The sequence below is a fragment of the Enterobacter cloacae complex sp. SHL009 genome (genome assembly GCF_049237205.1).
GTDB lineage: Bacteria > Pseudomonadota > Gammaproteobacteria > Enterobacterales > Enterobacteriaceae > Enterobacter > Enterobacter cloacae_M.
Genome location: NZ_JBMKIW010000001.1, coordinates 1,185,227 through 1,241,483, shown reverse-complemented (window position 1 = coordinate 1,241,483; position 56,257 = coordinate 1,185,227). Strand labels below are relative to the sequence as shown.

The following is a 56,257-nucleotide window of genomic DNA, read 5'->3' as shown; positions in this document are numbered from 1 at the left end:
CCGCCAGTTCGAGAAAAATGTCATAGGCCTGCTCGAGCGTTTCGTCTTCGGTCAGGCGATTGTTCAGATCCATTTCCATGATGACTACCTGTTTAACATCGTTGGGCACGTTTTACAGCAACGGACTAAAGAAGTAAAACAGTCGTTCGGCAATTCTCTGCCACAGCGGACGTTTTACCCACAGTCTGGCATCCAGCAGACGCGAGCGGGAGATATAATCATCCTGCACCGCCGCGAGATCGCCGCCAAAGCCGGCATCATCAATGACCAGCGTGATTTCAAAGTTGAGCCACAGGCTGCGCATATCCAGGTTGACCGTGCCCACCAGGCTCAGCTCACCGTCGACGAGCACGCTCTTGGTGTGGAGCAATCCGCCTTCAAACTGGTAAATTTTCACCCCGGCGGCCAGCAGTTCGCTAAAGAATGCCCGGCTGGCCCAGCCCACCAGGAGAGAGTCATTTTTGCGCGGCAAAATGATGCTCACATCGACACCGCGCTGCGCGGCTGTACAGATGGCGTGCAGGAGGTCGTCGCTGGGGACAAAGTAGGGCGTCGTCATGATCAGATATTCACGCGCCGAGTAGGTTGCCGTCAGCAGCGCCTGATGGATCAAGTCCTCCGGGAAGCCCGGCCCGGAAGCAATGGTATGAATGGTATGACCGCTGGCCTCCTCAAACGGCATAATATTGCCGTCCGGCGGCGGCGGCAGGATACGCTTGCCGGTTTCAATCTCCCAGTCGCAGGAATAAACGATGCCCATCGAGGTGGCAATCGGCCCCTCCATTCGCGCCATCAAATCAACCCATTGACCTACTCCTGAGTCCTGTTTGAAGAAGCGCGGGTCGACCATGTTCATGCTGCCGGTGTAGGCAATATAGTTATCGATCATGATCATTTTGCGATGCTGGCGGAGATCCATCCGGCGCAGAAACACGCGCAGGAGATTCACTTTCAACGCCTCAACCACTTCGATCCCGGCATTACGCATCATGCCCGCCCAGGGGCTACGGAAAAATGCCACGCTACCCGCGGAGTCAAGCATCAGGCGGCAATGAATGCCGCGCCGCGCGGCGGCCATCAGCGACTCAGCGACCTGGTCAGCCATCCCGCCGGGCTGCCAGATATAAAAAACCATCTCGATATTATGACGCGCCAGCTGAATATCGCGGATTAACGCCTGCATGACGTCGTCGGACGAGGTCAGCAGCTGCAGTTGATTGCCCTTGACGCCGCCAATCCCCTGACGGCGCTCGCACAGCTTAAACAGTGAGGAGGCGACGCTGCTGTTCTCCTCGGCAAAAATATGTTTGCAGGCTTTAAGGTCGTTCAGCCACTTCGCGGTGGAGGGCCACATGGCGCGGGCCCGCTCGGCGCGGCGTTTACCCAGATGAAGCTCGCCGAAAGAGAGATAGGCAATAATTCCCACCAGCGGGAGGATATAAATGATCAGAAGCCAGGCCATGGCAGAGGGTACGGCTCTGCGCTTCATCAGGATGCGTAATGTCACACCCGCGATTAACAGCCAGTATCCCAAAATGACCAGCCAACTCACCACGGTGTAGAAGGTTGTCATAGGTAAAAAAATCCTTTTGAAAGCGTATTGTTATGAGTGTACGCATCAGGATTCATCTGGCAAATAAAAACGCCAGGTAAAAGCGCTGGTTTGCTGCCGGGTTGGGTTTATAATGGCGACTCTGTTAGTTAAAGAGTTGTAGACATGAAGCGCAGTAGAACAGAAGTAGGGCGCTGGCGCATGTTGCGACAGGTGAGTCGTCGCAAGGCTCGTTGGCTGGAAGCTCAATCCCGCCGCAATATGCGTATTCACGCCATCAGAAAATGTGGATTGACCAGGCACCGCAACGCGTTGCTGTTCGCAGTCCAGGATATCTGAAACCATGAGGGCACCGTAACGGGTGCCCGCTGATTTTATAGCGTCTGATTTTTTAGGAATAGCGTATTTGCAGCGATATTCCTGTTGTGTTTAGCAAAAGGAGGGAGAAGTGTTTGCGGAGTTTGGCGTACTGAATTTCTGGACGTATGTTGTCGGCGCATTTTTTATCGTGCTGGTGCCAGGGCCGAATACCCTGTTTGTGCTAAAAACCGGGATCGGTCACGGCGTTAAAAAAGGGTATCTTGCCGCCACGGGCGTATTTATCGGCGATGCGGTGCTAATGTTTCTGGCCTGGGCGGGCGTCGCGGCATTAATCCAGACCACGCCGGTACTGTTTAATATCGTGCGCTATCTCGGGGCCTTCTATCTGCTCTGGCTGGGCGGCAAAATGCTCTGGTCAGTGGTGAACCGCCAGAAAAATGCCCATGAGAGCGGCCCCGAACCGGCCAGTATGATCATGAAACGTTCGCTGGTGTTAAGCCTGACCAACCCCAAAGCGATTCTGTTCTACGTATCGTTCTTCGTTCAGTTCATTGACGTGAATGCACAGAGCACCGGCACTTCTTTCCTGATCCTCGCGACGACGCTGGAGTTAATAAGCTTTATGTACATGAGCTTCCTGATCTTCTCCGGCGCGTTTGTGACGCGTTATCTGAAAACGAAAAAGAAACTGGCAAAGCTGGGGAACGGGCTGATAGGGCTGCTGTTTGTCGGGTTTGCGGCGAGGCTAGCGTCGCTACATTGATGGTTTGAAAGGCTCCTGAGGGAGCCTTTTTATTATGTTTGACAACACCTCAACTGTTAGTTGTATAGTGCAACTAACCGATGAGGGCACAACATGCACAGCGAAACTCCACTAGTCAGTGTTATTCGACGTTCCTCGCGCCTGATGGTGCGAGAGTTAGGTTTTATGGGGTCTACCCTGGCCTCAACGAATTACTCGCCTTCGGCCGTCCATACTCTGGTCGAAATTGCTCTGCGTAAGGAGATGACGGCGAGTCAGCTGGTGCAACTGCTGGGCCTGGAAAAGTCCAGCGTCAGCCGGATGCTGGCTCGCCTGATTGCCGCGGGCGAACTTGAGGAGGTCATTTCTACTGAGGATGCGAGAGCAAAGAGCCTCAGGCTGACCGCGAAAGGTCACGAGACGGTCAGCAAAATTAATGCCTTCAGCAACGAGCGCGTGGTCACAGCAATAAAGGGTCTTGCTCCAGCGCAGCAGCAGACCATTTCTGAGGGGCTCTCCCTTTATGCCAACGCGCTGCTGGCATGCCGCGAGGCGGGCAACGATATGCAGCCCGACGAGCTGAAGATAGTGCAGGGGTACATCCCCGGCATGATTGGCCGTATTGCGGAGATGCATGGCAGTTATTATTCGCGGGAGCATAACTTTGGTCGCTTCTTCGAGGCCAAAGTGGCTTCAGGACTGGCCGAGTTCAGTGAAAGACTGGAGAAGCCCTGTAACCAGATTTGGCTGGCAGTACTCAACGACAAAATTGTCGGCTCGGTGGCGATCGATGGCGAGGATCTGGCGCCGGGTGAAGCCCATCTTCGCTGGTTTATTCTTGATGATGGCTGTCGGGGACACGGCGTGGGGAAAAAACTGCTGAATGAAGCGATGCGCTTTTGTGACAGCGTTGGTTTTTCTGCCGTGCATCTCTGGACATTCAATAAGCTGAGCGCCGCACGACGTCTGTACGAGTCGTTTGGGTTTACGCTGGTAAAAGAGTGGGAAGGCGACCAGTGGGGGAGCCTGATTACAGAACAGCAGTTTACCCGGCACAGAGACGCGTAATCGCCACCATAAAAAAGGCTCCTTTCGGAGCCGCTTCGGTATCAGAACACTTTTTTGTACGGCCTCACCGTCACTTTTGCATACACACCCGCTGCAACGTACGGGTCTGCATCAGCCCAGGCCTGAGCGGCTTCCTGGGATTCAAATTCAGCAATAACCGTGGAGCCGGCAAAACCGGCAGCACCCGGATCGTTGCTGTCGACTGCGGGCATGGGGCCAGCGGTCAGTAATCGGCCTTCATCCTGGAGCAGCTGCAAACGTGCCAGATGCGCAGGGCGTACAGACTGGCGTTTTTCGAGCGAATCAGCAACATCTTCAGAGTAAATTACGTAAAACACGGCGAAGCTCCTTAACCGGTAAAAGTGTCAGTTACGTTATGTGAAAGGGCAAACGACTGCAATGTAAAATAAAAACAATGTTAATACCCTGATCTGAATGCGCCTTTTTTGGCCTCTCAGGCGCTAAAGTTGCGCCAGAGCATAGTGTCTTATTGAATATGATTGCTATTTGCATTTAAAATCATGGTTCGGTTTTTTAACGTTGATGAATATGACTTCGATGACCCTTGATTTACCTCGCCGCTTTCCCTGGCCGACACTGCTTTCTGTCGTGATTCACGGTGCCGTTGTGGCGGGTTTGCTGTATACCTCGGTTCATCAGGTTATTGAAATGCCCGCGCCCGCGCAGCCGATTTCGGTGACGATGGTATCGCCAGCGGATCTCGAGCCGCCGCAGGTTGCCCCTCCGCCGCCGCAGCCGGTGGCAGAGCCTGAGCCAGAACCCGAGCCCGTTCCGGAGCCACCGAAGGAAGCCCCGGTAGTGATCCACAAACCTGAACCGAAGCCAAAATCTAAGCCGAAGCCAAAGCCGGTGAAGAAGGTCGAGGAGCGTCCGAAACGCGAGGAACGTCCGGTTGAACCGCGCGCGACCCAGACGGTGGAGAATGCGGCGCCTTCGCGTCCGGTGATGAATAACACCGCAGCCGCGCCTAAGCCGACAATCAGTGCCCCTGCGGGTCCGCGCGCGCTGAGTCGCAACCAGCCTCAGTATCCGGCGCGAGCGCAGGCCTTGCGTATTGAAGGCCGCGTAAGGGTTAAATTTGACGTTACTGCCGATGGCCGCGTGGATAACGTGGAAATCTTGTCCGCTCAGCCTTCTAATATGTTTGAGCGCGAAGTGAAATCGGCGATGCGCAGATGGCGCTATGAGGCCGGGAAACCGGGCAACGGACTGATTGTGAATATAGTTTTCCGCCTGAATGGCGGGGCGCAAATGGAATAAAAAAAGCCTCCTGATGGAGGCTTTTTTTATGCCTGTCAATCAGGCCTGCGGAAGTTGACGAGGTTTGCCCTCGCTGTCCACTGCAACATAAATAAACAGCGCTTCGGTGGCCTTATAACGCTGCCCAATAGGTTCAGAAGAGACTTTCTTAACCCATACTTCGATGTTGATTGAAATAGAGGTGTTGCCGCGTTTGACGCAGCGCGCGTAGCAGCAAACCACATCTCCCACCGCAACCGGGCGCAGGAAGGTCATGCCGTCCACTCGCACAGTCACCACGCGCCCGTGGGCAATCTCTTTTGCCAGAATTGCGCCGCCCATATCCATCTGCGACATCAGCCAGCCGCCAAAAATATCGCCATTGGCATTGGTGTCAGCGGGCATTGCCAGTGTGCGTAAAACCAGTTCGCCCTGCGGGGCGTTAGTTGTTGTCATTGTTTTAACTCGTAACGGAAGACTTCAGGCGGGATGCTACTATGATTTTACAGTGGAGAGAATAGACCAGAACGCCTGTCGTTGACGTTCTGGTCAGTCATTAATCAGTGCTTGTCGTCCTGCGGCATGTGGCGATAGATGTATACGCCGCTTAAAAGCGTGAAGATAAGGGTCAGCGCAGTCAGGCCAAAGACCTTGAAGTTGACCCATATATTCTGCGGCAGCCAGAAGGCGATATAGATATTGGCAAGACCACAGAGAATAAAGAAGACCGCCCAGGCGATATTCAAACGGGACCAGACTTCCTGAGGCAGCGTCAGCTCTTTGCCCAGCATGCGCTGGATCAGCGGTTTTTTCATGACCCACTGGCTGATTAACAATGCGCCCGCAAACAACGCGTAAATAACGGTCACTTTCCACTTAATAAATTCATCATTGTGGAAGAACAGCGTAAGCCCGCCGAACACGGCGACCAGGACGAACGTTATCAGCGCCATCTTTTCGACTTTACGATAGCGAACCCAGCTGTAGATCAGAACAACAGCCGTTGCAACGATCAGCGCAGTGGTCGCGGCATAAATGTCATACAGCTTATAAAAAGCAAAAAAGACCACGAGCGGTAAAAAATCAAGAAACTGCTTCATTCTGTGATTCCATCTTCTGAACGGGGCGGGTGGCAGCGATGCCGCCCGCCTCAGGATTACTGACGAATTAACATATACAGGCGGAACAGATAGACCAGCAGTACCGCTGAAATCAGATTGCTCAGCGTATTCGCCACTACCGCGCCAACGTTCGGCGTTAATACCGCAAAATTCGGTGCAAACAACAGCAGGAGCGTTTTGGCGAGCAGCCAGCCGATCACGGCGGGAGCCACCAGACGCATATTCGCCCATGCCAGTCTGATGCTGCTGCGCATCGCGGTAAAAATCCCCATCTTATCCTGCACCACCATCACAGGCGCAAATGAAAGCACGATAGCCAGTAAAACACCCGGCACCACGACCAGCATAATCCCCATTTGCACCAGCATGGTGGTTAAAAAGATCAGGATAAACAGCTTAGGTAAGACTGGCGCACTCGCACCAATCGCCCGTAAGGCGCTGACCCGGTGACCCGCCGAGACCAGCTGAATCATCAGCAAAACGCCGCCCGCCAGAACCGCATTACCAATCAGGCCTGAGAACGTTGACGCGGCAGACGCCCGCAGCAGAATCTGCTGCTGCTCCGGCGTCATGTTTTGCACCAGTTCAAACAGCCCCACGCTTCCGGCAAGGTGGTCGCCCTGGCTCAGGCTGGCAATCTGTTCATCACTCGGTGAGAAGGCATGGCCCAGCACCACCGTGATAAAGGCACATAGCAACGCGATCAGTAAAAAGGTTATGAACTGATTGCGGAAAAAGTTTCCCGTGTCACGGTAGACAGACTTCGCCGTGATAGACATGCACTCTCCTTGAGTATTGCAGGTGTTAATTAGCCGGCAATTGTACACCGGATGCACCTGCTGTGGCAGCATCAAGGCTTGTATGGAAAAGCATATCTTTGTAAAGCGGCGGTAATCCAACGCGCGCCCGGGCGCGATTGCAGGCTTCGTTGACCTGCCCATCCTCCCCCGACATGGCAAATTCCCGGCACGGGCTGGGCCGATCCTCATAGATGGAACACCTGGTAGAGACCCCGGGCTCGCCCTGTAGCGCCACGCAGCGGGCCTGCTTTTGGTTTGTGCCGCTCATGCAGCGCAGAAAAGGCGTTAGCGGCTCTGTGAGATGAACCGGAACGGTACCGCCGCCATCGCTGGCTTCGGCCCAGTAGAAAGAGACTCGAAAATACGCACAACAGGCTCCGCACGTCATGCACGGGTTGATATCACTCATGGCACACCTGCTAAAGAAGAACGCATCAAATCAACTTGTGAGAGCGATAAATTATCCAGCCGCCAGAGGAAGAGCAAGAGGGGGAAAAGGGAAAATTTTGTAACCGTGAAATGCCAAAAATTGACATGGAAACAACTTATCACTTTTGGATGCGTAACAAAAAATTAATCCAGATCAATGAATGTTAAGTTACTGGTTTTAATGTGATCTGTAGCAGATCACTTATTACTCATTTGTGAGTATATTCTCATCCGCGATTAAAACCACAACGATGGAGCGGATATGAAAAAATTAGCGGTGGCAGCCCTTGTATTAAGCAGTCTCTCTGGCGGCGCGTATGCGCATGAAGCAGGCGAATTCTTTATTCGTGCCGGTTCGGCTACGGTTCGCCCGACTGAAGGATCGGATAACGTGCTGGGTATGGGCGGTTTTAACGTCAGTAATAACACCCAGTTAGGGTTAACGTTCACCTATATGGCGACGGAAAACGTTGGTGTTGAGCTTCTGGCTGCAACGCCGTTCCGTCATCGCGTAGGTCTGGGCGCAACCGGTGATATCGCTACGGTTCACCATTTACCGCCAACGCTGATGGCGCAATGGTACTTTGGTGATGCCAGCAGCAAGGTGCGTCCTTATATTGGCGCCGGTGTGAACTACACCACTTTCTTCGACGAGAAGTTTAACGATACCGGTAAAGAGGCCGGTCTGACTGACCTCAGCCTGAAAGATTCATGGGGTATGGCGGGGCAGGTCGGTCTGGATTATCTGATTAACCGCGACTGGCTGATTAACGCCTCGGTCTGGTACATGGATATTGATACGGACGTACGCTTCAAAGCGGGCGGTCAGCAGCAAAGTATCAATACTCGCCTGGATCCGTGGGTGTTTATGTTCTCTGCGGGTTATCGTTTCTAATCCCCCGTCAAACTGGCCACAGGGTGGCCAGTTTGCTTTGCTCACTTCAAAACGACGGATAAACCGGCCGCTCATCAAGCTTTACGCAGTGCCTCAGGATATTTTCTCCATCATATAAATAGCTGAAAGCGTCGCTGGACAGGGAATGAAAGAGAATATCGCCGTTGGCAAACGGGATGATTTCGGTATCACCTGCACGTTTATGTCCCGCGCCGGTTTCAAAATGGCCGTGCCATCGTTCCTGGGTATGGTCATAAACGTGCAGAATGACCTCGACAAGTCCTCTTTGCGGACAATTAAGGCGCAGGAAGGTAGAAGAGAAATTCAGGGACAGCGCATGGAAGGGAATCAATAAGGCGAAAACCAGTAAAGCTCGTAAATACATCAAACCGCGAAAACCTCCTTCAAAAGGGAAGTGAGATTTTACTTAAGTCAAAAAACGCGTTTTTGCCGTGGATCAAGATGTCTTATAATTCAATACGATAAAGGCCCCTCGCGAGGCCCTTAGCGATCATTTTTGAATCAAATAGCGAATGGTCGGGCCATCCTGCTGGATATCCAGCACCGTGTAGCCGTGGTTTTTCGCATCCAGCGGAATGTTGTTGATGGACTGCGGACAGTCGCTGACCACTTCCAGAATTTCCCCTCTTTTGAGCTGCGGTAGGGCTTCAAGCGTGGCAACAGCCGGATAAGGGCAGGGTTCACCGACCATATCCAGACGGTAATCGGGCACGATCTCTTTCATGCAGCATTCTCCTGGGTTTCTGTTTTAACACTCGCGCGACGGAAGAAGCGTTTCTCCTGCGCGACAACCAGTAAAAAAGCGACCAGCAGCAGGGCGTAGGTGACCAGCAGGCCGCCGAGAGGCCCGAAGGTGTTCAACAGGTTTACCTTGTCCCAACTCGTGGCAAGCGCCGGAGACAGATCGTCCCAGAAGTACGCCAGGATCGTCGAGCCGATAACATTTCCCAGGCCCACCCACCAGTAATGCACCTGACCTTCAACGGCGCGGTACATCCAGCCGGTTTCACACCCGCCAGCCAGCACGATCCCGAAGCCAAACAGCAGGCCGCCAATGACCGCGTTAGGACCGGCCCACATGATTTTCGGTTCGACGCCGAGCTGAACATAGCTGAAGATACCGATGGCGCTGACCGCCATCCCGGCGATAATCGCCTTTGCCATCATCGTACGGCCGGTGATCCACATATCGCGAAACGCGGAGGTAAAGCATATCTGCGCGCGTTCAATGAGCAGACCAAAAACCACGCCGAACAGCATCGCCAGGCCGAGTTTGGGCTGATTCATCGCAGTGCAAAGCGCCCAGGCGACCATAGCAAAAAAGATCAGCATACCGAGGCGGAAACGGCGACGCGCCTGGTCTGGCTTCTGGGTTAACGGAGACGCTGCGCTGACTTTTGTCATTTTCACCGGAATGCGGAACAGCGGCAGCAGGGTGAATTTTGCGCCAAAGTAAGAGCCGATGGCCGTGGCGACAGCAAAGAACCAGGCGTGAAGTGAAAACTGAGGAATCCCCGTAAAGAAAGCGGCCAGGTTACAGCCCATCGCCAGGCGGGCGCCAAACCCGGCAATGATACCGCCGACCACCGCCTGCATTATGCGAATGCGGCTTTTGGGCATCCGCAACTTAACGTTGTTTGCCCACAGCGCCGCCGCGAAACAGCCGCCGAACATGCCGACGATCATCATCCCGTCGATGCGGGTGAGCGGCGTGCCGTCCAGATGAATGAGTTGAAAGTAACCCCACTCTTCGGTATGCACGCCAGCGAGCTGTAGCAATTGACCACCCCAGCGGGTGAACTCGCCGGTCACGGCCCAGAAGGTGCCGGTGATGCCGAAATAGTAGGTAGAGAGAATGCCTGCCGCGATAACGGCCGGGACTGGTGACCAGAACTTAACCAGGTAAGTCTGTTTGAAGGCGTGCCATGACATGAATAAGCCTCTGAACTCAGAAGGTGTAAGTGAATTTAACGGACTGGAATATATATCTTTTTCGTTTGCCTCAAAACCTCTCCAAACCTTTTCTCCAAAATACCGCCTCTTTTTATGACCTTAGTCATTAAATCCTGCAATTCACTGCACACCATCATAATCCCCAATTCATAAAGCAAGCTTGCTCCATTGCTCACAACGAATTTCTTGTATACTCCAGTAGTGGTATATGTTTGAGATATTTCCCACTAATTAATTGGTTTCTGCATGTAACGAATTGAGGAAAATTCTTTCGTAAGTGAAGATCACGACACCGTCTATAGGTTTGTGATAAGACTGGACAAAAACAGGATAATAAATATCGATTCTTGAAAACGGGATTAACACCAGAGAGGCTTTCACAAAGGCTGCTGATAGTATACCGTCATGACTATAAATACAGCGAGAAAACCACCCATGAAATACTGTGTGCAAAAGTATTTTAAATAAAAGCCAAGAGATTAACTTCCGGCACTTACGCGCCGGAAGTAATCATTTGCCATATATTTTGTTGTTAACTTTGCTGAAAATAACTTTCTTTATAAAAGGTCTCTCGATAAAATGATAGGTAAATGAAGAGAGAATGCATATTGCTAAATAGGACAGAGTCAAAATAATAAAAGTATGTATGTTTAATTCTAATTTATTCTTTGTTTGTAAATGAATGATCACAGGGAATAAAATTAGACCTTGAGTTAAATATAAGCTATAGCTTATTGCGCCAAGTCGAATAGCTGCTTTGGTAATCAATAATCCAAAAAGATTCGCACCTGAAACCACAGAAAAGAACATAACACAGAGGAATATTTTCTCGGGTGAGCCGTAAAGGTTGGGCTGCGCTAATATGATTATAAGTATCATGACTGCCAATATGACATTAGCCATTTTTTTGCTTATAATTATCCTGTCCTTTATTTCACTGCATAACATTCCAGCCAAAAAATATGCCCACAAATATGCATCATTCGTAAATCCTGGAAGAAAATACAAGGAGAACGCAAAAAGAGAAATGGTTAATTCGAATGACCATTTTTTGAACATATATAATAGCGGAAGAGAAAAGTAAAAAATCCACTCCCAACGCAGAGTCCACGTCACCCCAGCCAGAGCCATAAAAGAATACTGGAATGTAGTAACAGGGGGTTTGTCATTCCAAAGTCCAACATCAAACCAAGAGAGCGCATCTGTTAATACACCAATAGAAAACTCCCTCCGTTCGGTTAGTAAGAAAAGTAAAAATAGAGCAACTAAAGAGCAAAATATTGATAGAGGAGCAATTCTGTAGAGGCGTTTTTTATATAAATCAACCCAATTTACTACATCTGCTTTTCTAATTTTCCCCCAAAACAAGAAAGCCGTAATCATGAAAAATAAAGCAACCCCATATTTCCCCATATAAAGCAACAAGTCTGATGTGGGGGCCCAATTGCCTTTTGTTATATATGTATAAGCACAGTCCATATGATGAAATATTACAAACGAAGCGAGTATAAATCTAATTCCATCAATGCTGTTTGACCTTGCCGGATCAGTATCTTCATCTATAAATTTAAATAGAGGTAGGCTAAAAATCAGTATTGCCAACACTAAGCATGTTAAAACCAGGCAAATCGAAAAATATAAATCCATCATCAAACCTTACGGATATCAATATAGAAAGAATAGTAGGGCTTTACCTGACCCAGAAACCATTCTATCATTGCTTCTTGCTATCGTCGAGGCAACATAATTTGTTCATCTTTAATAGAATTTGACGATCATTTAGCCCCTCGGTTCTTAACATTCCCAACACCGTACATAACAGTGCGTCATAAGAATTGGTCAGTGGCTATTGCACCGCTGGCTGCGAGCTCGTCAGCTTCTTTTGAGTCTACGTTCTAGTTCAAGCATTTCCTTGCTGCGTCAGATAGCGATACTCATGGCCATAGGTAGTGAGTATCGGCCGGCCCCTTGTTCTGTTGCAGGCATCACAACGATAAATCTTTTACTTGCTCGCCTCGCACGAACGGAGTGCTGTAGATCACTTTAATGAAAGTTGGCTGATCGTCTGCTAGGTGAATGAAGTAAGTTTTTTTCCAGCCATCTTCTTTTTCCACTCTTACTCGACGGGGCGTCGCTTCAGAACAAAGGATCAAGATGTAATTGCTCATCGCCTTCGCTCATCTGAATGATCTTCATGCCGGGCTCGTCGTGATAATGTACCATCCCGAATTGCTTATCCAGCGCACGTGCGACTTCGGGAGGCGATTGCACAGGTGTTGAATTAATATTTAAATAGTTAATGTTATGTTAAGTCATGCTTGAATTGCATGTTGGTGTTTTCAATGGCGAAAACTGACTCTATAACTACTGATGAATTCATGGTTATCCACCAGAGGTTATTCCGGATTTCAAAGACGTGGGGTGACTTATGGTTAACGTTATTTTTTTTACGTGCTGAAAGTTGCCGAGTTATAAACATAAGGTATAGCGACATCAAAGATGACATATTGCATCTCGCGGCAACCCCAAGATTTGAGTCGCGACCAATTAGATTGTGCAAGATACTGCGTCAGTTATTTAAGCAAAGAAAGGCATCTAACCCGCAAGATGTCTATGTTTTTCAAAGTAAATCAAATCGCGTGAAAGGATATGCAAAGCCAGTCACAACGGTAGCGATGAACATCGCGCTAAAAGAGGCCGCCAGAGAAATTAGCAATAAAAACATTACCATGAAAAGTGCCCTGCAGGTAATTGGCTAATAGATGATAATGTAACTAGCCAATCATTGTTAAATAGGTCTATCTACTCTTAGCAAATCTTGGCAAAGCAGTAAAATGCGTAATTAAGCGTGCTATTGATTACAATTACTATTAACGCTGAAATTAGATTTTTCGGGAAATTAAAAGAAATGAACCGTCTGGCAGGAAGCCAGACGGTGGAAGGGTTATGCTTTACGCGTCGCCGCTTTCATTGCGGTCACAAACGCTTTCAGCTCGGCCAGCATCTGCTCGGGCTTGTCCACGTTCTTTTCGATGATCTTCACAATCGCGGAGCCGGAGATGGCACCAGCCGCCTTCGCGTCAATCGCTGCGGTGACCTGATCCGGAGATGAAATCCCGAACCCCTGCAGCGGAGGCGCGGCATGGTACTCGGCCAGCTTCTCCACCAGATGATGCAGCGGCAGGGCGGCTTTATTCTCGGCACCGGTCACGCCCGCGCGGGAGAGCAGGTAGGTATACCCGCGTCCGTAAGAGGCAATCTGGCGCAGCAGTTCGTCATCGGCGTTCGGCGGGCAGATGAAAATCGGGGCGACGTTATGGCGCATCGCCGCCTGACGGAATGGCGCAGACTCCTCAACCGGCACGTCTGCCACCAGAACGGAGTCGACGCCCACGCGCGCGCACTCGGCATAGAACTCATCAATACCGCGGTTAAAGACCAGGTTGGCGTACATCAGCAGGCCGATCGGAATGGTCGGGTGCTTCTGGCGAATCGCCGCCAGCATCTCGAAGCACTGGGTTGGCGTCACGCCGGAGGCAAACGCGCGCAGCGTCGCATTCTGGATGGTCGGGCCATCCGCCAGCGGATCGGAGAACGGAATACCCAGCTCCAGCGCGTCGGCCCCGGCTTCAATCAGGGTGTCGATAATCTTCAGCGACTGTTCCGGGCCCGGATCGCCCAGGGTGACGAAGGGAACGAACGCGCCTTCCTGGCGGGATTTCAGCTCTGCAAATACGTTATCGTAGCGTTCCATCAGATTTCCCCTCGTGCTTTCAGAATATCGTGAACGGTGAAGATATCTTTGTCACCGCGTCCGGAAAGGTTCACCACCAGCAGCTGCTCTTTTTCCGGGTTTTCTTTCATCATTTTCAGCGCCTGCGCCAGCGCGTGCGAAGACTCCAGCGCCGGGATGATCCCTTCGCTGCGGCACAGCGTTTTGAAGGCTTCCAGCGCTTCATCATCGGTAATGGAGACATAGTCCGCGCGGCCGGTGCTGTTCAGATACGCATGCTGCGGCCCGACGGACGGGAAGTCGAGGCCGGCAGAAATAGAGTAAGACTCTTCAATCTGACCCTCATCGGTTTGCATCATCGGGGATTTCATCCCGAAGTAGATCCCCACGCGGCCATGCTTCAGCGGCGCGCCGTGTTCACCCGATTCAATGCCGTGACCGGCAGGCTCGACGCCAATCAGGCCCACGCTGGTGTCGTCGATAAAGTCTGCGAACATACCGATGGCGTTGGAGCCGCCGCCGACGCAGGCGATCACCGCATCCGGGAGGCGACCCTCTTTTTCGAGGATCTGCGCTTTGGTCTCTTCACCGATCATGCGCTGGAATTCGCGCACGATAGTCGGGAACGGGTGCGGGCCAGCCGCGGTACCGAGCATATAGTGTGCGGTTTCATAGCTGCCAGACCAGTCGCGCAGCGCTTCGTTACAGGCGTCTTTCAACGTCGCGGAGCCGCTGTGCACCGGGATCACTTCTGCTCCCATCAGACGCATACGGAAGACGTTCGGAGACTGACGCTCAACGTCTTTTGCTCCCATATAGATGCGGCATTTCAGACCGAGCAGGGCGCTGGCAAGCGCAGAAGCCACGCCGTGCTGACCCGCACCGGTTTCGGCGATGATTTCGGTTTTGCCCATACGCTTCGCAAGCAGCGCCTGACCCAGCACCTGGTTAGTTTTATGCGCGCCGCCGTGCAGCAGGTCTTCACGCTTCAGATACAGCGTGGTTTTGGTGCCTTCCGTCAGGTTGCGGCATTTGGTCAGCGCGGTCGGACGACCGGCGTAATTTTTCAGCAGGTCGGTAAATTCAGCCTGAAACGCCGGGTCTTTCTGCGCGCTGACAAACGCTTCTTCCAGCTGGCGCAGCGCGGGCATCAGGATTTGCGGGACGTACATCCCGCCGAACTCACCAAAATACGGGTTAAGTAATGTCGTCATCTTCTCTTCCTTAATATGCACGCAGAGTTTTAAAAACCGAGGCCAGCTTGCTGGCATCTTTGATACCCGGCTGGGACTCTACGCCTGAATTGAAATCGAGGCCTGCGCAGCCGGTTTTAGCGGCTTCTACGCAGTTATCCGGGCCTAATCCACCCGCCAGCAGGACGTTGTCCAGCTTTGCGCCGTTCAGCAGCGACCAGTCAAAACGCTGGCCGGTACCGCCCTGGCCGTTATCGAGGACGTATTTATCCACGTAGTTCAGGTTACGCGAGGGCAACGTATCACCAACGCATTGCGCTTTCCAGATCTGCACCTGTGGTGCCAGCGCGGCGCGCAGGGCATCGATATAGATCTGGTCTTCATCGCCGTGGAGCTGCACCGCGCTCAGGGATAACGCGTCGGCTTTTGCCGCAACGTCTGCAATATCTGCATTGCGGAAAACGCCCACGTAGCTGAGCGGAGCCGCTGCGATGACCTTACGCGCCTGCTCTTCGCTGACCGCGCGAGGAGAGGAATCCACAAAGATCAGCCCGCCATAAATCGCCCCGGCTTCATACGCGGCATGGGCATCCTGCTCGCGGGTTAAGCCGCAGACTTTGTTTTCACCCAGCAGCACGCGACGCACAGCCGCATTGAGATCGTCATGTTCCATCATGGCGGAGCCAATCAGGAAACCGTTGGCAAAGTGGCTCAGCTCGCGCACCTGGGCGTAGCTGTTAATGCCGGATTCGCTGATCACCGTGACGCCAGACCCCAGACGCGGCGCCAGCTGACGCGTACGGTTAAGGTCAATGGACAGGTCGCGCAGATCGCGGTTGTTAATGCCGACCACTTTGGCTTCCAGCGCAATCGCGCGCTCCAGCTCCTCTTCGTTGCTCACTTCGGTCAGCACGCCCATATTCAGGCTGTGCGCCACGGCGGAAAGCTGGCGATACTGCTCATCGTCGAGCACCGAGAGCATCAGCAGGCAGGCGTCGGCCTGGTAAAAACGCGCCAGCCAGATCTGATACGGGTCGATAATAAAGTCTTTGCACAGGATCGGCTGCGGCGCGATGCCGCTGACGATGGGCAGAAAATCGAAGCTGCCCTGAAAATATTTCTCATCCGTCAGCACGGAGATGGCTGAAGCATGATGCTTATAAATGCCGGCAATACGCGCCGGATCGAAATCGTCACGAATAACGCCTTTGGACGGGGACGCTTTTTTGCACTCAAGAATAAACGCGGTGCGCGTACCCCGCAGGGCGTCATAGAAACGACGGCTGCTCGGGACGACGTCATTCTGGAAACTGGCAAGCGGCTGCTGTTGCTTGCGGGCTTCCACCCAGATGGCCTTATCGGCAACGATTTTCGCTAAAACGGTCTGCATTCTTTACCCTCTTGCCGCAAGTGCGGTAACGCGATCGTAAGCTGCACCGGAGCGCAGTACATCCAGAACTTTTTGAACGTTGGCCTTCAGGTCTTCCTCACCGTGCAAACGCATCAGCATGGCGACGTTGGCAGCAACGGCGGCCTCATGGGCGATCTCTCCTTTACCTTGTAATAAGCGCGTGAGAATGTCACGGTTTTCTTCCGGCGTACCGCCAGCCAGCGCTTCCTGATGGTATGGCGCAAGGCCGAAGTCGGCAGCCTCCAGCTGATAGCTCAGGATTTCACCGTCGCGCAGTTCGGCCACCAGCGTTGGCGCATGAAGAGAAACCTCATCCATACCGCCGCTGTGCACCACGGCGGCACGCTGATAACCCAGCACGCGCAGCGTCTCGGCAATCGGCAGAACCAGTTCCGGGCTGTAAACGCCAATCAGCGCCAGCGGCGGGTGGGCCGGGTTGATCAGCGGGCCGAGCACGTTAAACAGCGTGCGGGTTTTAAGCTGCTGACGAACCGGCATCGCGTGGCGGAAACCGGTGTGATACTTCGGCGCAAACAGGAAGCAGACGCCCAGGTCATCCAGCGCTTCACGGGAACGCTCGGCGTTCATATCGAGGTTAATACCGAATGCGGCGAGCAGATCGGAAGAACCTGACCGGCTGGACACGCTGCGGTTGCCGTGCTTCGCGACCTTCAAACCACACGCCGCCGCCACGAAGGCGCTGGCGGTGGAGATATTGATGCTGTTACTGCCGTCACCGCCGGTACCGACAATATCCGCAAACTGATAGTCCGGGCGAGGGAACGGGGCGGCATTTTCCAGCAGTGCCGTGGCGGCACCGGCGATCTCCTGCGGGCTTTCGCCGCGCACCTTCATGCTCACCAGCGCGGCTGCAAGCTGCTCAGGCTTCAGCTCACCGCGAACCACGGCGGAGAAGAGCTGATGGCTCTCCTGCTGGCTCAGGGTCTGCGCCTGGTACAGTTTTTCCAGAATCGGCTGCAGGGTGTTGGTCTGCTCCAGCTTCTGTAACGCCCAGTCGAGCGTCTGCTCCAGCAGGCGGGCGCCATGGGAGGTCAGGATTGATTCCGGGTGGAACTGCAGGCCGCAGACGCGGTCCGCATCGTGGCGCACCGCCATCACCATACCTTCAAACGAGGCGTTGATAGTCAGCCCGGCGGGAATATTGCTGCCAACCAGCGAATGATAGCGCGCGACCGGGAGCGGGTTCGGCAGCCCGGCAAACATCGCCTGGCCGTCATGTTCAATGCTGGACGCTTTACCGTGCAGGATCTCACCCGCCTGGCCAACGTAGCCGCCGTAGGCTTCAACAATCGCCTGATGGCCGAGGCAGATGCCGACGATCGGCAGTTTGCCGCGCATGCGGGTCAGCAGCTCCGGCATACAGCCCGCTTCGCTCGGCGCGCCTGGCCCCGGGGAGAGCATCAGCACCGGGTTTTGCATGGTGGCCAGACGGTCAATCAGGGTCTGCGCCGGAACGTGGTTGCGGTAGATAACGACGTTGTGGCCATTCGCACGCAGCTGATCTGCCAGGTTATAGGTAAAGGAGTCGATATTATCGAGCAGCAGAATGTCAGCCATCAGAAAATCTCCTGTGCATGGTGTGCGGTAGCAATGGCTCGTAGGACCGCACGGGCTTTACTGCGCGTTTCGTCAGCTTCAGACTGCGGAACAGAATCAAGAACAATCCCGGCACCCGCCTGAACGGTGGCGATACCGTCTTCAACGTAGGCGGAGCGGATTACGATGCAGGTATCGAGGTCACCGTGGGCGGTGAAGTAGCCCACCGCGCCGCCGTAGCTGCCGCGACGGCGTCCTTCGGCGGCGGCAATCAGCTGCATGGCGCGTACTTTCGGCGCGCCGCTGAGGGTGCCCATGTTCATGCAGGCGCGGTAGGCGTGCAGCACGTCGAGATCGTGGCGCAGCTCGCCGACCACGCGGGAGACCAGGTGCATCACGAACGAATAGCGGTCGACTTTGGTCAGGTCCGCCACGTAGCGGCTGCCGGGAGTACAAATGCGTGCCAGATCGTTACGCGCCAGGTCAACCAGCATCAGGTGCTCGGAGAGTTCTTTATGGTCGGTGCGCATCTCCAGCTCGATGCGGCTGTCCAGATCGCGGTCCAGCGAGCCATCGGCGCGGCGTCCGCGCGGACGGGTACCGGCAATCGGGTAGATCTCAATCTGACGGCTGGTGGCGTCGTATTTCAGCGAGCTTTCCGGCGAGGCGCCGAACAGCGTGAATTCGTTGTCCTGCATGAAGAACATGTACGGGCTTGGGTTACTCTTTTTCAGCACGTCGTAGGCTGCGAGCGGCGACGGGCAGGGCAGCGAGAAGCGACGGGACGGCACGACCTGGAAAATTTCCCCGGCGCGAATCGCTTTTTGCATCTGGCGAACCACGGCGCCGTACTGATCGTCAGTCTGGTTAACGTCGCAGGTCATTTTCTCCACGCGCTGCACCGGCAGCGCGGGTGGTGCTTCCGTCATCTGCTGCTGCAGTTGAGCGATGCGGTACTCAAGACGGTTTTTCTCAGCGGCAGACGGCGTGAACAGGCTTGCCTGGATGCGGGTGTATTGCTTCTGGTGGTCGATCACCAGCAGCGTTTCAGCCAGATAGAAGCAATAATCCGGGCAGCGATTGCCCTGCTCGGTTTCCGGCAAATCTTCAAAACCGGCAACCAGGTCGTAAGCAAACAGCCCGCCGAAGAACATCGCCTCACGCTCGTCTTCCGGCACGGTGACCAGATTCTGCAGCAGGCGGAAGGCATCGAAAACGGACAGGGAGCAGAGGCGCGCGTCTTCGTCCAGCAGCTGGCTCACCGGCGGGAAATGCAGAATGCGCATTTCTGGATGACGTTCATTTTCAATGCCCGATGGCAGGGCGGCATCCAGCAGCGGCAGCAGCGATGCGCCATTGTCTGATAATGCCTTGATGGTGACAGTGTCACCTAAAGCGGTAATGCGCAGCGCGCTGTCGACCAGCAGCAGGCTCTTGAGATCGTCCTTGCTGTCGATATCCGCCGATTCCAGCAGCAGCGTTGCCGGACGAGCCCCGCACACCTGATGAAACAGCGCGGTCGGGTTGTGGCGATAGGCCGCCTCGCAGGTCAGCAGTTCGAGATGAGGTTTGGCTGTTTGCATGTTGTTGTTCTCATATTTTGTTCAAAAAAAAGCCCGCTGGGTAGCGGGCGGGTATCTGTTTGCATTTCGCAGACGCGTGACACTGCCCGAAGATCAGGAAGTGCGCCACCAGCCGTGAAGAGCGAAATGTGCTGTCATTTTCAGATACCTTTCTCGTGTGAACTTGCGTACTAGTTAACTGGTTCGATGGCAAGTTGTCAACCCTTGATTTCAGAATTTCGCGTTAAGTCGGTATCATGGTGTTTTCGGATGTCTCCAACCTGTTATGGGAAGTGCTTTGAGCGATACCACCTACGCCATTATTTATGATTTACACAGCCATACTCAGGCCTCTGACGGCCTACTGACACCCGAAGCCCTGGTTCATCGCGCCGTTGAAATGCGCGTCGGCACGCTGGCGATAACCGATCACGATACCACTGATGCCATTCCGGCGGCGCGCGCAGAGATTGCCCGCAGCGGGCTGGCGCTGAATCTGGTGTCCGGCGTCGAGATCTCGACCGTCTGGGAAAACCATGAGATTCATATTGTTGGCCTGAACATCGATATAGACCATCCGGCACTTACGGCATTTTTGCAAGAACAAAAAACGCGCCGCAATCAGCGCGCAGAGATGATCGGCGAGCGTCTGGAAAAGGCGCATATTCCGGGCGCGCTGGAAGGCGCGCAAAAGATGGCGAACGGCGGGGCGGTCACCCGCGGTCATTTCGCCCGTTTTCTGGTCGAGGCGGGCAAAGCGACGAACATGGCGGACGTCTTTAAAAAGTATCTGGCACGCGGTAAAACCGGATACGTTCCGCCACAGTGGTGTACAATAAAACAAGCTATTGATGTGATTCATCATTCTGGCGGTAAGGCCGTGCTGGCCCATCCTGGGCGGTATAATCTTTCTGCTAAATGGCTGAAAAGGCTGCTGGCACACTTTGCCGAATGCGGTGGCGAGGCGATGGAAGTCGCCCAGTGTCAGCAGGCGCCCAACGAGCGCGCGCAGCTCGCGACCTATGCCCGCCAGTTCGGCCTGCTTGGGTCACAGGGCTCTGATTTCCATCAGCCCTGCGCGTGGATCGAACTGGGGCGCAAGCTCTGGTTGCCCGCTGGCGTTGAGCCGGTCTGGCAGCTCTGGGAACAGCCGCAGCAAATTGAAGAGAGGGAAGTATGAGTCAGTTTTTCTATATCCATCCGGATAACCCGCAGCCACGTCTGATCAACCAGGCCGTAGAGATCGTCCGCAAAGGTGGCGTGATTGTCTACCCGACCGATTCAGGCTATGCGCTGGGCTGTAAAATTGAAGATAAAGGGGCAATGGAGCGCATTTGCCGTATTCGCCAGCTGCCGGACGGCCATAACTTTACTCTGATGTGCCGCGATCTCTCTGAGCTGTCGACCTATGCGTATGTTGATAACGTGGCGTTTCGCCTGATTAAGAACAACACGCCGGGCAACTACACCTTCATCCTGAAGGGCACGAAGGAAGTACCGCGTCGTCTGCTGCAGGAGAAACGCAAAACCATCGGTATGCGCGTGCCGTCGAACCCGATTGCGCAGGCGCTGCTGGAAACCCTCGGCGAACCGATGCTTTCTACCTCGCTGATGCTGCCCGGAAGTGAGTTTACCGAGTCCGATCCGGAAGAGATCAAAGATCGTCTGGAGAAGGTGGTCGAGCTGATTATTCACGGCGGCTATCTCGGCCAGCAGCCGACCACCGTGGTCGACTTAACCGAAGATGCACCGGAAGTGATTCGTGAAGGCGTGGGTGACGTAAAGCCTTTCTTGTAAAGGTATAAGCAGATATACTACGCGGCCATCAAAGCAGGGCTCAGCCCTCTTTTGACCTGATTCGACGCCTGTGAAGGCGACACCTGAGGAAGCTCAATGAGCGAGAAGTTACAGAAAGTGCTGGCGCGCGCCGGCCACGGCTCACGCCGTGAAATCGAAGCCATTATTGAAGCGGGTCGCGTGAGTGTGGACGGTAAAATCGCCACGCTGGGTGACCGCGTTGAAATCGTACCGGGGCTGAAGATCCGCATCGACGGCCACCTCATCTCCGTGAAAGAGTCCGCTGAACAGATCTGCCGCGTGCTGGCTTACTACAAGCCGGAAGGCGAGCTGTGCACCCGCAACGACCCGGAAGGTCGTCCGACGGTGTTTGACCGTCTGCCTAAACTGCGTGGCGCTCGCTGGATTGCCGTCGGTCGTCTGGACGTGAACACCTGCGGTCTGCTGCTGTTCACCACCGATGGTGAACTGGCAAACCGTCTGATGCACCCAAGCCGTGAAGTGGAACGTGAATACGCGGTGCGCGTATTTGGCCAGGTTGACGAAAATAAACTGCGCGATCTGTCGCGTGGCGTTCAGCTTGAAGACGGTCCTGCGGCGTTCAAAACCATCAAATTTACCGGTGGGGAAGGCATTAACCAGTGGTACAACGTGACCCTGACCGAAGGCCGTAACCGCGAGGTGCGTCGTCTCTGGGAAGCGGTAGGCGTCCAGGTGAGCCGTCTGATCCGCGTCCGTTACGGCGACATTCTGCTGCCGAAAGGTCTGCCGCGCGGGGGTTATACCGAACTGGATCTGACCAAAACCAACTACCTGCGCGAGCTGGTTGGCCTGACGCCGGAAACCACCTCAAAAGTGGCGGTGGAAAAAGATCGTCGTCGCATGAAGGCGAATCAGATCCGTCGCGCGGTGAAGCGCCACAGCCAGGTGAGCAGCAGTCGCCGCTCCGGCAGCCGTAACAACAACGGTTAATATTAAAGCCCGGTGAACGCACCGGGCTTTTTTCTTTAGTAATCAATTCCAATTTGCGCTTTGACGCCTGCATCAAACGCGTGTTTGACCGGACGCAGTTCGCTGACGGTATCGGCCATCTCCAGAATATCCCGATGACACCCGCGCCCCGTGACGATAACCGTCTGGTGTACAGGACGGTTCTTCAGAGCATCCAGAACGGCTTCCAGCGGCAGGTAGTCGTAGGCGACCATATAGGTGATCTCATCCAGCAGAACCATATTCAGCGAGGGATCGGCCAGCATTCTCTTTGCATGCTCCCAGACGGCGAGACAGGCTGCGGTGTCCGTTTCCCGATTCTGAGTATCCCACGTAAAACCGGTCGCCATCACCTGAAACTCAACGCCGTGAGGCTCAAGCAAATTCCGCTCACCGTTGGGCCATTCGCCTTTGATAAACTGGATCACGCCCACTTTTTGCCCGTGTCCGACGGCGCGCGTCGCCGTGCCGAATGCGGCGGTGGTTTTCCCTTTTCCGTTGCCGGTAAAAACGATGACGATCCCACGTTCGTCCTGGGCTGCGGCAACGCGTGCATCGACCTGTTCTTTCAGACGCTGCTGGCGCTGCTGATGACGTTCTTCACTCATTGCGAAATTCCTGGTTTACGTCCCGGCTGGGCGTCAAAGGTCATCCCGGTTTTGCGGCGGCTGTCGTCGCCCATCAGCCAGAGATAGAGCGGCATAATGTCTGCCGGGGTTTTCAGCTTCTGCGGATCTTCGCTCGGGAACGCGCTGGCGCGCATTTTGGTGCGCGTACCGCCCGGGTTAATGCAGTTTACGCGCAGATGGCGGCTCTGATACTCCTCCGCCAGCACCTGCATCATGCCTTCGGTCGCGAATTTTGATACGGCATAGGCTCCCCAGTTTGCGCGTCCTTCACGGCCAACGCTGGACGAGGTAAAGACCAGGGACCCGGACTCGGATTTGAGTAATAAAGGAAGCAATGCCTGTGTCAGGAAAAACGTGCCGTTGACGTTGACCTGCATCACCTGCTGCCAGATATCAGGATCCTGTTCATCCATCGGACGAACCTCGCCTAACAAACCGGCGTTATGCAGCACGCCGTCGAGTCTCGGATAGTGAGCGCTGATGCGCTGGGCTAATTCCTGGCACACCGCGGGCGTGCAGGTCAGTAAATCGAGTGTATACCACGGGGCAGGCGTGCCGTATTTAGCCTCAACCTCCTGAGCGACGTTTTGCAGTTTTTCTTCGCTGCGGCCGATCAGAATGACGTTCGCGCCATATTCGGCGTATGTCAGGGCCGCCTCGCGGCCAATCCCGTCGCTGGCACCGGTGACAAGAATAATCCGGTTGTGCAGCAGATTTTTTTGCGGTTGATAATGCACGGTGACTCCTCAGGCGACCGGTGACGCAATGGCGCCTTTATAATGACTTTTCGGCTTTATGCCCGAATTCGCCTGATAATTCAATCAGTCTACAGGACGCATTACTGTAAAATTAATATTTTGCAAATATTTAATCTCCGGTCCGGGGATTCCTGAAGGCGCCTCGCAGAGGTAATGTCGCGAGCGAGACGCATGGGCAGGGCTGTTGTACACTGCCGTGAAAGATTCGTGGTTAAATCAAGGTGGAACGCGTGGAATTACTTTCTCAATATGGGTTGTTTTTGGCCAAAATCGCGACGGTGGTAATTGCCATTGCGGTGGTAGCCGTTCTGATTGTCAACCTGACGCAGCGCAAGCGTCAGCGTGGGGAGTTACGCATAACCCGCCTGAGCGAGCAGTATAAAGAGATGCAGGAAGAGATGTCTCTGGCGCTGCTTGATAGTCATCAACAGAAACTCTGGCTGAAAGCGCAGAAGAAAAAGCATAAACAGGAAGCCAAAGCGGCAAAGGCAAAAGCAAAGCTCAATGCGCCGCAGGATAAGGCCACGCCGCGCGTCTATGTGCTCGATTTTAAAGGCAGTATGGATGCGCATGAAGTGTCTTCTCTGCGGGAAGAAGTGACTGCCGTTCTGGCCGTGGCGACACCGCAGGATCAGGTTGTCGTGCGTCTTGAAAGCCCGGGCGGGGTGGTTCACGGTTACGGACTGGCCGCCTCACAGCTGCAGCGCCTGCGTGAAAAACAGATCCCGCTGACCGTGGCCGTGGATAAAGTTGCAGCGAGCGGTGGCTACATGATGGCCTGCGTGGCGGACAAAATTGTTGCCGCGCCGTTCTCCATTATTGGCTCGATCGGCGTGGTCGCGCAAATTCCGAACTTTAACCGCTTCCTGAAAAATAAAGAGATTGATATCGAACTTCACACGGCGGGTCAGTACAAACGTACCCTGACGCTGCTGGGGGAAAACACGGAAGAAGGGCGTCAAAAATTCCGCGAAGATCTCAACGAAACGCATCATCTCTTTAAAGATTTTGTACACCGTATGCGCCCAACGCTGGACATTGAACAGGTCGCGACGGGCGAGCACTGGTACGGCGTCCAGGCGCAGGAGAAAGGGCTGGTGGATGAAGTTGGAACCAGCGACGATCTGCTGCTCAATCTGATGGAAGGTCGGGAACTGGTGGGCGTGCGCTTTACCCAGCGTAAGCGACTCCTTGACCGCTTTACCAACAGTGCCGCGGAAAGCGCGGATCGTCTGCTGCTGCGCTGGCTACAGCGCGGACAAAAACCGCTGCTGTAAACAAAAACGCGAGGCATATGCCTCGCGCTTTGCGTTAATCGACCAGGTGATATTTCTCTGAAAGCGTATGCGCCAGGTATTTGAACATGTTAAACACGGCGGTGCTTTTCGGGGTCGGTAAACCCTGTTCGTCAAGGAAGTATTCGCCGCTGAAAATCAGCACGCCATTACGCTGCTCTACGCCGGTGGCTTCAATGCCCGCCAGCGTATCTTCATGGTCACGGATAAGCTTGTTTGCTTCGATAAGCAGAGAGGCTCGGTCAATAGGTTGGGTCGTATTCTGCATAATCCACTCCTTAAACAGTGACAATAGTCTACGCCGAGGGCGCTTTGGGGGCAAATTTTCCCTGTAATGTGAGGGGATAAGGTGCAGGGTCCTGGCTGGCGGGATCTGCTTTTGCATGCTAATAAAGTTGCGTAACGAATTTTATCAGGTAGAGTGTGCGCTTTCGTCATTCTGGCAACAGAATTGCTTGACATTCAACCGGGAATTCGTCACGAATTACACGAGATGTGAGAAAAATACCCGAAAACTCAATCACCTGGGCGTCTTCTCATTAACGTCCGGTAAGACAAAGGGGTTGATATCTCCTGACGCAGTCGCAATATCATTGGCTCGTCGTCAGCGGAAGGGAAATCAACGTGCGGCGTATTCCTGGAAGAATTAAATTAGGTAAAGGTGAATATGGGTAAAGCTCTCGTCATCGTTGAGTCCCCGGCAAAAGCCAAAACGATCAATAAGTATCTGGGTAATGACTACGTGGTTAAGTCCAGCGTGGGTCATATCCGCGATTTGCCGACCAGTGGCTCAGCCAGCAAAAAGAGCGCAGACTCTACCTCCACCAAAGGGGCTAAAAAGCCTAAAAAGGATGAACGTAGCGCGCTTGTCAACCGCATGGGTGTTAACCCATGGCATAACTGGGATGCACAATATGAAGTGCTGCCCGGTAAAGAAAAAGTCGTTAACGAACTGAAGCAGCTTGCTGAAAAAGCAGACCACATCTATCTCGCAACCGACCTTGACCGCGAAGGGGAAGCCATTGCGTGGCACCTGCGGGAAGTGATCGGTGGTGATGACAAACGCTACAGCCGTGTAGTGTTTAACGAAATTACGAAGAATGCGATTCGTCAGGCGTTTGAGAAGCCGGGCGAGCTGAATATTGACCGCGTAAACGCACAGCAGGCACGTCGCTTTATGGACCGCGTTGTGGGTTACATGGTCTCTCCACTGCTGTGGAAGAAGATTGCCCGTGGCCTGTCCGCAGGGCGTGTGCAGTCCGTCGCCGTGCGTCTGGTCGTTGAGCGTGAGCGCGAAATTAAAGCCTTCGTGCCGGAAGAGTTCTGGGAAGTCGATGCCAATGTGACCACGCCGGGCGGTGACGCTCTGCCGCTGCAGGTGAGCCATCACAACGACAAGCCTTTCCGTCCGGAAAACCGCGACCAGACCATGGCCGCCGTAGCGCTGTTGGAAAAAGCACGCTATCAGGTGCTGGAACGTGAAGACAAACCGACCAGCAGCAAGCCGGGTGCGCCGTTTATTACCTCTACGCTGCAGCAGGCTGCAAGCACGCGTCTGGGTTATGGCGTGAAGAAGACCATGATGATGGCGCAGCGCCTGTATGAAGCGGGCTACATCACCTACATGCGTACCGATTCAACCAACCTGAGCCAGGATGCGGTCAACATGGTCCGCGGCTACATCAGCGACAATTTCGGTAAGAAATACCTGCCGGAAAGCGCTAACCAGTTCGCCAGCAAAGAGAACTCTCAGGAAGCTCACGAAGCGATTCGTCCTTCTGACGTCTCGGTGTTAGCGGAATCGCTGAAAGACATGGAAGCTGACGCGCAGAAGCTGTATCAGCTGATCTGGCGCCAGTTCGTGGCGTGCCAGATGACCCCGGCGCAGTACGACTCCACCACGCTGACCGTCGGCGCGGGTGATTTCCGCCTGAAGGCGCGCGGTCGTATTCTGCGCTTCGACGGCTGGACGAAGGTGATGCCTGCGCTGCGTAAAGGCGATGAAGACAGAACGCTGCCTGCGGTTAATAAAGGTGACGAGTTGTCGCTTGTCGATCTGGTTCCGGCACAGCACTTCACTAAGCCACCTGCGCGCTTCAGTGAAGCGTCCCTGGTGAAAGAGCTGGAAAAACGCGGTATTGGTCGTCCATCGACCTACGCGTCCATCATCTCGACCATTCAGGACCGCGGCTACGTGCGCGTTGAAAACCGCCGTTTCTATGCGGAAAAAATGGGTGAGATCGTCACTGACCGTCTGGAAGCAAACTTCCGCGAGTTGATGAACTACGATTTCACCGCGCAAATGGAAGACAGCCTCGACCAGGTTGCCAGCCATCAGGCGGAATGGAAAAAGGTACTCGACAGCTTCTTCAGCGACTTTACCGACCAGCTTGAAAAAGCGGAGAAAGACCCTGAAGAGGGCGGCATGCTGCCTAACCAGATGGTTCTGACCAGCATCGACTGTCCAACCTGCGGCCGCAAGATGGGGATCCGCACCGCAACCACAGGCGTGTTCCTTGGGTGCTCCGGCTATGCGCTTTCACCAAAAGAGCGCTGCAAAACCACCATCAACCTGGTGCCTGAGAACGAAGTTCTCAACGTGCTGGAGGGTGACGATGCGGAAACTAACGCTCTGCGTGCCAAACGCCGCTGCAAGAAATGCGGCACGGCAATGGACAGCTACCTGATCGATCCAAAACGTAAGCTGCACGTTTGCGGTAATAACCCAACGTGTGACGGGTATGAGATCGAAGAGGGCGAGTTCCGCATTAAAGGCTATGACGGCCCGATTGTGGAATGCGAGAAGTGTGGTTCTGAAATGCACCTGAAAATGGGGCGTTTCGGTAAGTACATGGCCTGTACCAACGACGAGTGTAAAAACACGCGCAAAATTCTGCGTAACGGCGAAGTGGCTCCTCCTAAGGAAGATCCGGTTCCGCTGCCAGAACTGCCGTGCGAGAAATCAGACGCGTACTTCGTGCTGCGTGATGGTGCTGCAGGTGTCTTCCTGGCCGCCAACACCTTCCCGAAATCGCGTGAAACGCGCGCGCCGCTGGTGGAAGAGCTGCATCGCTTCCGCGATCGTCTGCCTGAGAAACTGCGTTATCTGGCCGATGCGCCACAGCAGGATCCGGAAGGCAACAAAACCGTGGTACGGTTTAGCCGTAAAACTAAGCAGCAGTATGTTGCGGCAGAGAAAGAGGGTAAAGCGACCGGATGGTCAGCCTTCTTTGTCGATGGCAAATGGGTTGAAGGCAAGAAATAATCTTCCCTTACCGTAACTTACCTGTAAAAGGGCCGGATTTCCGGCCCTTTTTTATTACCTTGTTATTATTTTTTGTTCCGTACTATACAGTCAGGCTATAAATGATATAGTGGTTATAGTTAACCTGTTTCTTATTATTAAATCGTCTTAAGCGATTGACCGCATGCGCTAAATCGGATGGTCTGGCATGAAATTACAGCAGCTTCGTTATATCGTTGAGGTGGTGAATCATAACCTTAACGTCTCTTCTACCGCCGAGGGGTTGTATACCTCGCAACCGGGCATCAGCAAACAAGTTCGTATGCTGGAGGACGAGTTAGGTATCCAGATATTTGCCCGCAGCGGTAAGCATCTCACCCAGGTGACGCCTGCGGGGCAGGAAATCATCCGCATTGCGCGGGAAGTCCTCTCTAAAGTCGATGCAATTAAGTCTGTGGCGGGTGAACACACCTGGCCGGATAAAGGTTCGCTGTATATTGCCACGACGCACACCCAGGCGCGCTATGCGCTACCCGGTGTGATCAAAGGCTTTATCGAGCGTTATCCTCGCGTCTCTTTGCATATGCACCAGGGCTCGCCAACGCAAATTGCTGAAGCCGTATCCAAGGGGAATGCAGACTTTGCCATCGCCACCGAAGCGCTTCATCTGTATGACGATCTGGTGATGCTTCCATGCTATCACTGGAACCGTTCTATCGTGGTGACCCCCGATCACCCCCTGGCGGGTAAAGGGTCGGTCACTATCGAAGAGCTGGCTCAATATCCGTTGGTGACGTATACGTTTGGCTTTACCGGACGGTCCGAGCTTGATACGGCCTTTAACCGGGCAGGGTTAACGCCGCGCATTGTCTTTACCGCGACGGATGCCGACGTGATTAAAACCTATGTGCGGCTTGGTCTGGGGGTGGGCGTTATTGCCAGCATGGCGGTGGATCCGGTGTCAGACCCTGACCTGGTGCGTCTTGATGCGCATGATGTTTTCAGTCATAGCACTACAAAGATTGGCTTCCGTCGTAGCACCTTCCTCCGCAGCTATATGTATGATTTTATTCAGCGCTTTGCCCCTCATTTAACGCGTGACGTGGTTGATACCGCCGTTGCATTACGCTCAAATGAAGATATTGAAGAGATGTTTAAAGACATCAAACTCCCCGAAAAATAATCACACCCGGTATCTTTCCCTTAGGGAAAGATACCGAAATAACGCCTCAAAGCTAAATTAGAATTATCATCATCTACGCATCCCCTGTCATATAATGTCATTATCCATTTAATCTGTAAGGTTATAATGTCGTGAATTGGCGACAAAAGTAGAAACTAATTTACGCCTTCGCAAATTTTTCTTTTCAATTATTTATTTCTGGTCAAAAGATTGAATATTTCATACCTTCCGGTGCGTAAATTCACTGGCTTTTCGGCTAAAGTTTCTTTAGGATTTATCTCAACAGATGATTAATTGTACCAATTGTTTGGTCCTAAATGATAAGCGATGTCGATTGTATGAGGTTAGCAATGCCTTCAGGAAGTGAAGAACCGCAAAGGGATCCTGCGCTCAAGCGTAAAGCCTGGCTGGCGGTCTTTCTCGTCTCTACCCTGTTTTGGGTGGTGGTTGCTCTCCTGGCCTGGAAATATTGGGGTTAAATATGGCAGTGACGGTACGTACAGAAACGGTAAAACAGATGTGTCAGCATCGTGACAACGGCCACAGAGGGCGTAAAGCACCTGCGACTGTTGTACCCGCGTCCTGGAAACTAACGCCGCAGCAGCAAGCGTTTATTGATGTGTTCGCAGAAGACGAACCCAAAAAACAATAATTTAGTTAATTGCGTAATGATGCAAATAGTCTGAATATCGACTCTGCACTTTCGTACTCTTTAATAAATACACATCAGCAATATAGCACTGAGGACTTACCTCGGATCTTTTAATAAATAATGCCTAGTGTCCCTATGATGAATAACATGACGTCTCACAAATACTGGTCATGGATCGGCGTTTTTACCGTGTCGATTCTGTTCTGGAGTCAGCTCATCTGGTTGGCCCTCCACTAAATTGTAAAACCTCGCTACGGCGGGGTTTTTTGTTTTTCCTTTCTGGACCAATCCTAAATTTATCAATTTGGGTTGTTATCAAAACGTTACGACATCTTTGTGTTATCTTTAATTACGGCCCTGATGATTGTCGGGGCATCTCTGTGATTAAGGAGGAGCTTATGTCGTTAACCCTACGCGAAGCCAGTAAGGATACGTTACAGGCAGAAAATAAAACCTGGCATTACTACAGCCTGCCGCTGGCTGCCAGAACGCTTGGGGACATTTCGCGTTTACCCAAGTCATTGAAAGTTTTACTGGAAAACCTATTGCGCTGGCAGGACGGTGACTCTGTCACCCTCGATGATATCAAGGCGCTGGCAGGGTGGCTGGAAAATGCCCATGCCGACAGAGAAATCGCCTACCGCCCGGCCAGGGTGCTGATGCAGGACTTTACCGGTGTCCCGGCCGTCGTTGATTTAGCCGCGATGCGCGAGGCCGTTAAGCGTCTCGGCGGAGATACGGCAAAAGTGAATCCGCTTTCCCCCGTTGACCTCGTCATTGACCACTCCGTAACCGTTGACCGCTTTGGTGATGACGACGCCTTTGGCGAGAACGTGCGTCTGGAGATGGAACGCAACCACGAGCGCTACGTGTTTCTTAAGTGGGGGCAGCAGGCGTTCAGCCGGTTTAGCGTGGTCCCGCCGGGTACCGGTATTTGTCACCAGGTGAACCTTGAATATCTGGGTAAAGCCGTCTGGAGTGAATTGCAGGATAAAGAGTGGGTCGCCTATCCGGACACGCTGGTGGGCACGGACTCCCATACCACCATGATCAACGGTCTGGGCGTGCTGGGCTGGGGCGTCGGGGGTATCGAAGCGGAAGCGGCCATGCTCGGCCAGCCGGTGTCCATGCTTATCCCTGACGTGGTGGGCTTCAAGCTCACCGGCAAGCTGTCTGAAGGCATTACCGCCACCGATCTGGTGCTCACCGTCACCCAGATGCTGCGTAAGCATGGTGTGGTGGGCAAGTTTGTAGAATTCTACGGTGATGGTCTGGATTCGCTGCCGCTTGCCGACCGTGCCACCATTGCCAATATGGCGCCTGAATACGGTGCAACCTGCGGCTTTTTCCCCATCGATGACGTCACGCTGGAATACATGCGCCTTAGCGGGCGCAGCGAAGAGCAGGTCGCGCTGGTGGAGGCCTATACCAAAGCGCAGGGCATGTGGCGAAACCCGGGCGATGAACCGGTCTTCACCAGCACGCTTGAACTCGATATGGGAAGCGTCGAGGCGAGCCTCGCCGGGCCGAAACGTCCACAGGATCGGGTTGCGCTGAGTGACGTGCCAAAAGCCTTTGCCGCCAGCAATGCCCTGGAAGTGAACGTGGCGCAGAAAGACCACCGTCCAGTCGACTATGTCCTGAACGGACATCAGTATCAGCTCCCGGACGGCGCGGTTGTTATTGCGGCCATTACCTCCTGCACCAACACCTCGAACCCCAGCGTCTTAATGGCGGCAGGTCTGCTGGCTAAAAAGGCGGTAGAGCTTGGGCTAAAACCTCAGCCATGGGTCAAGGCCTCGCTGGCACCGGGTTCCAAAGTGGTATCGGATTATCTGGCGCAGGCCAAACTGACGCCGTACCTTGACGAGCTGGGCTTTAACCTCGTGGGCTACGGCTGTACGACCTGCATTGGTAACTCCGGCCCACTGCCTGAACCGATTGAAACGGCGATTAAGCAGGGCGACCTGACGGTAGGCGCGGTCCTGTCCGGTAACCGAAACTTTGAAGGGCGTATTCACCCGCTGGTGAAAACCAACTGGCTTGCCTCGCCGCCGCTGGTCGTGGCGTATGCCCTTGCAGGCAACATGAATATCAACCTGGCGACCGATCCGATTGGGCACGATCGCAAGAATGACCCTGTCTACCTGAAAGATATCTGGCCATCTTCGCGTGAAATCGCGCTGGCCGTTGAAAAGGTCTCAACCGAGATGTTCCGCAAAGAGTATGCGGAGGTCTTTGAAGGCACGCCGGAGTGGAAAACCATCAACGTCGTGGGCTCAGATACCTACGACTGGCAGGATGACTCGACCTATATTCGTCTGTCGCCGTTCTTTGATGAGATGCTGGCCGAGCCGGCACCGCTTAAGGATATCCACGGCGCGCGCATACTGGCGATGCTGGGGGATTCCGTCACGACCGACCATATCTCTCCGGCGGGGAGTATCAAAGCCGATAGCCCGGCAGGCCGTTATCTGCAGAGCCGGGGCGTCGAACGCCGCGATTTTAACTCCTACGGCTCGCGTCGCGGCAACCATGAGGTCATGATGCGCGGGACCTTTGCCAACATCCGCATTCGTAACGAAATGGTCCCGGGCGTAGAAGGGGGCATGACGCGCCATCTGCCGGGAACGGAAGTGGTTTCGATTTATGATGCGGCGGTCAAATATCAACAGGAAGGTACGCCGCTGGCGGTGATCGCCGGGAAAGAGTACGGTTCCGGCTCCAGCCGCGACTGGGCGGCGAAAGGTCCGCGTCTGCTTGGCGTTCGCGTGGTCATCGCCGAATCGTTCGAACGTATTCACCGCTCGAATCTGATTGGTATGGGGATCCTGCCGCTCGAGTTTCCGCAGGGCGTGACGCGTAAAACGCTGGGACTGACCGGGGAAGAGCAGATTGAGATTAGCGGTCTGCAAAACCTGCAGCCGGGGAAAACGGTGCCGGTGAAGTTAACGCGGGCAGACGGGAAAATCGAGGTGCTGGATTGCCGGTGCCGTATTGATACGGCAACCGAGCTGACCTATTACCAGAACGACGGCATTTTACATTATGTGATTCGTAAGATGCTGGATTGATGAAACGAGCCCGGCACCCGTGCCGGGCTTTTTAGCATTACTCTTTCAGCAGATGACCCATTTTGGCGGCTTTGGTATCCAGGTAGTGGGCGTTCTTCGGGTTACGGCCGACAATCAGCGGTACGCGCTCGACGATGTTGATCCCCGCTTCGGTCAGGATCTCCACTTTTTTCGGGTTATTGGTCAGCAGGCGAACTTCGTCCACGCCCAGCAGCTTGAACATATCGGCGCATAAGGTGAAGTCGCGTTCGTCAGCGGCAAAGCCAAGCTGATGGTTTGCTTCAACCGTATCGTAGCCCTGGTCCTGAAGCGCGTAGGCGCGGATTTTATTCAGCAGACCAATATTACGACCTTCCTGACGGTGATAAAGCAGCACACCGCGGCCTTCTTCTGCAATATGAGACAGGGCGGCTTCCAGCTGGAAACCACAATCACAGCGCAGGCTGAACAGCGCGTCGCCGGTAAGACACTCTGAATGGACGCGGGACAGAACCGGCGTCTGCCCTGAAATGTCACCATAAACCAGCGCGACATGATCCTGTCCGGTTGCCAGTTCTTCAAAACCCACCATCAGGAAATCGCCCCATGGGGTTGGCAGTTTGGCTTCTGCCACACGTTTAAGCTGCATGTGATTCTCCAGAGTAGGCTGACACGTTTCGTGCCTTTGCCCTGTTTTGCTTTCTGTATCAGTTCATTTTGCCACAAGCTCAGCAGGTTCGCCTAATGGGCACCATGCTATATGAACGTTAAACGCACGATCCGACATATCCACCAGGATGATTAATTTCAGTTATGATTGTGACGCTTAGCGAAAAAGGAGAAGACATGCTTTCAATCGCCAGACGTACGGCAGCAGGTGCGGCCATTTTACTGATTATGCCTCTGGCCGTATGGCTTTCAGGCTGGATGTGGCAGCCCGGGCATAATGCCACGTGGCTGAAAACGTTATACTGGATAACGGAAACGGTCACCCAGCCGTGGGGGATTATTACCCACGTACTCCTCTGCGCCTGGTTTCTGTGGTGCCTGCGCTTTCGTTTGCGCGCGGCGCTGATGCTCTTTGCGATCCTTGGGGGCGCTATCCTTGTCGGCCAGGGCGTGAAGTCCTGGGTTAAAGATCGCGTTCAGGAACCGCGTCCTTTTGTCGTCTGGCTAGAAAAAACGCATCATGTTCCGGTGGATGAGTTCTACAATTTAAAGCGTAAAGATCGTGGCGCGCTGGTGAAAGAACAGCTTGCGGAACAGCAGGATATCCCGAAATTCTTGCGTAAACACTGGCAGAAAGAGACCGGGTTCGCGTTTCCTTCCGGTCACACCATGTTTGCGGCCAGCTGGGCGTTGCTGGGGGTTGGGCTGCTTTGGCCAAGGCGCCGAACGATCACTATCGTGATTTTACTGGTCTGGGCGACGGGAGTCATGGGCAGCCGCCTGCTGCTGGGGATGCACTGGCCGCGCGACCTGGTCGTCGCCACGCTCATCTCATGGCTGCTGATCGTGCTGGCGACCTGGCTCACTGAACGATTCTGTGGCCCGCTAACGCCACCGCCAGAAGAGAAAGAAGAAATTGCCGAAAGGGACCAGACAGACGCCTGACGGTTGATATTCCGCATTTTGCCCATAGATCCATGACCTGCGCGTCACTTTTTCCGTTTCGCGCTCGTCGCTAAAATGGTAGTTTATAAGGCTGATTGCGGTGAATTGAACACACTTTATTCGCTTGAACCACATAACGGGAAGTAATGTGAAATATTTACTCATTTTCTTACTGGTATTGGCGATTTTTGTCATTTCAGTCACGTTGGGTGCACAAAACGATCAGCAGGTGACGTTTAACTATCTGCTGGCTCAGGGTGAGTATCGCGTCTCGAGCCTGCTGGCGGTCTTATTTGCTGCCGGATTTGCCATTGGCTGGCTGGTTTGCGGTCTGTTCTGGCTTAAAGTCCGTGTTTCTCTTGCGCGCGCTGAACGTAAAATTAAGCGACTCGAAAATAACATTGCCCCTGCGTCTGACATCCCGGAAAGCTCTGGTGTGCCGGTCGTGAAGGAATAATCGACTATGCTGGAGTTGTTGTTTCTGCTTTTGCCTGTAGCCGCAGCCTATGGCTGGTATATGGGCCGCAGAAGTGCGCAACAAACAAAACAGGATGAGGCCAACCGGCTCTCCCGCGACTACGTTGCGGGGGTGAACTTCCTCCTGAGCAATCAGCAGGACAAAGCGGTAGACCTGTTCCTCGATATGCTTAAAGAGGATACGGGGACGGTTGAAGCGCATCTCACCCTGGGCAACCTGTTCCGCTCGCGCGGCGAGGTCGATCGCGCCATTCGTATTCACCAGACCCTGATGGAAAGCGCCTCGCTGACCTACGATCAACGTCTCCTTGCGGTGCAACAGCTGGGGCGGGATTACATGGCCGCAGGGTTGTACGATCGCGCAGAAGATATGTTCGCGCAGCTGGTGGACGAAACAGATTTCCGCATCGGCGCGCTGCAGCAGCTCCTGCAGATTTATCAGGCCACCAGCGACTGGCAGAAAGCCATTGATACCGCGGAACGTCTGGTGAAGCTGGGTAAAGATAAGCAGCGCGTTGAGATCGCCCATTTCTACTGTGAACTTGCTCTTCAGCAGATGGGCAACGACGACATGGATAAAGCCATGGCGCTGCTGAAGAAAGGCGCCGCCGCGGACCCCAACAGCGCGCGAATCTCCATCATGATGGGGCGCGTCTTTATGGCGAGTGGCGACTACGCCAAAGCCGTTGAAAGCCTGCTGCGGGTTATCGACCAGGACAAAGAGCTGGTCAGTGAAACGCTGGAAATGCTGCAAACCTGCTATCAACAGCTGGACAAGCAGGAAGAGTGGGTAGCTTTCCTGCGTCGCTGCGTGGAAGAAAATACCGGTGCCACCGCTGAACTGATGCTCTCAGACGTCGTTGAGCAGTATGAGGGAAGCGACACCGCGCAGGTTTATATTACGCGTCAGCTGCAGCGCCATCCGACCATGCGGGTGTTCCATAAGCTGATGGATTACCACCTGAACGACGCTGAAGAAGGGCGCGCCAAAGAGAGCCTGATGGTGCTGCGCGACATGGTTGGCGAACAGGTGCGCAGCAAGCCGCGCTATCGTTGCCAGAAGTGTGGTTTTACCGCGTATACGCTCTACTGGCACTGTCCTTCCTGCCGCGCCTGGTCCACCATCAAGCCAATCCGTGGTCTGGACGGGCAGTAATTTTTTTAAAACACTCCACTTTAGTTACAACATACTAATTGTTTTTCCCATATCCTGAACTCCGTGCGGTTTGTCGGCCTGGCAGGCGCGTAAATGGATCCTGTCAATTTGCGGCGTCGGCAGGTAGAATGCTGGCCGTTTATCTGTTCCGCGCCGCTGCGCGCCCATAGACGAAAAGGGCTGGTCATGACGTCTGTTACATCCTCCACTTCCCGCGTAATTACGGATTCTCCTGTTGTTGTTGCGCTTGATTACAATAAGCGTGACGCTGCACTGGCGTTTGTCGACGGCATCGACCCTCGCGACTGCCGTCTGAAAGTTGGCAAAGAGATGTTCACGCTGTTTGGACCGCAAATCGTTCGCGATCTGCAGCAGCGCGGCTTTGACGTTTTCCTCGATCTGAAATTCCACGATATCCCGAATACCACGGCGCACGCGGTTGCCGCAGCCGCAGAGCTGGGCGTATGGATGGTCAACGTCCATGCATCGGGTGGGGCAAGAATGATGACCGCCGCCCGTGAGGCGCTCCTGCCGTTCGGTAAAGATGCACCGTTGCTGATTGCGGTCACAGTGCTGACCAGTATGGACGAAAACGATCTTCGCGACCTGGGCGTGACGTTGTCACCCGCCGAGCATGCCGAACGTCTCGCGCGTCTGACGCAGCATTGCGGCCTGGATGGCGTCGTCTGCTCCGCACAGGAAGCGGTACGTTTCAAATCAGCGCTGGGCCAGGATTTTAAACTGGTTACGCCGGGTATCCGTCCTGCAGGCAGCGACGTGGGCGATCAGCGCCGTATTATGACGCCTGAGCAGGCGCTGGCTGCTGGCGTTGACTACATGGTCATCGGGCGTCCGGTGACGCAGTCTGCCAACCCGGCTGAGACGCTTAAGGCTATCAACGCATCGCTGAAAAAGGGGGCCTAATGACCGATTCCAACAGCCGTCTGGTCTATTCAACTGATAGTGGGCGTATAGACGAGCCGAAAGCGAAAGTGGAACGTCCAAAAGGGGACGGCATCGTTCGGATCCAGCGTCAAACCAGTGGACGAAAAGGGAAAGGGGTTTGCCTTATCTCCGGCATTGACCTGAATGATGCTGAACTGGCAAAGCTGGCGGCCGAGTTGAAAAAGAAATGTGGCTGCGGCGGCGCCGTGAAAGACGGCATTATTGAAATCCAGGGAGATAAGCGCGATTTAATAAAATCTCTGCTGGAAGCCAAAGGTATGAAAGTCAAACTGGCAGGCGGTTAAAATAAATGAGCCACGGCAAATGCCGTGGCTCGTGTTATATACGTGCGTATGTCAGACCTGAAATGCGTTCAAATATCGCAATACCGGGGAAGGCTTAGATAATAATTATTTGCCAACCTGGTGACCGATAATACCACCGACAGCAGCGCCACCTAATGTACCCAGCGTACTACCATCCGTTAATACTGCACCACCGAGAGCACCGGCACCGGCACCAATAGCGGTGTTACGGTCACGTTTAGACCAGTTAGAGCACGCGCTCAGGGACATTGCTACAGTGATTGCCAGAACAGCGGCGGCTAATTTTTTGCTGGTTAAGGTCATAATACTTTCTCCTGAATTATCGATTCACGGAAAGATGTACACGTTAAGTATAGACGAATCGAATACTTAATTCTGTTCTCCGTGAAAGCTGGTCGCGCAGGCGTTACGTAATCACGCAGGTGATAGTCACTTCCTGTTATATCGCTAACATTAATTTTACGACTTTAATGCAGGTTAAACAGGTAAAAACTCTTAAAGAAGTACCAGGAATCATCTCAGAGAAAGAAGGGCGTATGCGCCCGAAATTCGGGCGCGGAGGGAACTCAGGCGGTCATTTTAATAATATTGACGATCAGCCCGTCATCTTCCAGTTTATTACGGTGCGCGTCGCTCAACCGTTCATCGGTAATCACGCGGCTAAAGCGTGAAACCGGGCCCATCGTATAAGGGTGAACTGCGCCAAATTTAGAGCTGTCGGTCAATACAATGGCTTCACACTCTTTTTCCAGCACGGCATTCACGACGTCAGAGCGCATCATATCCCGGCCGGTAAAACCTGTCTCAGGCTGCCAGCCGTCAATCCCGATAAAGGCCTTGCTGAAATGAACCTGCTGAACATACTGACGGGTCAGCGGGCCAACCATGCTTTCACTTTTTTTCTGGTAAATACCGCCCAGCAGAATCACCTCGCAGCGCGTCTCTTTGAGCAAATGCGCGATATAGCTGCTGACGGTGATGATGGTAACGTCTTTTTGATCGGCAAGCGTGCGCGCCAGCAGGGCATTACTGCTGCCGTTTTCAATAAAGACGGTCTCGCCGTTGTTCACCAGTGACGCGGCAAATTCCGCCAGTTCACGTTTGAGCGCGTAGTTATTCATCATACGCGTCTCAACGTCATCACTGTCCAGCGGGACAGCATATCCGTGCGCGCGACGCAGGTAGCTCTGTTTTTCCAGCAGATTAAGATCCTGACGAATGGTGACTTCAGACACGCCAGTGGTTTTAGCGAGATCGACTACGCTTACGCGTCCCTGATCGATGACCATCTGCAAAATGAGTTGTTGTCGGGAATTCATAGCATCCATTTAATAAAGCGAAACGAGGTCGGAGACGGTGGGATTAAACTTCCCACGGCGCTTTTGGCTGTCCGTTTTCTGGCGCATTGTCGGCACCATTCTGAGCAAGAAGTTCAGACTTCAGGATCTCGAGATTACGGATAGCAGAGTGATAATCGCCCGCCACCAGGATATCCAGCACGGTATCAATTCGTTGTGCTACAGCTTGTGCGTCAATAGTCGACATAATCTCACCCCAGGCGCGAAAAGTTAATATTTTCAATGATGCAGAAAATAGGATCAAAAGAGAAGGGAAAAAATGCAATAACTAAATTACATAAACGTAAGTGATAAATTTATTCCCCCTCATGCAGCAGGCTTAATGAGTGGATTAGTCTAAAACTGCGCGCAAGGCGCTTTTTTATAAGAGGAATTAGACTATGACAGTTATCAATCAGCCTACCTGCACACTGTTTACCGATACTGAACGGTTCACGCAGCTGTCAGGGTATTACGAGGCGGAGCGTCACACGGTCTGGATGATGCTGCGGGCTCAGCCACGTCCTTGCTTTAACCATGCGTTAATAGAGGAGATCATGAACTTTTCATGGCTGGTTCGCCAGTCCGGGTTTGCGGTTGATTTTTGGGTAACCGGATCGCTGGTTCCCGAGATGTACAATACGGGCGGTGATTTACAGTTCTTCGTCGAGTGCATTCAGAACGGACGTCGGGAAGCGTTACGGGCGTACGCGCGCGCCTGCGTTGATTGCGTCCATGCGGCCTCGCGGGGGTTTGATACGGGAGCCATCACTCTGGCAATGGTCGAAGGCAGTGCGTTAGGGGGCGGGTTTGAGGCCGCTCTGGCGCACCATTTCGTCCTGGCTCAGCGCGATGCCCGTTTAGGTTTCCCGGAGATTGCCTTCAACCTGTTTCCGGGTATGGGAGGATATTCCCTGGTTGCACGCCGTGCAGGCATGAAGCTGGCGGAGGAACTCATCTACAAAGGGGAATCCCATACGGCTGAATGGTACGAGCAGCACGGGCTGGTGGATGTCCTGTTTGAACCGGGACAAAGCTATGTCTCTACGCGAACCTTCATCGATACGCTGCGGCCAAAACTGAATGGCGTAAGGGCGATGCTGCGCGCCCGTACGCGCGTTCTGCAATTGCCCCGCAGTGAACTGATGGACATCACGGAAGACTGGGTTGATGCCGCTTTCTGCCTGGAGCCGAAAGATATCGCCTACATGGAGCGTCTGGTCACGCTGCAAAACCGCCATCACGCGGCGGGCCTGCGTAAAGCCAGTTAACGTTGATTTCGCGCTTGATATCGTTTTAGCCATCGCTCGAATGCGGCAGCGGGCATCGGCTTAGCAAACAGAAAACCCTGCCGTTCGTTGACGCCGTTCTTGGTCAGAAAGGCGTCTTCTTTTGCATTTTCCACACCCTCGGCAATCACCTGCAGATTTAACGCCTGCGCTACCGCGACGATAGCGCGCACCAGCGACTGGGAAATAGACTGCTTATGAATATCCCTGACGAAAGATTGATCGAGCTTAATGGCGTCGATAGGGAAGCGGGCCAGCTGAGAAAGGGAAGAGTAGCCGGTGCCAAAATCATCCAGATGAATTTGCGCCCCGAGTCGGCTGAACTGCTGGATCACGGACAGCGCCAGCTCTTCATTTTCGATAAGACAGCTTTCGGTCAACTCGACGTCGACCGGGCAGTATTCAAAATTCAGATCCTTCAGCGCCTGCTTTAAGTCGCTGAAGATGGTCTGGTCGGCCAGCTGGCGTGCAGAGACGTTCACCGCCACGCGCAGGTTTATTCCCTTATCGCGCCATTTTGCCACCTGACGAACCACGTCGAGCATCACCCAGCGGCCCAGCGGCACAATCAACCCCGACTCCTCGGCATAAGAGATAAACTCCAGCGGCGGGATCAGGCCGCGTTCTGGTGATTGCCAGCGGACCAGCGCTTCAAGGCTTCTGACTTCTCCGCGCCAGGTTATTTTCGGCTGATAGTGGATCAGAAGCTGATCGTTATCCAGGGCTTTGCGCAGGTTGGTATCCAGCCAGAGATACTCAAACACGCGCTGGTTCATCTCGGGTGAGAAGACGCAGAACTTGCCCCGGCCGTTCTCTTTGGCAGTGTACATGGCGGTATCGGCGTTGCGAATAACGCTTTCCCGGTCGTTCCCGTGCTGCGGGGCGAGGGCGATACCCAGAGAGCAGCCGGTATAAATCTCAATCAGACCGATTCGGAACGGCTGGCGCAGACGGGTTAAAATGCGCGACGCCATCGCCTCCAGAGAGCCCTGAGAGGTATTGGTGGCCATGACGATAAACTCATCGCCGCCTAGACGCGCCAGCACCTGTTCTTCATCCAGACAGCTCAAAATGGCGAGGGCGACAGCCTGCAACAGCTGGTCGCCAAACATATGCCCGTAAGCGTCGTTGACCTTTTTAAAGTTATCCAGATCGAGATACACCACGCCCACCTGCGTGTCGCCGCGGTTGTCGATGGCGTCAGAAATGAGATCGTGGATCGCATTGCGGTTTGGCAGGCCGGTGATGGTATCGGTATTGGCCAGCACGCGCAGCCGCTCCTGAGCGCGGCGCTCCTCGGTAATATCTGTCCCGGAACAGATGAGGAAAATTTCATTTTTACCACTGCCGCTGTGCACGAATTTGTTTCTGAACAGAAACAGCCGCTGCCCTTTACGCGTTTTGATCCAGCGTTCGACTTCGTAGGAGCTGCCGTTGCGAAAAAAACCGGTAATATTGCGCTTTGAGGCTGCCGCTTCGCTGCGGCTCATAAACAGCTTAAATACGTTCTGACCAATGACTTCTTGCTCTTTCAGGCCGGTGTACTCTTCGCTAAGCCGGTTAAAACGTTGAATATTGCCGTGCTGATCGAGGATAACAATGACGGAGTTGGCCTCGGAGACAACCTGTTCCGCAAAAGAGAGCCCCTGAGCCAGATCGCGTGCTACGGAGGGCGTATCATTCCAGGCGGAAGCGGTGCCTGCCCACTCGTTGCGGGTAATTTTACGGCCCACAAGATGAACCGGGACATCTTCCCCGTACAGGGAGAGCGACATGGAAATGCTGGAGGTAATAACGGTTAAATGACGGATGAGATCGGCCTGTTCATCGTCCAGCGCCACGACCTGAGTGACATCGGCATTTTCGCTGGTGGAAAGGTGCAGAGCGTTGCTGTCAGCTGACAGGCGCCACCACGGGCTGTGAGTCCCCATGTAGCGAAACAGCAAATTCTGCTCCAGATCGTCCATCATGTTTTCTCCCGCAGCTGTTCATTAGCGCACAAATTATTCATTTGCTGTCGACTTTTCCGTTGAGAAACAGCGGCAAAACCGAAGTTAACCTGTTGTTTTTCCCTGTTTTCTTATAATAAAACGAGCCAAGTGAAAAAGGATACTGAGCGTATAGAAATTCACGTAACCGAATATAACAACACTCTTTTACTGTAGATAATTATGGCGATTTTGGGCGAAGGGATACTGAAAATAGTAAGGAAAAATAATGATTTTGTGGCGGGGATAAAAAGAAAAATTGTCGGCCCTTCCGGAAAGGAAATGGCCGACAATTGAACCGGTTATCAGGCGACAGGGCGCGCGATAATACTGCGGGTTTCCATGCGAACTTCGGCGATAGTAACGTCAATCACGTCGGTGACTTTGTAAACTGTTTCACCTTTAATTTGCACGGTACCGTTTTCCTGGCTACAGGCCATTTCGTCACGAACCGCATGCAGGAACGGCGCAGGAATAAACGCGACAGCACCGTTATCGACCAGGCGGACGCGCATACCTCCGCGGCTGATATCAATGATCTCTGCGGCGAAACGGGTATCCGTACCGGCTTTATCCTGCAGGAAGCGTGCGTACAGCCAGTCTCCAACGTCACGTTCCGCCATGCGGTTCAGGCGGCGACGATCGGCCATCTGCAGCGTTGTGTCCTCCTGAGGACGGGCAATGGTTTCACCTTTGATAATCGCTTTCAGCAGACGGTGGTTGACCATATCGCCATACTTACGGATCGGCGATGTCCAGGTGGCGTAAGCTTCGAGGCCAAGGCCAAAGTGCGGGCCAGGCTCGGTGCTGATTTCCGCGAAGGACTGGAAGCGACGAATGCGGCTGTCCAGGAAACCCGACGGCTGCGCGTCCAGTTCTCGGCGAAGCTTGCAGAAGCCCGGCAGCGTCAGCACTTCTTCCGGATCAACGTGCACATCGTGAGTCTTCAGCAGGGCCGCCAGCGCTTCGGTATTCGCCGGATCAAAACCGGTGTGGACGTTGTAAATGCCAAAGCCCAGCTTGTCGCGCAGCACGCGTGCGGCGCAGATGTTGGCGGAAATCATCGCCTCTTCAACGATGCGGTTCGCAATGCGTCGCGGTTCGGCCACGATGTCCAGCACTTCGCCTTTCTCACCCAGAACAAAGCGATAATCCGGGCGGTCTTTGAACACCAGCGCATGGGTTTTACGCCACTCGCTGCGGTTGAGGCAGATGCGATGCAGCAGACGGATTTGCGCGGCAATGGCGTCTGATTCAGGTTTCCAGCTACCGGTATTTTCAAGCCAGTCGGAGACGTTATCGTAGGCCAGCTTGGCTTTCGATTCGATGGTGGCGGCAAAGAACTCGATATCGTCTTCAATCGCGCCATCTGCGGCGATCGTCATGCGGCAGGCAAGGACCGGGCGCACTTCATTTGGACGCAGCGAGCAGAGATCGTCTGACAATTCGCGCGGCAGCATCGGAATGTTGAAGCCCGGCAGGTAGTTAGTGAACGCACGGATTTTCGCGGCGTCATCCAGCTTGCTGCCTTCGGCAATCCAGGCGGTTGGATCGGCAATGGCGACGGTCAGATGGAGTTTGCCATCGGCGCCTTCTTCAGCGTAAAGCGCGTCATCCATATCTTCCGTGCTGGCGCTGTCGATGGTGACAAACTCCAGTGCGGTGAGATCGCGGCGCGTCAGACCTTCGTCCTGCATCTCGGTCGCTACGCCGTTCGGCGCTTCTTTTTCAAGATTATGGCGTGCCAGCGTGACCCACCATGGCACGAAATGGTCGGCGCCAAAGGTGATGAACTGGGTCAGCTCAGCATAAAAACCGCGATCGCCTTTCAGGGGATGACGGCGCATTTCTGCTACGGCCCAGTCACCTTCTTTAAAATCATGCTCAACGCCACGGGCGGCGCGGCAGGGAATGGCATCTTTCAGCAGGGGATTATCCGGCACGATAGCAAGACGATCGTCTTTTCTCTGCACCTTACCCACAAAACGGGTCAGGAACGGTTCGATCAGTTCTTCCGGCTCGGCGGACTCGCGGTCCTTCTCGGTATGAATGACGGCCATGACGCGATCGCCATGCATCACTTTCTTCATCTGCGGAGGCGGAATGAAGTAGCTTTTCTGCGCGTCAACCTCAAGGAAGCCAAAGCCCTTTTCCGTGGCTTTTACGACCCCTTCTGCACGCGGCGTCTGGGAATGCAGTTGCTGTTTAAGCTGCGCTAGCAGCGGGTTGTCCTGAAACATAATGTTCTATTTTCGTAGCCATTGAGCGGCTGACAGTTTTACGCGATTCTCACTGTCTCAGCAAGCGCTCTTTGGGTAATTAGTATGGTTATTCCTCTTTACCAAACGCGACTTTCAAACGATTGAGCCAGCCATCAAACGCGCTTCGGGTAAGCAGCATGATGGCATGTTCGCCGGGAAGTCCTTGATCCGTGAGAGGGGTAAACTGCGCGGCGCTGAAGCGGTCCGGAGAGCGCGTCAGCAGTTCGACCGCCGCCGAAAGTGCGGGGGACGTCAGCGGGATCGCTTCGCGGGTGTTTAACAGGATTTCTCCGGTCAGGTCGAGCAGCGACGGCTCGTGGCAAAGGACCGGCGTCAGTGCCTCCAGCGCGGATTCTGCCTGCCAGCGGGACAGCGACTCAAGCTGATGCGCACTCGCATAGCGCAGCTCGACGACGGGCAACAGCGGCACCCAGGCGGCGTGGCTCGCGGGCAGCGTATGCGGCTGAATATGATGACCTGGCAACCAGCGAACGGGGTGTCCTAACAGCGCCTGAAAAACCGCGACCACGCGCGCCTGAAAACCAATAAACCCGATAATCTGGTTAATCACCACAATGTCATATATTGACAGGCCAACCTCATCAAGCTGGTTCTGCGCTTTATCATCAATGACATCTGGGGAGCTGGCGAGCTGGCGGGCATACTGCGTAATTTGCGCCAGACGTCGGTTGCTTTCACGCGAGGAGTCCGGGCCGGGAAGCGGGGCGAGGAGGGCGGCGTAATGGTTACAAAGCCGCTGAACGCCACAGGCCTGGGCGACCGTTAGCGCGGTGCTGAGCCGATCGTAGGCGCTGAGCGTATGCAGGCGGTTCACGGGAATCGAGAGCGGAAACAGCTGGTGGCACAAGGCTCTGGCAGGGGTAAGCCAGCCAGAACAGGCGGCGACAATCTCATCAGGCAGGGCTAAATCGAGCAAAAAACGATCGTCAACGTTAGCGGCTTCGGGCACCAGAGGCAGAACATCTGTCTGCGCGTGGTTCGACTGGGTCTCGTGATACCAGTGGCCTTTGCCGGAAAAACGGCGTTGTTCCATGTGCGTTCCTTGATCTCAAAATGGCGATCAATATCCTGGCGTAAGGCAGATAAAGGGAAAAATATTGTTAGGTGATAACAAATAGCAGAACGGAATAACGAAGGGGCGGTGCGGGGGGGAAACTCTCTTCCCGTGCGGGAAGAGAGTCACAGCTTATTTAATTTCCAGCTCGTTCATTGCAGCGATGTTGAAGCCGCCGTCAACGTGAACTACTTCGCCGGAGATACCAGCGGAAAGGTCAGAGCACAGGAATGCTGCAGAGTTACCCACATCTTCAATGGTAACGGTACGACGAATCGGGGTAACCGCTTCGCAGTGTGCCAGCATTTTACGGAAATCTTTAATACCGGAAGCTGCCAGGGTGCGGATAGGACCTGCAGAGATGGCGTTAACGCGCACGCCTTCAGGACCCATTGCGTTCGCCATGTAGCGTACGTTGGCTTCCAGAGAGGCTTTCGCCAGGCCCATAACGTTGTAGTTAGGGATAGCACGCTCAGCGCCCAGGTAGGACAGGGTCAGCAGGGCTGCGCCCGGGTTCAGCATCGCGCGGCAGGATTTCGCCATCGCAACGAAGCTGTAGGAGCTGATGTCGTGAGCGATTTTGAAGCCATCACGGGTAACCGCGTTCACGTAGTCGCCGTCCAGCTGGTCGCCAGGAGCGAAGCCAATGGAGTGAACGAAACCGTCGAATTTCGGCCATGCTTTTGCCAGTTCAGCAAACATGCCGTCGATGCTTTCGTCTTGTGCAACGTCACATTCCAGAACAATGCTGGAACCCAGCTGCGCGGCAAACTCTTCAACACGGCCTTTCAGCTTGTCGTTCTGGTAGGTGAACGCCAGCTCAGCGCCTTCGCGATGCATTGCCTGTGCGATGCCGTATGCGATGGACAGTTTGCTGGCAACGCCAGTCACCAGAATGCGCTTACCGGAAAGAAAACCCATAGCTTTAATCCTTATATTCATTGCTAATTTTGCCTTGTAATTCATAGCGTTACAGGCAGTATTTCAAAATCATTCGAAATTAGCTCGAAATTATAGCCCACTCACAGCCCCTTGTGTCACGATATTTCTCGCTGTTCTCCGAAGACGCCTGCTCCGAAGAATGCGCCGCGGACTCGCGGGGGCTCAAAATTTCAGCATTCGTCCAGTATATCACCCGGCAACAGCTTCGCCTCATCCAACCAGCGAGGAAGCGCGATCCCGCAAGGGTATTCACGCTTTCCTGAGGTTGTCGATGAAGCGCGCGATGACGATAAAGAAAACCGGTACGAAGAAAATGGCGAGAAGCGTACCGCTAATCATCCCGCCAAATACGCCGGTACCGATGGCATGCTGCGTACTGTCGCTCGCCCCATGGGCCAGCATCAACGGAACAACCCCTAAGGTGAAGGCTAACGACGTCATCAGAATAGGGCGCAGGCGCTGGCCGGCGGCATGAATGGTTGCCGCCAGCAGGGGCTGCCCCTGGCGATGGAGCTGCCTCGCAAATTCAACAATCAGAATGGCGTTTTTGGCCGACAGGCCGATAAGCGTAATCAGGCCGACCTTGAAGAAAACGTCATTCGTCATGCCGGCAACGGACACCGCGATCACCGCGCCAATAAGACCCAGCGGAACGACCAGCATGACCGCAAATGGAATAGACCAGCTCTCATACAGGGCGGCGAGCACCATAAACACGACCAGTATCGACAGGACGATAAGGCCCGGAAGCTGAGATTCCGATTTTCTCTCCTGCAATGAACTCCCGGCCCACTCGCCAGCCATGCCCTGAGGTAAATCTCTGGACAAACTCTCCATAACCTTCATTGCGGTGCCGCTGGATGCTCCCGGCGCCGCATTTCCGGTAATGCGAATAGCCGAATATCCCTGATAACGCGTCAGCTGCTGGGGCGCAACGTTCCAGGAAAGCGTGGCAAACGTCGATACCGGCACCATCTGTCCCATCCGGTTTTTCACTGATAATGTCAGTATCTGCTCAGGCTGCATTCGGTAGGGCGCATCGGCCTGAATGATCACCTGCTGAACGCGGCCGTTGTTCGTATAGTCATTAACGTAATTTGAGCCCAGGGTGACGGAGAGCGTCTGGTTGATTTCATCAAACGAGACGCCCATTGCTTCCGCCTTTTCTCTGTCCAACTGGAGCGCAAGGTTTGTTCCTTCCGGCAGACCGTCTATATACACGTCACTCAGTTCAGGGCGCTGGTTGGCCTGCAGGACCAGCGCGTCGGCAGCGCGCTTTAACGCCTCGTAGCCCAGTCCCGCTCTGTCCTGCACGTACCAGGTGAAGCCCGACGAGGTGCCCATATCCGAAATGGCCGGCGGGAGCAGGCTCATCGTGACGGCATCAGAGACGTTTGCCATGCTGGCCTGTATCCGGTCGGCTTCCCCCTGGGCCGTCGAGCCCTGCCGATCTTTCCAGTCTTTCAGCGTGGTGAAGGCCATAGCCGAGTTTGGCCCTGAACCTGAAAATCCAAAGCCCAGGATCATAATGTTGCTTTCAATATCCGGCCGGGTCGCAATTTCCTCTTCAAATTTTTTAACCACGTTGAGGGTACGCTGCATCGTGGCATCTGAAGGCAACTGGATTGAGGACATAAAGTAGCCCTGATCTTCATCCGGCAGAAAAGACGATGGTAGCGAAGACAATCCCAAAAACAGCGCAGCACAAAGCGCAGCGTACAGGAGCAGCATACGCCCGGTTCGCTTCAGAACGGCACCCAGCCCGGCTTCGTAACAGGCGGTGAGCGAACGGAAGCGCGCGTTAAACCCGACCGCGAACCTTCCGCCTCCGCTCTTTCCTGCCTTATGCGGCTTGAGTAACGTTGCGCACAGGGCAGGCGTCAGCGTCAGGGCAAGAAACGCGGACAGCAGTATGGAAACCGCCATGGAAATACAAAATTGTCGGTAGATAATCCCGACGGATCCTTCCGCAAACCCCATGGGAATAAAGACGGCGGTCAGCACCAGCGTGATGCCAATAATCGCCGGGGTGATTTCCTGCATGGCTTGCCGCGTGGCGTCACGCGGGGACAGGCTTTTTTCCTCCATCAGTCGTTCAACGTTCTCCACGACCACAATGGCATCATCAACGATAATGCCTATCGCCAGCACCATACCGAACATCGTCAGAATATTGATGGAGTAGCCGCTCAACAGCATCACGGTGAAGGTGCCAAGAAGTGCGACGGGAGCAACAATCGCCGGGATAAGCGTACAGCGTATCTTGTGCAGAAACAGCAGCATAACCAGGAAGACGAGGACCATCGCTTCTACAAATGTCTGAACAACCTTCATGATAGAAAGTTTCACAAACGGCGCGGTATCGAAGGGGATCGTAAACGCCATTCCTTCGGGTAACACCCGGGAAAGTTCGTCGATGCGCGCCCGTACGCCGGAAGCCGTACTCATCGCATTCGCACCAGGCGAGAGCTGGATTGCTGCCGCCGTTGCGGGCACGCCATTTTCACGGATACCAAAGGCGTAGCTTTGCAGGCCAGATTCAATCCGCGCAATGTCGGACAGTTTCAGGCGGGCGCCGGATGCGTCAGATTTCAGGGTGATATTCCTGAACGCCTCTACCGAGGAGAGCTGTCCCTTCACGGTGATGGGATACGTCACCCCTTGTCCTGCAGAGGCGGGCTCATCTCCCGTTTTGCCGGGCGAAACCAGGGCATTTTGCTGGCCAACGGCGGTAAGAACATCGCTTACCGAAAGCCCGTAGCCGTGGAGCTTCATGGGATCCAACCAGATGCGCAGCGCTTTTTCGCCGCCAAACAGCTGAACTTTCCCTACGCCGGGCACGCGACGAAGCTCGTCACTGACGTTTCTGGCAAAATAGTCGCTTAAATCGGCTTCCTCAAATTGACCCGTCGCGGACTTAAGCCCCACCATCATTAAAAAGCCAGAGTTAGCGGCCTCGACGTTAATCCCGTTTTGCCTTACCGCCTGAGGTAGACGAGGCTCGACGATCTTAATCTGATTTTGCAGATCCATCTGCGCCAGCTTGATGTCCGTGCCCGGTTTAAACGTGACGGTAATCGATGCCGAACCGGTTGTGTCACTGGATGATTCAAAGTAGAGCAAATTATCTACGCCAGAGATTTCGCGCTCGATTAACGATACCACCGACGTGTTCATGATATCGGGACTGGCCCCCGGATAACTGACGGAAATAATGATTCCAGGCGGTGCTACCGCCGGATACTGCGCAACCGGTAAACGGGGAATAGACAGGAGTCCTGCCAGAACGATAAAAAGCGCTACTACCCAGGCGAAAACGGGGCGTTCAATAAAAAAATGCGGCATTAAATTAACGTCCGGTTACGTGAATTTCATCATCAGTGGATACGCGCTTGCCGATATCCCTGAGCTGCGAAAATTTCTCAAGAAGCTGCGGCGCGTCATCGAGGCTCGTTGCGAACATCCACATATAGGTCATCACCGAGTAAATATGTCCGGCGGTGATGCCGGTTGAGCGCGTCATCCAGACGATGGTCAGCGTAAAAAGCGCGGCAACAAGCACGCCAACCCACAAATAGCCCCACGCCTCGCGGTCAGATAATGCGATACGTAAACGCGCCAGCGTGGAGTAATGTCGGTGAAGCGTGGCCGTGCCCGCCTTATGGACATAATCCACTTCTTTTTCCAGCCGATTATTCAGGCGCATGAACAGCCATTCATTTTTACGGGCATATTCTGAGACAAATCCGAGCAGGATAAATACAATCGCAAAGCACATGACGCCGGCCCAAAATTCAATAAACAACAACATGATTGCGGCACCAAAAAGTGAGCTCAGCGAGGTAATAAGCAGGGGAAGGTGCATTTCAAAGAAATCCACATATTCGCGCGAGAGCGTTACCCTGGCGGCGATCGCCGAATGGTTAAGCTGGTATTTGCGCTGTGCCAGGACGACGGAAACCGCGAGTCCGGCATAAATGCGTGCAAACGTGCGCGTGTCTACGCTTCGTCTGGCCGCACCGATGAACCACATGCAAAGTACCATCAGGCCATACAGCGCGGCGTTAAGCGTTTCACCGGCGAGGATGGCATTTATCGCGATGCCAGCCAGAACGGGATAAAGTAAAAACGTCACGTTTTCGGCCACCACCAGGAAAAAAGTGACAACCAGTTTTTTCCGGTGCCGTATCGCGAGTTTTTTTAGCGAGTGCATCACTCCGGCAGGTTCAGAAGAACGAAAATTATTATTACGGTTCATCATTATGGGTAAGTCATGTCAGACTTTTCAGTGAGTTATTTTTGTGTGAAAGAGTGAGGTAGAGACTCTACCGCGCGCCTGTTTAGCGGACATGGGCGGTTTATGGAGGACGTGTGGAGCAGCGGCTCAAATCATTCTAATAATGAGGTACAGCGGTGCTCCGCCAAAAAAAATGATCAAATAACACTCGTAGTAAAAGATCAGATCTTCGATATCGGGCATCGCGTTTAACAGTACGGTGAACGTAATAATGAGATAGACAAAAATCATCATCAGCCAGAAGGCGACGACGAGTAGCTCAGTCAACGCGCCGGCTTTATTTTGGATCATCAGAGAGACCACCGACAATGCGATGCAGCCATAGATAATGGGTGAAGAGAGCAGCGTCGAGGCGACTTTTTCATCCATTCTGTGCACCAGTACCAGCCAGGTATAAAGTAATCCCCACGACAGCAGCAGGAACAGGGAATATATACCCAGTTTTTTAGGAGAGAAATATTTAGAAAGTTCCATGTTCATTATTTCAGCCAACTTCATAAAATCTTGAAGAAACAGTGGTAATTTGCAACGCGCAATGCACAAAGGACTATGCCTCAATAGCGATTATGCGCGGACATTGTCGAGTCTTTATTGACTGAATGTGTAGGCTGTGTGGAGAAATAACCGGGCATTTAAATCAACCTGGAAATTTTCGTGACCACGGCACTTTTTCGCGGAGGCCGTGTCTTATTGTGCTAAAGATATCTGATAGCGTGCTCAAAGGGATTTCACCCACGGAGATAAAATGCACAAAAATACGCTGATCCTTATTGTTGAAGATGAAGACGAAATCGCCGATATACTGATGAGCTACTTAGAGCGTTCGGGAATGAAAACGCTCAGAGCCAGGCAGGGCGAGCAGGCCATAACGCTCAATCGCCTCCATAAACCGGATCTCATATTGCTGGACATTCACCTGCCCGTATGTGACGGCTGGAGCGTACTTACCACGCTTCGTCAGGAAAGCGCTGTCCCCGTCATTATGGTTTCCGCTCTCGATCAGGATGTCGATAAGCTCATGGGGCTGAGGCTGGGCGCGGATGATTACGTGATCAAACCCTTCAACCCTTCTGAAGTCGTCGCCCGGGTTGAGGCGGTGCTGCGCAGGACAAAACCCGCGCTTCAGCAGGCGGGTTCCCAGCCGCTCAGAACGCCATTTATTACGGTCTACCCGGATGACTTCTACGTGGAAGTCACCGTGGGGGCAGAGGTTGTCTCCCCGGTATTAACGACGACCGAATTTAAATTGCTCACATACCTGGTGAGATATCCGCGAAAGGTCTGCTCACGCGAAGAGCTACTCAATGCGTGTCTGCCGGAAGGGGATACACTCGACAGAACGGTCGATAGCCACATGAGCAAGTTGCGTAAAAAACTGGAGCTGGCCGGCCTTTACGGTGTTCCCGAGAGCATCAGAGGCATGGGTTACCGGCTTGGGGAAAAGAAATGAACAAAGAGTCTGTCCTGAGTCGTCAGATCTTAACGTATATGCTGTTGCTGACGTTTACGATCATTGCCATCGCCATACTCGGCTCCTGGTTTTTTTACTCCTTTATTCTGGATCACCTCCCGGGCGGCCCTGCTGCGGGCGATGACGAGCAGATGACGATGTGGGACTGGGCATGGATTGGGACCGCGACTACGATCAGTATGATTATTGCCCTCTTTTTCACGGTCAAACTTTCATCGCGGATACTCACCCCGCTAAACGCGGTAGCGTCCAGCCTGAAAAAGATTTCTCAGGGCGATCTGGACGCCAGGGCATTTTGCGCCAGTTCCCGGCTGGGTGAGATCAATCACCTGGTGACGGATTTCAATGAAATGGCGGAAAAATTACAGACGCTGGATATTCAGAGGAAATCCTGGAATGCCGCTATCGCGCATGAGCTGAGAACCCCGGTCACGATCTTACGCGGACGGCTTCAGGGGTTGGTTGACGGCGTTTTTACCCCGGATCCGGTGCTGTTTAATAATCTTCTCAAACAGACGGAAGGGTTAACCCGCCTGATTGAAGATCTCCGGGTTGTCAGTTCGGATGGCGGGGCGGGATACACGTTATGCCAGTCCAAAACCGATCTAAAAGGGACAATACAGAACGCACTTGATACGTTCATGCCCGAGTTCATCCGTAAGGCGTTTACCGTCAATACAGACCTTAGGGAGCAGCAGTGCGTATTCGATCCATTACGCATCAATCAGTGTCTGACCGTTTTATTTGATAATGCCTTACACTATTCAACCTCGCGCACGCTCATCGTGAAAAATGGCGTTTCTGATAAAGGCAATTATATCCTTATTCAGGACGGGGGACCGGGCATCCCCAGAGAGTTTCATGATTTCCTGTTTCAGCCCTTTCAGCGCGATAATGGCGCCAGACATGTGAACCCGGAAGGCTGTGGCTTGGGCTTGTCGGTGGTAAAAGCCATCATGCTGGCTCATGGTGGCGATGTTTCCTATACCTTATCGACGCAAAACCACTCGATATTTAAGCTCACCTGGCCCGACTCGTGAGCTTCAGCGGCAGGTCAAATCTGCCTGCCGGCGATAAATGCCATATTTTTCCTAATTTAGCATCCCATTCCTGCGGGGTAATCGTCAGTTTACCGCGTCTTGGGCTTAAGGTTATTTCGCTGAAATAGATTTCATCTTTTTTTAGCATAAGGTCAACGCGGCAGTAGTCAATTCCATCCGCCAGCTCCTGGGAGGCCAACAGTGCCTGACGGAACAAGAGCGGTTCGCCAGGCGTTGCTGAAGTATTCGGATATTCCATCCGGAAGGGTTGTAAGTTCCACTGCCTGTCATAAACGTTGATAAACCCTTTGCCGTTATCATCCGTAAAATCTGCTTCTACATAGTGGGCAACGCCATGAAAACAGTGGATCCTCAGCATTTCGGGCGTTGTGTTTCTGTCAGCATCGTCGAAGAGATCGACAAACGGCTCGCAAAGTATGCTCGGCGTAATGTTTTTGTACTGCCATTCGCGCGTGGTGTAGTAAAGATTTTTCTTTAACGCGAGGCTCAGCTTTTTACACGCTTCTTTTTCATTAAATTGCGCTTTGTTTGTACATATTATTGTGCTGCCGCTGTCATGGTTGCACTTAAGGACGAATTTGTCAGGAAGAATTGAAAAATCAATCTGCGACGGCCGGGTATAAACGCCAATTAATGGCACCGTTTTCACGCGCGTTGTTCTGGAGGAAACGTATGCCCGAACGGCGAGTTTATCCGCAAGCATCGTGTAGAATTTATTATGGTCATAGACCAGACGATGACATATTTTTTCACTCAACGTCGTGGGCGAGTTAATGTCAGGAGTTTCCCCGGTCGATTTTTTAAGCCTCACGGTATGAAAATGCAGGTCCGTCACTAAAAATGAGCGGCATTTTCTGATGAGATACTCTGTGTATTTTAAAACGTAAGTGGCGGTGTTCATTTCTTCTCCTCCGTAATGTCCGGATATTCTGGAGAAGAACTGTTGATTGATATTGCTTAAAATATGGAGCAGGGATGGAGACGAAAATTAAAGGATTAAATAGCGCACGCAGATTATTTAATCCTTAATTTAATGGGGTAGTTTTTGTGAAGCGTCGCGCTTAGCGGTCCTTTCTCCACGCATCGGCGGTTAATGCTTCACCGAAATGACCGGCAATCAGCCGTTTTGTCAGTTCATGAAGCGGAGAGGCCATCACATCCGCGGTGCTGCCGCGCTCTACCACTTCACCCTGGTGCATGACCATCACCTGATCGCTGATGTGCTTCATCATTCCCAGATGCTGGGTGACGTAGATATACGAGATCCCCTGTTTTTCCTGCAATTCCAGCATCAGGTTAATCAGCTGCGAGCGCATCGACATATCCAGCGAGGCAAGCGCTTCATCCGCAATGATCACTTTTGGCCGCAAAATCAACGCACGCGCCAGACCCAGACGCTGTTTCTGGCCTGGTGCCAGCATATGCGGGTAGTAGCTTTCGTGATCCGGCAACAGCCCAACCATACGCAGGGTTTCAAATACGCGCTTACGGCGCGCCTCTGGCTCCAGGTCGGTGTTCAGACGCAGCGGAAAATCGAGGATCTGCGAAATGCGCTGGCGCGGGTTAAGCGAGGTAGACGGATCCTGGAAGATCATGCGGATGCGCTGGCTGCGGAAAGAGTAGTCGCCGAACGTCAGAGGATGATCGTCAATCAGCACTTCGCCTGCAGTCGGTTCAACCATGCCAGCGAGCATTTTCGCCAGGGTGGATTTCCCGGAACCGTTCTCGCCGATGATCGCCAGGGTCTGTTTTTCACGCAGCGTAAAGCTCAGCGGCTTCACCGCGTCGACAGTTTGACGATGAAACAGCCCCGTGCGGTAGCGAAAGGTCTTACTCAGGTTGCGGACTTCCAGTAAGGTTTCGACCATTTCACTCTCTCTCCATGTTCAGCGGGAAATGACAGGCGTATAGATGATTTTTGGCCCCGGTCAGGCGTGGCGTCTCGATACATTTACGCTGAGCATAGGGACACCGCGGCCCCAGACGACAGCCTATCGGCAGGGATTCCAGCAGCGGAATCGCCCCCGGCAGGGTATTCAGGCGACTCTTATGCGGCATCGCGCTGCCAAAATCTGGAATGGCGCGAATAAGCGCCTGCGTATACGGGTGGTGCGGCGCGGTGATCAGATCTTCACTCGGCGCGGTTTCGACCGTTTGTCCGCAGTACATCACGTCAATTTTATCCGCCCATTTGCTGAGCATTTGCAGGTCATGGCTGATCAGCAAAATGGTGGTGTTGTTATTCTGGTTGAGACGCGACAGCAGGCGGAAAATTTGCGCCTGCGTGGTGGGTTCCATCGCGTTGGTGGGCTCATCCGCAATCAGCAAACGCGGCTGATTGGCCAGCGCGATAGCAATCATCACTTTCTGACATTCGCCGTCGGTCAGCTCATAAGGGAAGCTGCGCATCGCATCTTTGTGATCTTTGATCCCGACGCGGTGTAAAAGCTCGATGGCGCGGCGCTTGCGCCAGCCAACGCGTTGCCACCAGCGGCCTTTATAGGTCCAGCCGGGAATATTCTGCATGAGCTGTTTACCCACGCGTTCGGACGGATCGAGACAGGACTGCGGCTCCTGGAAAATCATCGAGACGTTATGCCCGACCAGCTTACGCCGCTCGCGGGGGGAGAGGCGCAGCAGATCGATATCGTCAAAACGCATACGGTCTGCCGTCACGCGCCAGTTGTCTTTCGCCACGCCGCATATAGCTTTGGCAATCAGGCTTTTTCCCGAGCCGGATTCCCCCACCAGCCCGCGAATTTCACCCTCCGCGAGGGTGATACTGATGCGATCGACGGC

The 56,257-nt window shown here is 53.6% G+C and carries 57 protein-coding genes and 1 other annotated feature (2 of these 58 cut by a window edge); of the genes, 23 read left to right on the top strand and 34 right to left on the bottom strand.

All coding sequences use genetic code 11. The features are described 5' to 3' along the window. Together ACOTZC_RS06095 and cls are read right to left on the bottom strand one after the other, a co-directional pair. On the bottom strand, positions 1 to 79 hold the beginning of the coding sequence (locus tag ACOTZC_RS06095; protein ID WP_006810881.1) for an HI1450 family dsDNA-mimic protein. The gene continues 251 nt to the left of window position 1, outside the view; the window shows 79 of its 330 coding nt (coding positions 1-79); it begins with the start codon at positions 77 to 79; its stop codon lies beyond the left edge, outside the window. Between the two features lie 33 nt (positions 80 to 112). After that, the gene (gene cls, locus ACOTZC_RS06090; RefSeq protein ID WP_008502791.1) at positions 113 to 1,573 is read right to left on the bottom strand and encodes a cardiolipin synthase; all 1,461 of its coding nucleotides are present in this window, start codon (positions 1,571 to 1,573) and stop codon (positions 113 to 115) included. A gap of 144 nt (positions 1,574 to 1,717) precedes the next feature. Between cls and ACOTZC_RS06085 the strand changes: the two genes are divergently transcribed. From ACOTZC_RS06085 to ACOTZC_RS06075, 3 genes are all read left to right on the top strand, one after another. After that, complete coding sequence (locus ACOTZC_RS06085; protein ID WP_086379783.1) at positions 1,718 to 1,891, top strand: YciY family protein; 174 nt, start codon at positions 1,718 to 1,720, stop codon at positions 1,889 to 1,891. A 109-nt stretch (positions 1,892 to 2,000) separates the two neighbouring features. Further along, complete coding sequence (gene leuE / locus ACOTZC_RS06080) at positions 2,001 to 2,636, top strand: leucine efflux protein LeuE (RefSeq protein ID WP_023312092.1); 636 nt, start codon at positions 2,001 to 2,003, stop codon at positions 2,634 to 2,636. 93 nt (positions 2,637 to 2,729) lie between these two features. Continuing rightward, entirely contained in the window at positions 2,730 to 3,683 is a 954-nt protein-coding gene (locus ACOTZC_RS06075; protein ID WP_045404908.1) for a bifunctional helix-turn-helix transcriptional regulator/GNAT family N-acetyltransferase, read from the top strand. A gap of 41 nt (positions 3,684 to 3,724) precedes the next feature. Here the strand turns inward: ACOTZC_RS06075 and ACOTZC_RS06070 are convergent, their stop codons facing one another. Next, complete coding sequence (locus ACOTZC_RS06070) at positions 3,725 to 4,021, bottom strand: YciI family protein (RefSeq protein WP_023327637.1); 297 nt, start codon at positions 4,019 to 4,021, stop codon at positions 3,725 to 3,727. A 220-nt stretch (positions 4,022 to 4,241) separates the two neighbouring features. Here ACOTZC_RS06070 and tonB point away from each other — a divergent pair, with 220 nt between their 5' ends. After that, entirely contained in the window at positions 4,242 to 4,964 is a 723-nt protein-coding gene (tonB, locus tag ACOTZC_RS06065) for a TonB system transport protein TonB (RefSeq protein WP_248162492.1), read from the top strand. Positions 4,965 to 5,003: 39 nt separating this feature from the next. Here tonB and yciA read toward each other — a convergent pair whose 3' ends face one another. From yciA to ACOTZC_RS06045, 4 genes are all read right to left on the bottom strand, one after another. Further along, positions 5,004 to 5,399: an acyl-CoA thioester hydrolase YciA gene (gene yciA, locus ACOTZC_RS06060; RefSeq protein ID WP_008502796.1), complete on the bottom strand. Its 396-nt coding sequence runs from the start codon at positions 5,397 to 5,399 to the stop codon at positions 5,004 to 5,006. Between the two features lie 104 nt (positions 5,400 to 5,503). After that, a complete protein-coding gene (locus ACOTZC_RS06055; RefSeq protein ID WP_023312088.1) occupies positions 5,504 to 6,043 on the bottom strand; it encodes a septation protein A in 540 nt (179 codons plus the stop codon). Positions 6,044 to 6,099: 56 nt separating this feature from the next. Continuing rightward, positions 6,100 to 6,843 carry a YciC family protein gene (locus tag ACOTZC_RS06050; protein ID WP_023312087.1) on the bottom strand — a complete coding sequence of 248 codons (744 nt, stop codon included), beginning with the start codon at positions 6,841 to 6,843 and terminating at the stop codon, positions 6,100 to 6,102. A 25-nt stretch (positions 6,844 to 6,868) separates the two neighbouring features. Next, positions 6,869 to 7,273: a YkgJ family cysteine cluster protein gene (locus ACOTZC_RS06045; RefSeq protein ID WP_021240310.1), complete on the bottom strand. Its 405-nt coding sequence runs from the start codon at positions 7,271 to 7,273 to the stop codon at positions 6,869 to 6,871. Between the two features lie 282 nt (positions 7,274 to 7,555). On the opposite strand from ACOTZC_RS06045, the gene ompW reads away from it, so the two are divergent. Continuing rightward, positions 7,556 to 8,188, top strand: coding sequence for an outer membrane protein OmpW (gene ompW / locus ACOTZC_RS06040; protein WP_023312086.1), 633 nt, complete (start codon positions 7,556 to 7,558; stop codon positions 8,186 to 8,188). Positions 8,189 to 8,234: 46 nt separating this feature from the next. Here ompW and ACOTZC_RS06035 read toward each other — a convergent pair whose 3' ends face one another. The 4 genes from ACOTZC_RS06035 to ACOTZC_RS06020 all read right to left on the bottom strand — a co-directional run bounded on the left by ACOTZC_RS06035 (position 8,235) and on the right by ACOTZC_RS06020 (position 11,812). Then, positions 8,235 to 8,573 (bottom strand): hypothetical protein, encoded by a 339-nt coding sequence (locus tag ACOTZC_RS06035; RefSeq protein WP_047174179.1) that lies wholly within the window; start codon positions 8,571 to 8,573, stop codon positions 8,235 to 8,237. 126 nt (positions 8,574 to 8,699) lie between these two features. Further along, positions 8,700 to 8,933, bottom strand: coding sequence for a sulfurtransferase-like selenium metabolism protein YedF (yedF, locus tag ACOTZC_RS06030; protein ID WP_045355898.1), 234 nt, complete (start codon positions 8,931 to 8,933; stop codon positions 8,700 to 8,702). Further along, positions 8,930 to 10,141 carry a selenium metabolism membrane protein YedE/FdhT gene (gene yedE / locus ACOTZC_RS06025; protein ID WP_047174180.1) on the bottom strand — a complete coding sequence of 404 codons (1,212 nt, stop codon included), beginning with the start codon at positions 10,139 to 10,141 and terminating at the stop codon, positions 8,930 to 8,932. The genes yedF and yedE overlap by 4 nt, the downstream gene beginning before the upstream one ends. Positions 10,142 to 10,672: 531 nt before the next feature. Beyond that, a complete protein-coding gene (locus ACOTZC_RS06020) occupies positions 10,673 to 11,812 on the bottom strand; it encodes an acyltransferase family protein (RefSeq protein ID WP_233426921.1) in 1,140 nt (379 codons plus the stop codon). A 692-nt stretch (positions 11,813 to 12,504) separates the two neighbouring features. On the opposite strand from ACOTZC_RS06020, the gene ACOTZC_RS06015 reads away from it, so the two are divergent. Beyond that, complete coding sequence (locus ACOTZC_RS06015; protein ID WP_421635663.1) at positions 12,505 to 12,921, top strand: hypothetical protein; 417 nt, start codon at positions 12,505 to 12,507, stop codon at positions 12,919 to 12,921. Positions 12,922 to 13,106: 185 nt separating this feature from the next. Here the strand turns inward: ACOTZC_RS06015 and trpA are convergent, their stop codons facing one another. From trpA to trpL, 6 genes are all read right to left on the bottom strand, one after another. Continuing rightward, positions 13,107 to 13,916 carry a tryptophan synthase subunit alpha gene (gene trpA, locus ACOTZC_RS06010; RefSeq protein WP_023312082.1) on the bottom strand — a complete coding sequence of 270 codons (810 nt, stop codon included), beginning with the start codon at positions 13,914 to 13,916 and terminating at the stop codon, positions 13,107 to 13,109. Continuing rightward, a complete protein-coding gene (trpB, locus tag ACOTZC_RS06005; protein ID WP_248162441.1) occupies positions 13,916 to 15,109 on the bottom strand; it encodes a tryptophan synthase subunit beta in 1,194 nt (397 codons plus the stop codon). The genes trpA and trpB overlap by 1 nt, the downstream gene beginning before the upstream one ends. Before the next feature lie 10 nt (positions 15,110 to 15,119). Beyond that, the gene (gene trpCF, locus ACOTZC_RS06000; protein WP_047174182.1) at positions 15,120 to 16,478 is read right to left on the bottom strand and encodes a bifunctional indole-3-glycerol-phosphate synthase TrpC/phosphoribosylanthranilate isomerase TrpF; all 1,359 of its coding nucleotides are present in this window, start codon (positions 16,476 to 16,478) and stop codon (positions 15,120 to 15,122) included. Between the two features lie 3 nt (positions 16,479 to 16,481). Next, positions 16,482 to 18,077: a bifunctional anthranilate synthase glutamate amidotransferase component TrpG/anthranilate phosphoribosyltransferase TrpD gene (gene trpD / locus ACOTZC_RS05995; protein WP_421635662.1), complete on the bottom strand. Its 1,596-nt coding sequence runs from the start codon at positions 18,075 to 18,077 to the stop codon at positions 16,482 to 16,484. Further along, on the bottom strand, positions 18,077 to 19,639 hold the full coding sequence (locus tag ACOTZC_RS05990; protein ID WP_023312078.1) for an anthranilate synthase component 1: 1,563 nt from the start codon (positions 19,637 to 19,639) through the stop codon (positions 18,077 to 18,079). The genes trpD and ACOTZC_RS05990 overlap by 1 nt, the downstream gene beginning before the upstream one ends. A 23-nt stretch (positions 19,640 to 19,662) precedes the next feature. Continuing rightward, positions 19,663 to 19,756, bottom strand: a sequence feature (Trp leader region). Next, entirely contained in the window at positions 19,733 to 19,777 is a 45-nt protein-coding gene (gene trpL, locus ACOTZC_RS05985; protein ID WP_071524153.1) for a trp operon leader peptide, read from the bottom strand. Its footprint overlaps the feature before it by 24 nt. Positions 19,778 to 19,916: 139 nt before the next feature. Here trpL and rnm point away from each other — a divergent pair, with 139 nt between their 5' ends. The 3 genes from rnm to rluB all read left to right on the top strand — a co-directional run bounded on the left by rnm (position 19,917) and on the right by rluB (position 22,387). Then, positions 19,917 to 20,798: an RNase RNM gene (rnm, locus tag ACOTZC_RS05980; RefSeq protein ID WP_134866108.1), complete on the top strand. Its 882-nt coding sequence runs from the start codon at positions 19,917 to 19,919 to the stop codon at positions 20,796 to 20,798. After that, positions 20,795 to 21,415, top strand: coding sequence for an L-threonylcarbamoyladenylate synthase (locus tag ACOTZC_RS05975; protein WP_003856793.1), 621 nt, complete (start codon positions 20,795 to 20,797; stop codon positions 21,413 to 21,415). The genes rnm and ACOTZC_RS05975 overlap by 4 nt, the downstream gene beginning before the upstream one ends. 96 nt (positions 21,416 to 21,511) lie before the next feature. Further along, a complete protein-coding gene (gene rluB, locus ACOTZC_RS05970) occupies positions 21,512 to 22,387 on the top strand; it encodes a 23S rRNA pseudouridine(2605) synthase RluB (RefSeq protein WP_421635661.1) in 876 nt (291 codons plus the stop codon). 35 nt (positions 22,388 to 22,422) lie between these two features. Here the strand turns inward: rluB and cobO are convergent, their stop codons facing one another. Next, positions 22,423 to 23,013, bottom strand: a complete 591-nt coding sequence (gene cobO / locus ACOTZC_RS05965) for a cob(I)yrinic acid a,c-diamide adenosyltransferase (protein WP_045400186.1) — start codon at positions 23,011 to 23,013, stop codon at positions 22,423 to 22,425. Continuing rightward, on the bottom strand, positions 23,010 to 23,771 hold the full coding sequence (locus tag ACOTZC_RS05960) for a YciK family oxidoreductase (protein WP_047174184.1): 762 nt from the start codon (positions 23,769 to 23,771) through the stop codon (positions 23,010 to 23,012). The genes cobO and ACOTZC_RS05960 overlap by 4 nt, the downstream gene beginning before the upstream one ends. Positions 23,772 to 24,022: 251 nt before the next feature. Here ACOTZC_RS05960 and sohB point away from each other — a divergent pair, with 251 nt between their 5' ends. Beyond that, complete coding sequence (gene sohB / locus ACOTZC_RS05955) at positions 24,023 to 25,069, top strand: protease SohB (protein ID WP_032647576.1); 1,047 nt, start codon at positions 24,023 to 24,025, stop codon at positions 25,067 to 25,069. A 34-nt stretch (positions 25,070 to 25,103) separates the two neighbouring features. On the opposite strand, the gene ACOTZC_RS05950 is transcribed toward sohB, so the two are convergent. Beyond that, positions 25,104 to 25,355 carry a YciN family protein gene (locus tag ACOTZC_RS05950; protein ID WP_023312072.1) on the bottom strand — a complete coding sequence of 84 codons (252 nt, stop codon included), beginning with the start codon at positions 25,353 to 25,355 and terminating at the stop codon, positions 25,104 to 25,106. Positions 25,356 to 25,754: 399 nt separating this feature from the next. On the opposite strand from ACOTZC_RS05950, the gene topA reads away from it, so the two are divergent. The 5 genes from topA (at position 25,755) to acnA (ending at position 33,240) form a co-directional block, all read left to right on the top strand. Beyond that, positions 25,755 to 28,352 (top strand): type I DNA topoisomerase, encoded by a 2,598-nt coding sequence (gene topA, locus ACOTZC_RS05945; RefSeq protein ID WP_045620487.1) that lies wholly within the window; start codon positions 25,755 to 25,757, stop codon positions 28,350 to 28,352. 187 nt (positions 28,353 to 28,539) lie between these two features. After that, positions 28,540 to 29,514 (top strand): HTH-type transcriptional regulator CysB, encoded by a 975-nt coding sequence (gene cysB / locus ACOTZC_RS05940; RefSeq protein WP_008502814.1) that lies wholly within the window; start codon positions 28,540 to 28,542, stop codon positions 29,512 to 29,514. A 338-nt stretch (positions 29,515 to 29,852) separates the two neighbouring features. After that, complete coding sequence (locus ACOTZC_RS05935) at positions 29,853 to 29,993, top strand: YmiA family putative membrane protein (RefSeq protein ID WP_213327741.1); 141 nt, start codon at positions 29,853 to 29,855, stop codon at positions 29,991 to 29,993. Positions 29,994 to 30,304: 311 nt separating this feature from the next. Continuing rightward, the gene (ymiC, locus tag ACOTZC_RS05930; protein ID WP_032623144.1) at positions 30,305 to 30,403 is read left to right on the top strand and encodes a small membrane protein YmiC; all 99 of its coding nucleotides are present in this window, start codon (positions 30,305 to 30,307) and stop codon (positions 30,401 to 30,403) included. Positions 30,404 to 30,564: 161 nt separating this feature from the next. Beyond that, on the top strand, positions 30,565 to 33,240 hold the full coding sequence (gene acnA / locus ACOTZC_RS05925; protein WP_023312069.1) for an aconitate hydratase AcnA: 2,676 nt from the start codon (positions 30,565 to 30,567) through the stop codon (positions 33,238 to 33,240). 37 nt (positions 33,241 to 33,277) lie between these two features. Here acnA and ribA read toward each other — a convergent pair whose 3' ends face one another. Continuing rightward, positions 33,278 to 33,868 carry a GTP cyclohydrolase II gene (ribA, locus tag ACOTZC_RS05920; RefSeq protein ID WP_008501210.1) on the bottom strand — a complete coding sequence of 197 codons (591 nt, stop codon included), beginning with the start codon at positions 33,866 to 33,868 and terminating at the stop codon, positions 33,278 to 33,280. A 197-nt stretch (positions 33,869 to 34,065) separates the two neighbouring features. Between ribA and pgpB the strand changes: the two genes are divergently transcribed. From pgpB to yciH, 5 genes are all read left to right on the top strand, one after another. After that, entirely contained in the window at positions 34,066 to 34,833 is a 768-nt protein-coding gene (pgpB, locus tag ACOTZC_RS05915; RefSeq protein WP_059446799.1) for a phosphatidylglycerophosphatase B, read from the top strand. A 148-nt stretch (positions 34,834 to 34,981) separates the two neighbouring features. Further along, positions 34,982 to 35,290 carry a LapA family protein gene (locus ACOTZC_RS05910; RefSeq protein ID WP_023312067.1) on the top strand — a complete coding sequence of 103 codons (309 nt, stop codon included), beginning with the start codon at positions 34,982 to 34,984 and terminating at the stop codon, positions 35,288 to 35,290. Positions 35,291 to 35,296: 6 nt separating this feature from the next. Further along, a complete protein-coding gene (gene lapB / locus ACOTZC_RS05905; RefSeq protein ID WP_047174185.1) occupies positions 35,297 to 36,466 on the top strand; it encodes a lipopolysaccharide assembly protein LapB in 1,170 nt (389 codons plus the stop codon). Positions 36,467 to 36,652: 186 nt separating this feature from the next. Then, a complete protein-coding gene (pyrF, locus tag ACOTZC_RS05900) occupies positions 36,653 to 37,390 on the top strand; it encodes an orotidine-5'-phosphate decarboxylase (protein ID WP_029740523.1) in 738 nt (245 codons plus the stop codon). Beyond that, positions 37,390 to 37,716: a stress response translation initiation inhibitor YciH gene (gene yciH, locus ACOTZC_RS05895; RefSeq protein ID WP_045400174.1), complete on the top strand. Its 327-nt coding sequence runs from the start codon at positions 37,390 to 37,392 to the stop codon at positions 37,714 to 37,716. Before pyrF ends, yciH begins: the two co-directional genes overlap by 1 nt. Positions 37,717 to 37,821: 105 nt before the next feature. On the opposite strand, the gene osmB is transcribed toward yciH, so the two are convergent. The 3 genes from osmB to ACOTZC_RS05880 all read right to left on the bottom strand — a co-directional run bounded on the left by osmB (position 37,822) and on the right by ACOTZC_RS05880 (position 39,282). Beyond that, complete coding sequence (gene osmB, locus ACOTZC_RS05890) at positions 37,822 to 38,040, bottom strand: osmotically-inducible lipoprotein OsmB (RefSeq protein ID WP_008501216.1); 219 nt, start codon at positions 38,038 to 38,040, stop codon at positions 37,822 to 37,824. A 263-nt stretch (positions 38,041 to 38,303) separates the two neighbouring features. After that, positions 38,304 to 39,056, bottom strand: coding sequence for a DNA-binding transcriptional regulator YciT (locus tag ACOTZC_RS05885; protein WP_063409339.1), 753 nt, complete (start codon positions 39,054 to 39,056; stop codon positions 38,304 to 38,306). 43 nt (positions 39,057 to 39,099) lie between these two features. Further along, a complete protein-coding gene (locus tag ACOTZC_RS05880) occupies positions 39,100 to 39,282 on the bottom strand; it encodes a hypothetical protein (protein WP_029740522.1) in 183 nt (60 codons plus the stop codon). Between the two features lie 193 nt (positions 39,283 to 39,475). Here ACOTZC_RS05880 and ACOTZC_RS05875 point away from each other — a divergent pair, with 193 nt between their 5' ends. After that, positions 39,476 to 40,345, top strand: a complete 870-nt coding sequence (locus ACOTZC_RS05875; RefSeq protein WP_039263551.1) for a crotonase/enoyl-CoA hydratase family protein — start codon at positions 39,476 to 39,478, stop codon at positions 40,343 to 40,345. Here the strand turns inward: ACOTZC_RS05875 and pdeR are convergent. The 7 genes from pdeR to ACOTZC_RS05840 all read right to left on the bottom strand — a co-directional run bounded on the left by pdeR (position 40,342) and on the right by ACOTZC_RS05840 (position 51,400). Next, complete coding sequence (gene pdeR / locus ACOTZC_RS05870; RefSeq protein WP_029740520.1) at positions 40,342 to 42,333, bottom strand: cyclic di-GMP phosphodiesterase; 1,992 nt, start codon at positions 42,331 to 42,333, stop codon at positions 40,342 to 40,344. The genes ACOTZC_RS05875 and pdeR overlap by 4 nt on opposite strands. A gap of 323 nt (positions 42,334 to 42,656) precedes the next feature. After that, a complete protein-coding gene (locus ACOTZC_RS05865; RefSeq protein ID WP_421635660.1) occupies positions 42,657 to 44,591 on the bottom strand; it encodes an exoribonuclease II in 1,935 nt (644 codons plus the stop codon). 88 nt (positions 44,592 to 44,679) lie between these two features. Continuing rightward, complete coding sequence (locus ACOTZC_RS05860) at positions 44,680 to 45,666, bottom strand: CMD domain-containing protein (RefSeq protein WP_421635659.1); 987 nt, start codon at positions 45,664 to 45,666, stop codon at positions 44,680 to 44,682. A 153-nt stretch (positions 45,667 to 45,819) separates the two neighbouring features. Beyond that, positions 45,820 to 46,608, bottom strand: coding sequence for an enoyl-ACP reductase FabI (fabI, locus tag ACOTZC_RS05855; RefSeq protein ID WP_003856831.1), 789 nt, complete (start codon positions 46,606 to 46,608; stop codon positions 45,820 to 45,822). Positions 46,609 to 46,878: 270 nt separating this feature from the next. Continuing rightward, positions 46,879 to 49,974, bottom strand: coding sequence for a multidrug efflux RND transporter permease subunit (locus tag ACOTZC_RS05850; protein ID WP_421635658.1), 3,096 nt, complete (start codon positions 49,972 to 49,974; stop codon positions 46,879 to 46,881). Positions 49,975 to 49,978: 4 nt separating this feature from the next. Further along, positions 49,979 to 50,890 (bottom strand): ABC transporter six-transmembrane domain-containing protein, encoded by a 912-nt coding sequence (locus ACOTZC_RS05845; protein WP_168964388.1) that lies wholly within the window; start codon positions 50,888 to 50,890, stop codon positions 49,979 to 49,981. A 123-nt stretch (positions 50,891 to 51,013) separates the two neighbouring features. Further along, positions 51,014 to 51,400 carry a transporter gene (locus ACOTZC_RS05840; RefSeq protein WP_421635657.1) on the bottom strand — a complete coding sequence of 129 codons (387 nt, stop codon included), beginning with the start codon at positions 51,398 to 51,400 and terminating at the stop codon, positions 51,014 to 51,016. Positions 51,401 to 51,671: 271 nt separating this feature from the next. On the opposite strand from ACOTZC_RS05840, the gene ACOTZC_RS05835 reads away from it, so the two are divergent. Together ACOTZC_RS05835 and ACOTZC_RS05830 are read left to right on the top strand one after the other, a co-directional pair. Then, positions 51,672 to 52,376, top strand: coding sequence for a response regulator (locus ACOTZC_RS05835; RefSeq protein ID WP_045400158.1), 705 nt, complete (start codon positions 51,672 to 51,674; stop codon positions 52,374 to 52,376). Next, a complete protein-coding gene (locus ACOTZC_RS05830) occupies positions 52,373 to 53,437 on the top strand; it encodes an ATP-binding protein (protein WP_045400155.1) in 1,065 nt (354 codons plus the stop codon). The genes ACOTZC_RS05835 and ACOTZC_RS05830 overlap by 4 nt, the downstream gene beginning before the upstream one ends. Here ACOTZC_RS05830 and ACOTZC_RS05825 read toward each other — a convergent pair. The 3 genes from ACOTZC_RS05825 to sapD form a co-directional block, all read right to left on the bottom strand. Further along, on the bottom strand, positions 53,418 to 54,359 hold the full coding sequence (locus ACOTZC_RS05825; RefSeq protein WP_023312052.1) for an ATP-grasp fold amidoligase family protein: 942 nt from the start codon (positions 54,357 to 54,359) through the stop codon (positions 53,418 to 53,420). The genes ACOTZC_RS05830 and ACOTZC_RS05825 overlap by 20 nt on opposite strands. A gap of 160 nt (positions 54,360 to 54,519) precedes the next feature. Next, entirely contained in the window at positions 54,520 to 55,326 is an 807-nt protein-coding gene (gene sapF, locus ACOTZC_RS05820) for a putrescine export ABC transporter ATP-binding protein SapF (RefSeq protein WP_023312051.1), read from the bottom strand. A gap of 1 nt (position 55,327) precedes the next feature. After that, positions 55,328 to 56,257, bottom strand: partial view of a putrescine export ABC transporter ATP-binding protein SapD gene (gene sapD, locus ACOTZC_RS05815; protein WP_008501228.1) — the 3' portion only. 63 nt of this gene lie beyond the right edge of the window; only the last 930 of its 993 coding nucleotides appear in the window; its start codon lies beyond the right edge, outside the window; the stop codon is at positions 55,328 to 55,330.

Bases quoted from the DNA above. Each gene is read 5' to 3' on its own strand.
- cls (WP_008502791.1), bottom strand. From the start codon at position 1,573: ATGACAACCTTCTACACCGTGGTGAGTTGGCTGGTCATTTTGGGATAC.
- ACOTZC_RS06085 (WP_086379783.1), top strand. From the start codon at position 1,718: ATGAAGCGCAGTAGAACAGAAGTAGGGCGCTGGCGCATGTTGCGACAG.
- ACOTZC_RS06075 (WP_045404908.1), top strand. From the start codon at position 2,730: ATGCACAGCGAAACTCCACTAGTCAGTGTTATTCGACGTTCCTCGCGC.
- tonB (WP_248162492.1), top strand. From the start codon at position 4,242: ATGACCCTTGATTTACCTCGCCGCTTTCCCTGGCCGACACTGCTTTCT.
- yciA (WP_008502796.1), bottom strand. From the start codon at position 5,399: ATGACAACAACTAACGCCCCGCAGGGCGAACTGGTTTTACGCACACTG.
- ACOTZC_RS06055 (WP_023312088.1), bottom strand. From the start codon at position 6,043: ATGAAGCAGTTTCTTGATTTTTTACCGCTCGTGGTCTTTTTTGCTTTT.
- ACOTZC_RS06050 (WP_023312087.1), bottom strand. From the start codon at position 6,843: ATGTCTATCACGGCGAAGTCTGTCTACCGTGACACGGGAAACTTTTTC.
- ACOTZC_RS06045 (WP_021240310.1), bottom strand. From the start codon at position 7,273: ATGAGTGATATCAACCCGTGCATGACGTGCGGAGCCTGTTGTGCGTAT.
- ompW (WP_023312086.1), top strand. From the start codon at position 7,556: ATGAAAAAATTAGCGGTGGCAGCCCTTGTATTAAGCAGTCTCTCTGGC.
- ACOTZC_RS06035 (WP_047174179.1), bottom strand. From the start codon at position 8,573: ATGTATTTACGAGCTTTACTGGTTTTCGCCTTATTGATTCCCTTCCAT.
- yedF (WP_045355898.1), bottom strand. From the start codon at position 8,933: ATGAAAGAGATCGTGCCCGATTACCGTCTGGATATGGTCGGTGAACCC.
- yedE (WP_047174180.1), bottom strand. From the start codon at position 10,141: ATGTCATGGCACGCCTTCAAACAGACTTACCTGGTTAAGTTCTGGTCA.
- ACOTZC_RS06020 (WP_233426921.1), bottom strand. From the start codon at position 11,812: ATGATGGATTTATATTTTTCGATTTGCCTGGTTTTAACATGCTTAGTG.
- ACOTZC_RS06015 (WP_421635663.1), top strand. From the start codon at position 12,505: ATGGCGAAAACTGACTCTATAACTACTGATGAATTCATGGTTATCCAC.
- trpA (WP_023312082.1), bottom strand. From the start codon at position 13,916: ATGGAACGCTACGATAACGTATTTGCAGAGCTGAAATCCCGCCAGGAA.
- trpB (WP_248162441.1), bottom strand. From the start codon at position 15,109: ATGACGACATTACTTAACCCGTATTTTGGTGAGTTCGGCGGGATGTAC.
- trpCF (WP_047174182.1), bottom strand. From the start codon at position 16,478: ATGCAGACCGTTTTAGCGAAAATCGTTGCCGATAAGGCCATCTGGGTG.
- trpD (WP_421635662.1), bottom strand. From the start codon at position 18,077: ATGGCTGACATTCTGCTGCTCGATAATATCGACTCCTTTACCTATAAC.
- ACOTZC_RS05990 (WP_023312078.1), bottom strand. From the start codon at position 19,639: ATGCAAACAGCCAAACCTCATCTCGAACTGCTGACCTGCGAGGCGGCC.
- ACOTZC_RS05975 (WP_003856793.1), top strand. From the start codon at position 20,795: ATGAGTCAGTTTTTCTATATCCATCCGGATAACCCGCAGCCACGTCTG.
- rluB (WP_421635661.1), top strand. From the start codon at position 21,512: ATGAGCGAGAAGTTACAGAAAGTGCTGGCGCGCGCCGGCCACGGCTCA.
- cobO (WP_045400186.1), bottom strand. From the start codon at position 23,013: ATGAGTGAAGAACGTCATCAGCAGCGCCAGCAGCGTCTGAAAGAACAG.
- ACOTZC_RS05950 (WP_023312072.1), bottom strand. From the start codon at position 25,355: ATGCAGAATACGACCCAACCTATTGACCGAGCCTCTCTGCTTATCGAA.
- topA (WP_045620487.1), top strand. From the start codon at position 25,755: ATGGGTAAAGCTCTCGTCATCGTTGAGTCCCCGGCAAAAGCCAAAACG.
- cysB (WP_008502814.1), top strand. From the start codon at position 28,540: ATGAAATTACAGCAGCTTCGTTATATCGTTGAGGTGGTGAATCATAAC.
- ACOTZC_RS05935 (WP_213327741.1), top strand. From the start codon at position 29,853: ATGAGGTTAGCAATGCCTTCAGGAAGTGAAGAACCGCAAAGGGATCCT.
- ymiC (WP_032623144.1), top strand. From the start codon at position 30,305: ATGAATAACATGACGTCTCACAAATACTGGTCATGGATCGGCGTTTTT.
- acnA (WP_023312069.1), top strand. From the start codon at position 30,565: ATGTCGTTAACCCTACGCGAAGCCAGTAAGGATACGTTACAGGCAGAA.
- ribA (WP_008501210.1), bottom strand. From the start codon at position 33,868: ATGCAGCTTAAACGTGTGGCAGAAGCCAAACTGCCAACCCCATGGGGC.
- pgpB (WP_059446799.1), top strand. From the start codon at position 34,066: ATGCTTTCAATCGCCAGACGTACGGCAGCAGGTGCGGCCATTTTACTG.
- lapB (WP_047174185.1), top strand. From the start codon at position 35,297: ATGCTGGAGTTGTTGTTTCTGCTTTTGCCTGTAGCCGCAGCCTATGGC.
- pyrF (WP_029740523.1), top strand. From the start codon at position 36,653: ATGACGTCTGTTACATCCTCCACTTCCCGCGTAATTACGGATTCTCCT.
- yciH (WP_045400174.1), top strand. From the start codon at position 37,390: ATGACCGATTCCAACAGCCGTCTGGTCTATTCAACTGATAGTGGGCGT.
- osmB (WP_008501216.1), bottom strand. From the start codon at position 38,040: ATGACCTTAACCAGCAAAAAATTAGCCGCCGCTGTTCTGGCAATCACT.
- ACOTZC_RS05885 (WP_063409339.1), bottom strand. From the start codon at position 39,056: ATGAATTCCCGACAACAACTCATTTTGCAGATGGTCATCGATCAGGGA.
- ACOTZC_RS05880 (WP_029740522.1), bottom strand. From the start codon at position 39,282: ATGTCGACTATTGACGCACAAGCTGTAGCACAACGAATTGATACCGTG.
- ACOTZC_RS05875 (WP_039263551.1), top strand. From the start codon at position 39,476: ATGACAGTTATCAATCAGCCTACCTGCACACTGTTTACCGATACTGAA.
- pdeR (WP_029740520.1), bottom strand. From the start codon at position 42,333: ATGATGGACGATCTGGAGCAGAATTTGCTGTTTCGCTACATGGGGACT.
- ACOTZC_RS05865 (WP_421635660.1), bottom strand. From the start codon at position 44,591: ATGTTTCAGGACAACCCGCTGCTAGCGCAGCTTAAACAGCAACTGCAT.
- ACOTZC_RS05860 (WP_421635659.1), bottom strand. From the start codon at position 45,666: ATGGAACAACGCCGTTTTTCCGGCAAAGGCCACTGGTATCACGAGACC.
- fabI (WP_003856831.1), bottom strand. From the start codon at position 46,608: ATGGGTTTTCTTTCCGGTAAGCGCATTCTGGTGACTGGCGTTGCCAGC.
- ACOTZC_RS05850 (WP_421635658.1), bottom strand. From the start codon at position 49,974: ATGCCGCATTTTTTTATTGAACGCCCCGTTTTCGCCTGGGTAGTAGCG.
- ACOTZC_RS05845 (WP_168964388.1), bottom strand. From the start codon at position 50,890: ATGATGAACCGTAATAATAATTTTCGTTCTTCTGAACCTGCCGGAGTG.
- ACOTZC_RS05840 (WP_421635657.1), bottom strand. From the start codon at position 51,400: ATGGAACTTTCTAAATATTTCTCTCCTAAAAAACTGGGTATATATTCC.
- ACOTZC_RS05835 (WP_045400158.1), top strand. From the start codon at position 51,672: ATGCACAAAAATACGCTGATCCTTATTGTTGAAGATGAAGACGAAATC.
- ACOTZC_RS05830 (WP_045400155.1), top strand. From the start codon at position 52,373: ATGAACAAAGAGTCTGTCCTGAGTCGTCAGATCTTAACGTATATGCTG.
- ACOTZC_RS05825 (WP_023312052.1), bottom strand. From the start codon at position 54,359: ATGAACACCGCCACTTACGTTTTAAAATACACAGAGTATCTCATCAGA.
- sapF (WP_023312051.1), bottom strand. From the start codon at position 55,326: ATGGTCGAAACCTTACTGGAAGTCCGCAACCTGAGTAAGACCTTTCGC.